Below are 57,671 nucleotides of genomic sequence, written 5' to 3' on the forward strand. Positions count from 1 at the left end.
GTCCGGCGGGCAGGGTGGTCGCGAAGGCCAGGGCGGCCGTGGCGGCGGGCAGGGTGGTCGCGAAGGCCAGGGCGGCCGTGGCGGCGGGCAGGGTGGTCGCGAAGGCCAGGGCGGCCGTGGCGGCGGGCAGGGTGGTCGCGGCGGGCAGCAGCGGCAGGGCGCACCGGCGCCGGCCAACGACGCGATGGCCGAAGCCCTGCGCCGCGCCGGCCTGGCCTAACCCGCTCAGCACCTCAACCCCGCGCCGCCCGGTCGATCATGGAGTTGCGGTGGGCGACAAATCGCCCGCACACGACCCGAGCCGGACACCACAACTCCATGATCGACCGAGCCTGGCCGCGATCTTGCACTTTCTGCGCCGGCATAGGCGGCATTCCAGGCTTTTCGACGACCGAAACTGCAAGATCGACGCAGGCGGGGCGAGGCGGGGCGGGGCTACAGCAGGCGATCAGCGCGCTGCCGTACTACGTCGAGACCAACGTGGTGATGGCCGGGGCACCCTGCGGGCCGCTCGACTGAGCCCCGTGCGTACCGTCGGCGTCGTGAGTGAGCCGGACGGCCGGACGTGGCGGGAGCAGCAGCAGCAGGCGGTGCGGGCGCACGCCGACGCGGACGCGCGGCGGCGGGCCGCCGAGCAGGCCGAGGCGGCGAAGCTGGTGGCCTGGTTCGTGGCCGAGGCGACCCGGCGGGGGCTGCGCACCACCCGGCTGGTCGCTCGGGGTTACGACGGGCGCGGGCGCTACCGGACCAGGCTGAACGGCTGGTACGTCGACCGGGCCGAAACCCGGGCGGTGGACGTGGCCGGTCGGTTCCATCTGCTGACCGTGCCCGGCGGTCTGCGGGCCCGGCTGTTCGGCGCCGACCCGGAACCCAGCCCGGCGCCGTTGGTGGTCGGAGCCGGTGGCCGCGACGGCGAGTCGATCCCGTTGCGGACGCTGCTCACCCGGTTGCTGGACGACGGGACCGGCGAGCCAGGCCCCACCACCAGACCTGCTGCACCACGAGGGTGAGCAGTCCGGCCAGGACGATCGCACTCAGGTTGATCACCAGTTGGAGTGCCGAGCCGCCCGCTTCGTCCCATACGCCGTAGGCGGCGGCCACCGCCACGTTCGCCGCGGCCGGGACCGTCGTCACCGAGATCAGCACCCCGACCAGGCTGCCGGACTTCTTCGACGTCAACGAGAGCATCCCGGCCACGCCGGCGAGGAGACCGACCACCCAGGACAGCGCGTCCGGCCGCCAGATGAAGTCGGTGAGCGGGCGTTCAGCGAGCAGCATCTCCCGACTGACCAGGCCGGCGGCGGTCAGCGCCCAGGTGCTCAGCACGGTCGCCACCATGGCCGCCAGGAAGCCGACCACGAGAGCCTGCACCGAACGGCCGATCACCCCGAGCCGGCGGCGCAGCAACGCGACGCACAGCGCGGCGAGGGGGCCGAACTCCGGACCGACAACCATCGCCCCGACGATGAGAATCGGCTGGTCCAGCAGCACCCCGATGCCGGCGATCATGGTGGCCACCACGATCAGTACGAGGTACGTGCCGGACAGTTCCGTCTGCTCGCCGGTCTTCGCGGCGATCTCGTCCCAGACCACCGCGTCCGCGCCACTGCCCGGCGCCCGGTCCGCCGCCCGGTCGGCCGCCGCGGAGATGGTCAGCTCGATGTCCTCGGCCGCGATGCCGCCGCTGGTGTCCACGCCGAGTCGCCGCAACTCCCGCAGCACGCGGTCCGCGCTCTCCCGCACCACGTCGCAGAGGATGAGATCACCCGGTGGTTGCCGGGCGGCACCCGGCAGCACGGCGAGGTGAGTCACTCCTGCCTCTGCGGAGAGCAGGTCGACGACCTCCGTCGTCCTGCTCTCCGGGGTGATCACCCTCAGGTGCAGCACGCGCCATCCCCTCGCCGGTCCGGCCGGTGCTTCCCTCGCCCGACCGGCCGTCGCGACTCTACAGCTCGCCCCGTCGAGGCCGGGAACTGCACAAGGCCGAGGCCACAACGGGAGCCTCGGCCTGGTCGGAGACCGCGATCGGCTCACCCCGCTCGGGCGGTGGCCGCGCGCCACCAGTCTGGACGAGCTGCCCACTCTGAGACGTGCTGCACCTGGTCAGCGCCGTCGGTGGCTCTCCACCGCCTCGCACAGCGCCTGCTCGACCCGCTCGGCCCCGGCGGTGAGGGAGAAGACCCGGTCGTAGTGCGCCCGGCCGGCCTGACCGAGCAGCTCCAGCTTCTCCCGGCCCAGGCCGCAGAGTTCCCGTAGTGCGTCGGCGATCGAGTCGGGGTCACCGGGTCGGGCGGTGATGCCCGCGCCGCTCTCGTGCGCGACGGCGGCGGCGTCCCCCTCCGCGGCGACCAGCAGGGCCCGCCCGGCAGCGAGGGTGGCCTGCACCTTGCTGGGCATCGTGTACGCCGACATGCCGCCGGGTCGCAGGCTCACGTAGTGCGCGTCACCGGTGGCCATCAACGCGGGCATCCGCTCCCGGGGCAGCCGCCCGAGGAACCGCACGTGTGTCGCGTTCAGCTCCTCGGCCCGACGGCGCAGCCGGTCCTCGGTGGTGCCGGAGCCGGCGATCAGGCAGACCAGGCGCGGATCGTTGATCCGGGCGCAGGCGTCGATGAGCGAGTCGAGCCCCTGCGCCTCACCGAGCGTGCCGGCGTACACCAGCACCACCTGGTCCTCGCGGAGCCCGAACTCGGCGCGCAGGTCCGCGACGCCCGTCTGCGACGTCTCGTCGGCCCACACCGGAATGTGGACGAGCTTTTCCCGGGGTACGCCTCGACTGGCGAGCAGGTCGGCGGCGCTGGGCGAGACGTACGCGACCCGGCCGGCGCTGCGGTACATCCCACCGCACCAGCTGGTCATCCCCCGCCCGATCATCCGGGACACCCGGTCGGTGCCGATGAAGCCGCTGGCCACCGCGCTGTCGGGCCACAGGTCCAGCACGTGCAGCAGCACCGGCACCCGCTGGACGTACCGGGTGAACCACATCGGCAGGGCGACACTGATCGGCGAGTTACCGACCCAGAGGGCGTCGACGCCGCGCAGCGCCGACGTGCCGGACACCAGCGCCGAGGCGGCGAAGGAGCCGTAGTTCGCCAGCCGACGCAGCGCCGAGCGGTCATGGCTGGGATAGAGGGCCACCCGGCGGATCCGGGTCGCCCCGTCGACCTCGTCGAGCCGACGGGTCACCCGGTAGCCGGGCGCCAACTCGCCGGTCGGGTAGTTGGGGAACCCGGTGAGGACCTGGACCTCGTGTCCTCGGCGGACGAGAGCCCGGGCGAGCATCCCGGGGAGCGCGGCCGCGCCCGGCTCCGGGTCGAACCACTGGCTGAGCAGCCCGATCCGCATGGGCTTCACCTCGCTGCCGAGCCGGCGACGGGACGGGCGGGCTGGTCGCCGTCGGCCTGCCACAGTGTTGCCAGCGAATCACCGAGGTCGTGTGCGGGCGTCCACCCGAGCACCCGGTTGGCGCGCTCGATGTCGGCGCACATCCACGGCACGGCGGCTGAGCGATCGGCGTCCGGCGCGAAGCTGCCGTCCCGGATGTCACCGGTGAAGCCGGACGCCTCCGCCAGCAACCGGACGACATCGCGCGTCGCCACCGCCCTGCCGCTGCCCACGTTGAAGACCCGGGCGGGCCCCGGGCGGCAGGTCGCCGCGGCGAGGACCGCCGAGGCGACGTCCCGGACGTCGACGAAGTCCCGGTACGTGTCGTGCAGGCCCACGGCGATGTCCTCCGATCCGGTGGCGACCGCCGACCTCACCATCGCGGTCACCCGAGTGAGCACGTTGCCCGCCGGCATCCCGGGCCCGACCGGGTTGAAGACGCGCAACACCATCGTGTCGAGTCGGCCCGCCCCGCCGGCCAGCTCCGCCAAGCGGGTGGCGGCCAGGTGGCTGAGGCCGTACTCGCTGACGGGTGTGCCCTGGTACTCCTCACTGACGGCGAGGCGGTGCGGCACGGTGCCGTACTCGGCGGCCGAGCCGATCCGGATCAGGCGGGCTCCGGGAGCGGCGGCGGCCACCGCTTCGATCAGCTTCGCGGTCGCCACCACGTGCGCCTGTACGAAGTCGTGGCCGGAGCCGACGATCCGTCCGGCCGCCGTCACCACCGTGTCCGGTCGCTCCCGGGCGACGAGCGCGGTCAGGTCGCGCAGCTCGACCCGGACCAGGTCACACTCGGCCCGGGTGATCGACCGGACGGTGGCGTGGGCGGCCAGCGCCGTCCGGATGTGCCGGCCGAGGAATCCACCGGCCCCCAGGAGCAGGACCCGGTTCATCGCCGGTGGGCGGAATCGTGGTCGACGGTCGCCTGCGCGGGTGGGTTACCGGTGAACTCGTGCCAGGTGGCCGCGCCCGGCGCGGAGATGCCCTGGCGACCGAGCACCACCCAGATCGTGGCCAGGACGATCCGCAGGTCCAGCAGGAAGGAGCGGCGGTCGACGTACTCGACGTCGTAGGTGAACTTCGCGTCCCAGTCCAGCGCGTTGCGGCCCCGCACCTGGGCCAGCCCGGTGATGCCCGGTCGCACGTCGTGCCGTCGGGCCTGTTCCGGGTTGTAGAGGCTGAGGTAGCGCACGAGGTGCGGGCGGGGACCGACCACGCTCATCTCGCCCCGCAGCACGTTCCAGAACTCCGGCAGCTCGTCGAGGCTGCTGGCCCGCAGCCAGCGGCCCACCCGGGTCAGCCGATCCGCGTCGCTCACCAGCCCTCGATCCGGATCGGGGTGGCGCATGGTCCGGAACTTGACCACCTCGAACAGCTCGCCGTGCAGCCCCGGGCGGGTGTGCCGGAACAGGACCGGCCGCCCGTGTGCCACAAGCACCACCAGGGCCACCACGGCCAGTACGGGGGCGCCGAGCGACAGGACGAGGAGAGCGCCGATGACATCGAGAAGCCGCTTCCAGCGATCGTACGGTCGCCGCGTCGTGGTGCCGTCCCGAGGCGTCTCCCGACCGGTCGTCGGGCCGGAGGCGCCGACGCGCGTGTGTGCCGCATGGAGAGCAACTTTTGCCATGGACAACGCATACCACCATTTCGAGCACCGCTTCCGACTTTCACGATAGGGCGCTCCGGCGCGTCGACAATGGAGCCGGACGACCACTTCGGCGCGCCGAGTCGTGCTCGCGTATTTGTCGCCTCGATTGAAGGTGAATGCGCCTCGAATTGCTTTTGGCGGAAGCGGTCACGACACCTTCCGGGCAAGCGTAGGGTCGCGTTCGACGAGAATCCGAATCCCGAGGATGGCCTTCGGGAAACAGGCAGGAGAAGATGTGGTTTCCTCGCTTTCGGACCGGCGATTCCTGATCACCGGTGGCACGGGATCCTTCGGTCAGACGATGGTCTCCCGACTGCTCGACGCCGGGGCCGCCGAGGTGCGCGTACTCAGCCGGGACGAGTCGAAGCAGGACGCGATGCGGCACCGCCTCGGCGACGATCGGGTCCGCTACTACGTCGGTGACGTCCGCGACTACGACAGTGTGCTCAAGGCCGCGCGGGGAATGGAGTTCGTCTTTCACGCCGCGGCCCTGAAGCAGGTCCCCTCGTGCGAGTTCTTCCCACTGGAGGCCGTGCGCACCAATGTGCTCGGCAGCGCGAACGTGGTGGACGCCTGTGAACGCGTCGGCGTCGAGGCGCTGGTGCTGTTGAGCACCGACAAGGCCGTCTATCCGGTAAACGCGATGGGCATGACCAAGGCGCTCATGGAGAAGGTCGCGCAGGCGCACTCCCGCAACAATCCCCAGGCGCGTACCCGGGTCTGCTGCGTGCGCTACGGCAACGTCATGTACTCGCGCGGATCGGTGATCCCGCTGTTCATCGACCAGATCCTGCGCGGCGGCCTGCCGACGGTCACCGAGCCGTCGATGACCCGGTTCCTGATGACCCTGCCGCAGTCGGTCGATCTTGTGGAGCACGCCTTCCGGTACGGCCAGCCAGGCGACGTCTTCATCCGCAAGGCCGACGCCTGCACCATCGGCGATCTGGCCACCGCGCTGTGCAACCTGTTCCGCGTCCCGGCGAAGTTCAACGTGCTCGGCATCCGGCACGGCGAGAAGCTGTACGAGACGCTGGCCAGCCGCGAGGAACTCGCCCACGTCGAGGATCTCGGCGAGTTCCTCCGGGTGCCGGTGGACAGTCGTGACCTCAACTACTCCCTCTACTTCGAGGAGGGCGACGTCGAGAGCGGCAACATGGCCGACTTCCACTCGCACAACGCCCGGCGGCTGTCCGTACCGGAGATCGAGGCGCTGCTGCTGACGCTGCCCGAGGTACGGGCGCAGGTCGAGGCCGCGGCGGCGGTCGTAACGGCATGAACACCGGCACCGGTGGCCGGCGACCGGAGTTCGTCCCCCGCCGCCGCAGCGGCCCGGGCGAGGACGAGCCGCGCCCGACGCGACGGGTCCTCGTCGTCGGCGTGACCGGCATGCTCGGCCACGCTGTCCTGCGGGAGCTGAGCGACGATGCGGACCTCGACGTCCACGGCGTCGCCCGGAGCATCGAGGACCGCGCAGGGTGGTACCCGCCGCGCCTGCTCGACCGGATCACCCCGGCCGTCGACGCGACCCACTTCGACGAGGTCCGGCAGATCGTCGACGACCTGCGGCCGGACGTCGTCGTCAACTGCGTGGGTGTGATCAAGCAACGCCCGGACGTGCAGGACGCGGTGCAGACGGTCACCCTCAACGCGCTCTTTCCCCACCTGCTCGCCGAGGCCTGCGGGCACCTCGGCAGTCGCCTGATCCACGTCAGCACCGACTGTGTCTTCTCGGGCCGGCGGGGCGACTACGTCGAGGACGACCTGCCGGACCCGCCGGACCTGTACGGGCGGTCGAAGCTGCTGGGCGAGGCGCGCGGGGTCTCCGCGCTCACCCTCCGCACCTCGATCATCGGGCACGAGCTGGTCACGAACCGCTCACTCGTGGACTGGTTCCTCTCCCAGCGAGGCCAGGTACGCGGTTTCACGAGGGCCATCTACAGCGGCGTGACGACCGTCGAGTTCGCCCGACTGCTCCGCACGGTGATCCTGCCCCGGACGGAGCTGGCCGGGCTCTACCACGTCGCCGCCGAACCGATCTCCAAGTACGACCTGCTCCGCCTGATCGCCGAGGTGTACGGGTGGCCCGGCGACATCGTCCCGGACGACGAGTTCACCTGCGACCGGTCGATGAACGCGGACGCCCTCGCCAAGGCCACCGGATACCGGCCGCCGCACTGGCCGGACATGATCCGGGCGATGCACGCCGCCAGGGCCCGCTGGGCTGACGAAACGGCCCAACCGGGCCTACAGGACCTGCCTCGCTGAGGGCGGTCCACCCAACGACCGCAGGCAACGCCGGCGGCCGGACTTCAAAGGACATCACGTGGGAAACCGGATGGGTCAACTGGGCCTGCTCGTCGTCGCGACGTGTCTGGTGGTGGTCACCACCATCACCGCCATCACCGCCCCGCTTGTCGCGACCGGGTTGGTCGCGCTGGTGCTGCTGCTCGCCTTCAGCCGGCGGGTCGACGGATGGCGGTGGATGCTGACCCTGACCATGGGGCTGCTGGTGTGCGCCTCGTCCAACGTGCCGGCGCTCGTCGAGGCCAGCTTCTACCCTCGGTACGCGGCGGTCAGCGGCCTGGTCCTCTGGGGCCTCTGCCTCCCGGTCCGGACGCCGGCCCGCAGCGATGCCTGGACCAGCGTGTTCGTCGGAGCGCTCTGGGCGATGGCCGGTCTCGCCACGGTGAGCTTCGCCTGGTCGGTGGTTCCGATGGAGACCCTCCAGCGCGGCGTCGCGCTGCTGCTCCTGGCCGCCCTGGTGCACGTACTCGTCCGGCGTCGATGGCCCGATCGTGCGGTCATGATGGCCGACCTGCGCGTGGTCTACCTGGTCCTCACCGCGTCCATCGTGGTCAGCCTCGGCATCGGGTTCGTCGACGGCACGCTCGTCGCGGCGACCTCCAGCGTCACGCGGTTCCAAGGCCTCTACAACAACCCGAACATGCTCGGCATCGTGTGCGCCCTGACGATTCCGCTGGGCTGGGCCGTCCACCGGCAGTCCCGGCGGCCCGTCACGCTCCTCGGCATGGCGCCGGCCGCCGTCAGCCTCCTGTTGTCCCAGTCGCGTACCGCGCTGATCGCCGTGCTCGTCGGCGCGCTCTGGCTCGTGGTGCGCCACGGGCTCGGCCGGGTGGTCCGGCTGGCCGCCGGGGCGACCGCCCTGCTGCTGGTGGCATACCTGCTCAACCTGCTGCCCACCATCTTCGCCGCACCCTGGATGCGCCAGTTCGTCATGCGCTTCACCGATCCCACCGGCGGCGACCTGTCCAACGGGCGGACCCAGATGTGGCAGACGACCATCGACCTGTGGTGGCAGAACCGGCCCACGCTGGGCTTCGGGTACGCGTCGCGGAATCACCTGTTCGAGCTGGCCAGTGCCGACGAGTTCTTCGGGACCGCCGGCGTCAGCGTGGTGCACAACAGCTACCTCCAGCTGCTGCTGGAATTGGGGCTCGTCGCGGTGCCACCGCTGGTGGTGCTGCTGGTGGCCGCCGGGCGGGTCGCGGTGCGGGCCCCGGTCCGGCGGGCCGACGCCGGGCTGGTCTGGCTCGTCGTCACCGGCCTGCTGATCCAGGTCACCGAGTCGGCCATGTTCGGCACGGGCCAGACCTATCCGTACGTGTTCTGGACCGTGGTCGCCGCCGCGCTGCTGCACCTGCCGAAGGATCGGGCACCCGCCGGCCGGGAGGCCGCTCACGCCAACCTGCCCCACGCGGAGGCGCGCCGGCAGCGGGCCAGCATGTTCGACGACGCCACGCCGCGCCGGCCCACCGTCCTGCTGCGCTGAGTGCCCGCCGGCAGCGCCGATGGACACCCCGGGATGCCCGGGCGCGTGCAAGCGGCCGGCGGGCCTCGCCTCAGTCGCCCCGGCCCGCCGTCACGAAGGCGCTGACCCGGTCCCGCCAGGCACGGTGGTCGAACGACTCCCGGGCCCGCGAACGGGCAGCCGCGCTCATCGCCGTCCACTCCTCGTCGCGCAGCCGCAACGCCCGCTCGATGGCCGCCCGGACGTCGTCCGGGCCGTTGCCGTCGAGCACCAGACCCTCGATGCCGTCGTGGACGTAGGCGGCGAGGTCACTCGTGTGGTTGAGCAGCACCGGGCACCCGGCGGCAAGGCTCTCCGGCACCTTGGACGGAAACCCGTTGGCCGCGTACCCGTCGGTGGGGCGGACCAGCATCGAGAAGTGCGACTCCGACAGCAGGGTCAGCACGGTCTCGCGCGGAACGCGACCGAGGAACCGCACCTCGGCCGAGACGGCGTCCAGCACCGTCATGTCCAGGTCGGAGTGGGCGGCGGCGTCCCGCGCGCTCACCCCGGCGATCGTGAGGCTGACCCGCCGCTGCTGCTGCGGAGTGAGCCGGCTGAGCCCCCGCAGGATCACGTCGAGCATGTCCTTGCGCCCGGGTGTGCCGGCGTAGAGCAGGCGCAGGCCGGCACTGATCGGGGGTGGTTGCGGTGCCCGGAACTCGTCGCAGTCCACCTGCGGCGGCACCACCAGCACGTCCAGGCCGTGGCCCGTCAGGTAGTCGGCCAGCGTGGTGGAGACCGCCGTGGCCCGATCCACGAGCCGGGTCGCCAGGAACGTCGACCAGCGGTGCCGGACGAAGTACGGGGTGAGCCACCCGCGGCGGAACTGCCGTCGGTCGTGGCGCTCGCTGGCGTCCACCACCACCGGGCAGCGCAGCACGAGGCGCAGGGTCGCCCAGTTGCCGAGGGTCAGCAGGGCCATCGGCAACAGCACGACGCTCACGTCACCACGACCCACGCGGGCCCGGCGGACGGCCCGCAGGACCCGCAGCGGCCGGGCCAGCCGGGCCGACGCGCGGGTGAGGTGGTGCCGACCCCGGATCCGCAAGGTGACCAGGTCGATGCCGGCCGCGCCGAGCTGCCCGGCCGGGAAGGCCACCTCACAGGGCCAGTCGTTGACGACGAGCGTGCGCGCACCCTCGGGCGCGGCGCAACGGGCTAGTTGCAGCAGCCGGTTCGAGGTGGCGTCCCCGTACGGGAACGCGTACGCGCCCACCAGCAGTGGACGCGGCCGGGCGGCCGGAGCGGTCGACCCGGCCGCCGGTCGCGGTTGCCGGCCGAGCACCGTTGTCTGATCGTTCATCTCTCTCCCCGTGTCGAGAAGGCGGGCGGCTGGGGCCGCGCCGGGCGGTGCGGGCGGCTCGACACCCACCGGCGGTAGATGGCCAGGTGGGTGGTGACCGCCGTGTCGATGGCGAAGACGCTGCGCGTGAACCGTTCCGCCGCCGTCGAGGCCGAGGTCTGCTCGGTGTACGTCGCCGCCACGCATACCGCGTTCGCCCACTGCCTCGGCGCGGCCTCGGTGTCGACGATCGTCACGCCGGACAGATGCTCGTCGATGAAGCGCACCCCCGGCAGGTCGGCGGCCACCGTGCCGATGCCCAGGGCGACCGGCTCCAGCACGCCCCCGGGCAGCCCTTCCAGGCAGGACGGGTGGACGACCACGTCGGCCTGGCTCACCAGCCCGCCCACGTCGTCGCGCGGGCCCAACAGGTGCACCCGCTCGGCGAGACCGGCGGCGGCCGCCGCCGCCCGGACGCGCTCGTCGTCGACGTCGTCGCCCGGCCCGATGAGGACCGCGTGCGCCCGCACTCCCCGTGCCCGCAACTCGGCGAGGATCGGCGGGAGGAGCCAGCGCCGTTTCTCCGGCGAAGCCCGGCCGACGCTGACGCAGACCAGATCGGCCGGGCGCGCGCCGATCAACTCGCGTAGGTCGTCCGGACTGGGGCGACGCAGCCGGTCGAGGTCAAGTCCGTTGAGCACCACCCGGCAGCGAGGATCGGTGTGCCAGCGCGGGTCGTAGGCGACGGCGAGCGAGCTGGGCGAGACGCCGAGGATGTCGGTGGCGAAGACCCGCAGCAGCCGCCGGAAGGCCCAGCGGTAGACGCGTCGGCGCAGGTCGCGGTGCTGGTTGTCGTCGCCCCGGAAGTGGGCGACGCGGACGGGCACACCGCGCAGGGCGGCGAGCGCGAGCAGCACCCCGGAGAAGTTGGCGCAGTCGACGTGCACCACATCGGGGCGTAGCCGCCGCAGCAGTCCGAGGAAGCGGGCGGCGAAGCGGAGGTCGAGCGGGATCGGGGTGACCGTGCCGCCGTGCCGGCTGACGACCCCGGCCAGCGGGCCGGGCCCGATGTGGTCGCTGAGCGTCGCGAGGTGCACCTGGACGCCGGCGGCCCAGAGCCGGGGCAGCAGTTCGGCGGTACGCATCTCGGTGCCGCCGAAGTTCAGCTCGCCGACGACCCGCAGCACCCGGCACTCCCCGGTCACGTCGCCGCTCCCCTGGTGACCGCCCGCCGGTACCCCACGAACACGGCCGGCCACATGGTGAGCACGTACGCGACACAGGCCGCCACCGGCAGGCCGGCGAGCCCGAACCGCCGCAGCGCCCAGACCTTGAGCGCCGTCGCCAACAGCAGGAACGCGGCCCAGCCGACGAACTGCGGCCGGAGCAACCCGATGCTGTTCTGCACCAGAATCAGCGGTGAGGTGACCGCGATCAGGAGCGACCAGCTCGCCAGCCCGACCAGGACCGCGACGGGGATCTCGGTGCGGTCGATGCCGCCCACCCACAGGTCGATCAGCCGGTGGCCGTAGCCGACCAGCACGACCCCGACCGCCCCCACGATCCCCCCGTAGAGCAGCACCATGCGGCGCGTGTTGCGACGCACCCAGGCAACCTCGCCCCGCGCCAGAGCCGCACCGTTGACCGGCCAGACCGTCATACCGACCAGCCCGACGAAGATCGAAAGAACGCCGAACAGCTTCCCCACCACCGCGTAGTGCGCCGCCGTGGTGGCCCCGAGGACGTTCGCGACGAGCGGGCTGTCCACGTTCAGCGCGATCGCCGACATCGTGGTGAGCGCGAAGAACCGCAGACCCAGCCGGAGCAGGCCGACCGCGGTGGCCCGGTGCACCAGCTTCGGGGCCGGCCGTCGTCCGCGATCCTGCAACCAGAAGTACGTCACGCAGTTGAGCAGGTTGGTCACCGGCACGGCCAGCACCGCGCAGGCGATGACCGCCATTGGTCGCCACCCGGCGGCGATGGCGCCGAGCACGGCCGCCATGCCCGACAGCGCGCCGGCCGACTGCCAGATGTTGCTCTGCACCACCTGGCCACGGGCGTACTGGACCCGCTGGACCAACGAGAGCGGAATGTTGACCGCGAAGGCGCCGAAGCAGAGCAGGACCAGGGCGGGCGCCTCCGCGGCGACACCTGGGTCGGTGACGTTGAACAGCGCGGCCCAGGACACCACGGGTACGACAAGCACGAGACCCGCGAGCAGCGCCAGCGCGACCACACCGAGGGTCGCGAACGCGCTGGAGACCTCCCGGGCCTGTTGCTTCGGGTCGTCGGCCAGGTGACTGAGTCGGGTGAGCAGCCCGTTGCCCAGTCCCAGATCGGCGAACCAGGCCATCCCGGTGAGGGCGGTGACCGCCATCCAGAGGCCGTACCGTTGGTCGCCGAGGAACCGGAAGCAGGCCGGGGTGATGACCAGCGGAGCGGCCAGGCCGATGCCCTTCGCCACCATCGCGGCGGCGATGCCCACCGTGACGGAGCGATCCCGATCCTTCGACGCCGCCGAGGGAGGCTCGCCGGGCGCGAGCGTGACTCCGGTCGGTGGCGCGGCCGCCGGCACACGGGCCAGCGGCTCCGGTACGGCCCGACTCGCTGCCCGGGTCACCGTGGCGCGGCGGTTACGGCACGCTCGGCGTCCAACCGACCGGCCATCCACTCGACCGTCGCCCGCAGGCCCTCCGTACGGGCGACAGGTGCGACGTTCGGAAAGAGCTGACGCAGCGCGGCGTTGTCGGCGAGGGAGTGCGCGACATCGCCGGTGCGTGGCGGCGCGTACTCGCGGACGATCGGTCGGCCGCACAACCACTCGAGCTCGTCGAGGACCCGCAGCAGGCTCGCGCGCGCGCCAAAGGCGAGGTTCACCGGGTGCGGGTGGTGTACGCGGCGGCGGACCGCGTCCAGGATGACGTCGCAGACCGTACCGACGTAGGTGAAGTCGCGCGACTGCGTCCCGTCGCCGTGCACCACCGCGGGTTCGTCGCGTAGAGCGGCGTGCACGAAGCGGGGGATGACAGCCGCGTACGCGTGGTCGTGTCGCTGCCCCGGGCCGAACACGTTGAAGAAGCGGAAAGCCACTGTCGGCAGCCCGAACGACGCCTGGTGGGCCAGGGCGTACGCCTCGGTGGCGAGCTTGCTGGCCGCGTACGGGCTCATCGGGCGGGTCCAGGTCAGCTCGGTCTTGGGCAGGGCCGGGTTCATGCCGTACACCGACGAGGACGACGCGACGAGGACGTGCCCGACCCGGTGTCGTCGGGCCGCCTCCAACACCATGAGGGTGCCGGTGGCGTTCGCGTGGTGGGAGGCCAACGGGTCGCTCAGCGAGCGGGGGACGCTGGGCAACGCGGCCAGGTGGACCACCGCGTCGCGACCCGTCATCGCGGCGTCCAGGGCGGCCGGGTCCAGGATCGAGCCCTCGATCAGCTCGACGTCCAGACCGTCGAGGTTGGTCCGCAGCCCGACCGAGAGGTCGTCGAGGACGGTCACCCCGCCGATGGTGGGCTCGACCATCGCGGCGCGGGCCAGATTGGACCCGATGAAACCGGCTCCGCCGGTGATCAGAATGCGCATGAAAACCCCCGTTTACGCAGATCACCTGTTCATCGAGTGAACACGGGACACGTGACGGCGACAGCGGGAATTTCACCCTGTCCGGGTGCTGACCGAAAACGGCCAGCCTCGCCGCGGCGGCGCACAGTGAAGTTCATCGTCATGCGTTCGTGGCGGAGGTGCCGACCATGTCCGAGTTGATCGTCTACCGGTCCAACGCCCTGATGTCCGTCAGGTCCCGCTTCGACAGCACGCGGGACCTGGTGATGCCGGCCAACCTGGCGTACGCCGAGGCGATGGTCGGCATGTGGCACTCGGGTCTACCCCAGGTCACCCTCGTGCCCTCGACCGCGACCGACGCCCAGGTGTGGCCGGTGATGTCCGCCGTCGGGACGAAGATCCACGACACCTCCGACGACAACTGCCCGATCAACACCGGCTGGTCGTACGTCGGCGGCAACCACGGCTACAACGTCGGCAACCAGATCGTCGTCACCAACCACGGCAAGACGACGGTTGACGTGGGCTCGCAGTGGACCGACGGGACGCGAACCTTCACCCTGCTGGCCATCACCAACGCGGACAGCCTGCTGTTCGGCAACCCGTACACGATCGTCGACGGCATCGCGCAGGGCGCCCGGGTCAAACCGGCCGCGCCGCTCGTGCACCTCTCGGGGGCGACCCACACGGCGACCGTGCCGATCACGGGTCTGACGCCCGACGTGCAGATCCGACCGGCCACCCACTCCCACGCGGTGACCGTCGAACTCGACGGACGACCGGTGCCGGACGGCCGGTTCACGGGGCAGGAGCTGACCATCCGGGAGTCCTACGTGATCCCGTCCTACCAGGGGATGATCGACACCGCGCGGGCGAACGTCGGCACGCCCATCGCCACGATCATGTCGCGGATCCCGTCCCTGTGCCGCATCTCGAACGTCTACCGCTGGTCGCAGGGGGGTCTGCTGGTCGGGCAGACGGTGGCCGCGTTGGATCGCTTCGCCCTGAACGCCGGGGTGACCCAGTGCGGTCCGTTGACCCCGGTGGCCGGCGGCTCCCGCCGGCAGTTCATGCCGAACGTGGGCACGGCCGGCGGTCTGAACTGGTCGGTGTGGGCCAACATCGACACGCTCGCGGCCCTCACCGACTTCACTCCGGCGACCCTCACGAACCGGCTGATGCCGGCGAGCAGCATGACCCAGTGGGTGGTCAACAGCGGCCAGGTCCAGCAGTGGGGCATCGCCGTCGGTCTGCTGCCGGTCGCCGACGGCGTGCCGGAGATCCGGTCCCGGCACACCACGGCCAAGAGTTGGTTCATCAGCTCCAGCCTGAAGAAGAACTATCCGCAGTTGGTGTGGGGTCGCACCCTGGAGGCGGGCGAGTCCGTGACCGGTACCGCCTATCGGCGCTACCTGGCGCCGCCCTCGGCGGCCACCGAGATCGTCGTGTCGGACTCCGCCAACGACTTCGTGATGATCGAACGGGTCGAGGCGGTCGCCCAGACCCAGATGGCGGCGCCGCAACTGTTCCACCGGTTGCTGGTCCCGGCGGGGCCGACGAATCTCACCGTGCCGGACCGGGTCGCGGTGGCCGGCATCTCGTACGGCATGGCCGTGCCCACCGGCTACGGCATGTGGCGCGCGGAGGCCGGCCCGGCGCAGGTGGGGCCACTGCCCGGGACGACCTGCCCGCGCGGCAGTTACTTCCTGGCCCTCGCCGGCCCGACCCAGGACGTCACCTACGCCGGCACCTATCAGTCGCTCCTGCTGCATCCGGTGTACCTGGCCGAGCCCACCCCGGTCGACCGGGTGTGCGTCGAGGTGACCGTCGCGGGCTCGGGGGTGCTGCGGCACGGCGTGTACGCCCACGATCCGGCCACCGGTCGTCCCGCCGCCCTCGGCCCGGTCGCCGACTTCGGCAGCGTCGCCGTCACGTCCGTCGGAATCAGGGAGTCGGTGCTGAGCGTCCCCGTGCTGCTGCCCGCCGGCTGGCACTGGTACGGGCACGTGTGGCAGACCAGCGGCGTCACGCCGCCCACGTTGCGTGCCAGCAGCACGGGTGTGGCCACCGGCCTCAATCTCGGCACCAGTTCGGCGGCGATGACCGGCGACCGGTTCGGGTACGAGGTGACCGGGACGACCGGCGCCCTGGGGGCCATCACCATCGCCGGAGTGCACCAACTACCGCCACCGCGGGTCGCGTACCGGCGCGCCTGAGCGGGTCGGCGGGACTCAGACCGTGGTCACCCCGTAGATCTTCTTCATCGCCTCGTGCTTCTCCGGGACGGGGAGGTGCCCGATGCCCAGCGACTTGGCCTGCAACCGTTCGAGGTACTCGTCGGTGCTCCGCAGCGGGCGCGCCGGGACACCGGCCGCCACCGTGTTGTCGGGGATGTCGCGCGTGACGATCGAACCTGCCCCGATGACGCACCGGTTTCCGATGGTGACACCGGCCAGGATCATCGACCGCATCCCGATGTACACGTCGTCGCCGATCGTGATCGGGGCGGTCCAGTCCAGGTCGGGGTGGTCCTTGCGCAGGATCAGCGTGCCGCCGTCGTGGGTGACGAACTGCACCTCGGAGGTGATGTAGACGTTGTCCCCGATGGTGATCAGCCACGGCTCCGAGCCGAACATCGCCCGGCTGATCCCGTAGAACCTGACCCGTCCGTTCAGCTTCACCCCCAGGGACCGCGCGAAGGCCTCGGGATTCCGGGTGGCGGCCAGGTGGTCCGAGACTCGTCGGACCATCGTACGAACGCGACTGGGCACCTGCTGTCCTCGCTCATCGGAACCGGGTGGGGTGGCGGACGACGGACCCGCCCACGCGGACCCCTCACTGCAACGAACCAGCTCCAGCCCGGGTGACGCGGTCACGGCCGGGCGGATCAGCCGCAGAACTGTCGGGCGTGGTCCAGCACGTTGGGTTCCCGGAGCTGCTGTCGCCAAAGTCGGTACCGCCGACCCGCGGTCTCCTTCGCCTCGGCGCGCTCCCCGGCGGACCGGTCGGCGAGCCGGTCGAGGGTCTCGCTCAGGCCCGCCGCCGAGGCCGGCCGGACCACCGCTCCCCCGCCGGCCGCGATCAGGTCGCTGAACGGCGTCGCGTCGGAGCAGACCACCGGGCAGCCGGATGCGAGGCTCTCCAGGATGACGTGCCCGTAGTTCTCGCCACGTGTCGGGAAGAGGAACGCGTCGTACCGGCTGAAGGTCGCCATCACCTCGTCCGCCGCCAGTTCCCCGAGGTAGCGGACCCGCACATGGTCGGGCATCGCGTCGATGAGTCGTCGGCAGCACGCCCAGTACTGCTCGTCCTCCCGCGGACCGTAGATGTCGAACTCCAGCGGGCGCGTGGCGCCAGCGACCGCCTCCAACGCCCTGGTCAGGTTCTTCATCGGGGAGATCCGGCCGACGAAGACCAGCCGCAGCGGCCCGTCGTGCGCGACGGCCCGGGGTGCCGGCTGTTCCGGGATGGGGCACTCGTTGCCGTTCACCATGATCTGCGCCCATGGCATGTTCGCGCGGATCTGGTCCTCCTCCAGCCGGCTGCAGGCCTGCCACCGTACGCCGAGCCGGCGCAGCAGCGGGGCCCAGACCGCGAGGAAGAGCCGCTTCTTGCGGGCCTTGATGGCGAGCGCGCCGGGCGAGAGCTCGCCGCGCGGGGCCAGCATGATCGAGCGGGCCCGCACCAGTCGCAGCGCCACCGCCAGGATCGGCAGCACCGAGAAGAGCGACCAGAGGCTGTTGACGTAGACCAGGTCGAGTGGGCGGGACCTGACGTGCCGCGCCAGTCGCACCCAGTGCCGCAGCGCGAACGTGCCGAGATAGAAAATGGCGCAGCGGTCGTCGCGGCGTACCAACCGCCCGGACAGGCCCGGGTACGGTGTGGACGAGCAGAGGTCCCGGTCCCCGGTGACCAGGGTGACGTCGAGGTCGTCCGGCAGGGTGTCGAGGATGAACCGCAGCGAGCGGATCGGCCCGCCGCCACGAAAGCCCGGCTCGAACACGCGGGCGGTGGCGAGCACCCGGTACCCCGTCGTGGTCGTGGATCGCGCCGTGCCGCTCGGTGTTGCGGTGCTGTCGGGCGCACGCGTCATTGCCAGCTCGTTCACCTTGGGCTCACCTTCCGAAATCCTGTTCCGGCGTCGGTGCGGGCACGTCTGCGCACCTGGAACGCGCGAGGATCGGCCAGGGCGTCGCCGCTCACCCCGTCACCATCGGCACCGGTAACCGGTTCAGATGACGGAGAGCGGCCAACGTTCTCCGTAGCCGAGGGAGAGCCGCGGTTGACGACCGACGTAGTGATCGTAGGCACCGGCGGGATGGGCCGAGAGGCATATGGGGTAATTCGCCTTTTGAATACCGTTTCGGGCGGTACGACATCCTGGCGGGTGCTGGGCTTCGTCGACGACTACCCCACCGAGCGAAACGTCGAGTCGGTACACCGCCTCGGCGTCGCCTTCCTCGGTCCGACCCGTTGGCTGGCCGCCCAACCGGCCAGTACCCACGTGGTGCTCGGCGTCGGGCACCCCCGGCTGCGCCGCGAGACCGACCAGACCATCTCCCGGTACGGCCTGCCGGCGGCCACGGTGGTGCATCCGGCCGCGGAGATCGGCCCCGACTGCGTCCACCAGCCGGGGCTGTTCGCCGCCGGTGGCGCCCGGGTCACCACGAACGTGCTGCTGGGGCGGCACGTGCACCTCAACCAGAACTGCACGGTCGGGCACGACACGGTGCTCGGTGACTACGTCTCGGTCAATCCGCTCGCCGCGGTTTCCGGGTACTGCCGGCTGGAGGACGGCGTGCTGGTGGGCACCACTGCCGCGATCCTGCCGAACTTGACCGTCGGCCGGGACGCCACCGTGGGCGCCGGCGCCTGCGTGACCCGCGACGTACCGCCGGGCGTCGTCGTGACGGGCGTGCCGGCCCGCCCGGTGGAGCGGTCAGCGGCGGATGCCCGCCCAGTCGTGATGGCGGCGCACGGTCGACAGGATGAAGTCGACGACCCGGCGTGACGTATCGGGGACCTGGTAGTCGAGCGGGCAGGCGACCGAGCCCTCGGCCACCTGCGCCACCACGACACGGATGGCCTCCACGACCCCGTCCGGATCGAGGCCGGTCATCACGATCGCCCCGCTGTCCAGCGCCTCCGGCCGTTCGATGGACTCGCGCAGGGTCACCGCCGGGAATCCGAGGATCGCGGCCTCCTCGCTGACGGTGCCACTGTCCGAGAGGGCGCATCGGGCGTTGCGTTGCAGGGTCACGTAGTCGAAGAAGCCGAACGGCTCGTGGAACGCCACACCGTCGAGGTGCAGGCCATCGCCGGCGATCGCCTCCAGCCGTTTACGGGTACGCGGATGGGTGGAGACCAACAGCGGCAACCGCCACTCGTCGCGGACCGCCCGCAGGCACTCCAGCAGTCGGCGGAGCCGGTCCGGGTGGTCGACGTTCTCCTGCCGGTGCGCGCTGACGACGAAGTAGCCGCCCGGTTCGAGTTCGAGTTGGGCCAGCACGGTGGACGCCTCGATCTGCCGCCGGTAGTGGTCGAGCACCTCACGCATGGGCGAGCCGGTGTGCAGGATGCGACGCGGGTGCAGCCCTTCGGCGAGCAGGTTGCGCCGGGCGTGCTCCGAGTAGACCAGGTTGAAGTCGGCGATGTGGTCGACCATGCAGCGGTTGGTCTCCTCCGGCACGTTCAGGTCGAAGCAGCGGTTGCCCGCCTCCATGTGGTACACCGGCACGTTCATCCGCCGGGCCATCAACGCCGAGATCGCGCTGTTGGTGTCGCCGAGCACCAGCAGGGCGTCCGGGCGCAGCTCGGTGATCGCCTTCTCCGTACCGACCAGGACGGCACCCAGGAGGCTGCCGAGAGACTGGGTGTCGGCCCGCAGGAAGACGTCCGGCGCGCGGACCCCCAACTCGCTGAAGAAGACGTCGGAGAGCGAGGGGTCCCAGTTCTGCCCGGTGTGCACCAGGGTGTGGTCCACGGTCCGGTCGAGCGCGTCGATCACCCGGGCCAGCCGGATGATCTCCGGCCTGGTACCGACGACGGTCATCACGCGGGTCACTTGACGCCTCCTGGTGGCAGTTGGACGGGTTCGGCCCGCTGGGCGGGCAGTGGACAGGGCTCCCGCTGCGCCGGGTCGTGGATCACCCGCCGGGCCTGGTCGAGAACACTTATCGGCGCTCTGGTCGCCCGCCACCGGCGATAGGCGGCGCCCGCCTCGATCCGGGCCGCGTGCCGCTGCTCCGGGGTGGCGGTCGCCACCTGCGTGACGAGGGCCCCCAGCGCGACAGGGGTCAGCTCGGTCAGGACCAGTCCGCCGCCGTCGCGCAGCACGTCGGTCCACGGTGTCCGGTCGGAGCAGACCACCGGGCAGCATGCGGAGAGGCTCTCGGCGATGGCGTTGCCGTAGTTCTCCCCGCGGGTCGGCATGACGAAGGCGTCGTAGCGGGAGAAGGTCGGGCGGACCTGCTCGGGCGGCAACTCGCCCCGGTAGCTGACGGCGACCGAGTCGGGCAGCTCGGCCAGGCGCTCCCTGCACCGTCGCCAGTAGGCCGGGTCCTCCACTGGGCCGTAGATGTCCAGCCGCACCGGCACCGGCACGAAGGCGAGCGCGTCGAGCACCAGGTCGAGGTTCTTCATGGGCGAGATCCGTCCGATGAAGACCAGCCGCGCGTGGTGGGTCGAGAGCATCTCGACCGGCTCCGCCCGCGGCTCGGGGCCGCGACTGACCGCGACGACACCGATCCGCGCCCGGGGCAGCACCCGCTGGATGTCGTTGGCCTCGACCGGCGTGGTGGCGTGCCACAGCACCCGACGGTTGAGCAGCATCCACCGCCAGCCGGCCAGGAAGACCCGCTTACGGAGTCGGTGCACCCGAAGCGCGGCCGCGCCGAACTCACCTCGGGGGGCGACCAGGATACGGCCCACCCGCAGCAGCCCGAGCCGGGCCGCGGCGATGGGCAGGATGGAGAAGGTCGACCAGACGCTGTTGACGTACAGCAGGTCGAAGCGGTCGGCGCGCAGCGAACGCCAGAGCGACCTCCAGTGCTCCGGCCGACGCACACCGAGATAGAAGACGTTCGTCCGGCCGACCCGGGCCCAACGCCCGGAAAGCCCCGGATAGGGATCGCGGCATCCGAGGTCGCGGTCGCGGGTCAACATCGACGTCTCGATGTCGTCGCTGGCCAGAGCGAGCACTTCGCCAATGGACCGGACCGGCCCTCCGGCCCGCCAACCGGGAGCGAAATAGCCGGCGGTGACAAGGACGTGGAATTTGTTTGCGTTGGCCGAAGCCAAGCGCTCCCGAGCGTCTGCCGCCGGGGTGGGGTCGCCGGCCATCCGCACTCCTCGCTCGTGCCACAGGATCGATTCACCCAACGATCGAACGCTCGATACGTGACTGATCCTTCTCTCAACCGAGCTGGGAGGTTGGGCGAGAAGAATAAATTCCGCCAGTTACATGAAACCCGAGTGGCGCCGCCGTCGAGAGCGATATAAGGAATCGCGGGGGAAATTGGCCCAGCAGGAGAGGGAGTTCATGTCACGAACGGCGCTCATATCCGGCATCACTGGGCAGGACGGCAGTTACCTGTCGGAGTTCCTGCTCGACAAGGGATACACGGTGCACGGCATCAAACGGCGATCGTCCTCCTTCAACACCGAACGGATCGACCAGGTCGACGTTCATCCGCGCAGCGGCGACGCCCGCCTCTTCCTCCACTACAGCGACCTCTCCGACCCGGCCTCGCTGACGGCGCTGATCCGGGACATCCGCCCCCACGAGATCTACAACCTGGGCGCTCAGAGCCACGTCCGGGTGTCCTTCGACATCCCCACGTACACGGCGGACGTCACCGGCCTCGGGGCGCTGCGCATGATGGAGGCGGCCCGCTCCGCCGACGTCGGCTGCCGGTTCTACCAGGCGTCCTCGTCGGAGATGTTCGGCTCGACCCCACCCCCGCAACGCGAGGAGACCCCGTTCCACCCGCGCAGCCCGTACGCCTGCGCCAAGGTGTACGCCTACTGGTCGGCGGTGAACTACCGCGAATCCTGGAACATGTTCTGCGCCAACGGCATCCTGTTCAACCACGAGAGCCCACGCCGGGGTGAGAACTTCGTGACCCGCAAGATCACCCGTGCGGTGGCCAGGATCGAGGCCGGCATCCAGGACAAGCTCTACCTTGGCAACCTGGACGCCGTTCGGGACTGGGGCTACGCACCGGAGTACGTCGAGGCGATGTGGCTCGCCCTCCAGCGGGACACCCCGGACGACTACGTGGTCGCCACCGGTGAGGGCCACACGGTGCGCGAATTCGTGGAGGCCGCGTTCGACCGGATCGGGTTGGACTGGCAGCGGTACGTGGAGTTGGACCCCGCCTACTTCCGCCCGGCGGAGGTCGATGCCCTCGTCGGCGACTACGCGAAGGCCCGACGCGTCCTGGGGTGGGCCCCGAAGACGCTCTTCAGCGACCTGGTCCGGATCATGGTCGACGCCGACCGGCAACTGCTCGAGGACGAGCGGATGGGGCGACTGATCCGGGTGGACCGGTGAGGGTCGCGGTCGACGCCGCACCCATCCGTCCCGGTCACGCCGCAGGGCTGGAAGCCTTCACCTACGGCCTGTTGAACGGCATGGCCGCCGACGACTCCTGCGAGCTGCGGGTGAACATCCTGCGGGGCACGCTGGACCCGTGGCGGGAACAGGTGCCCTTCGCACGCATCGGCTGGACCGAGGTGACCCAGCCGCTGCGCTCCGACAACCCCACCGGCCAACTGCTGCGCAAGTGGACGCCGACGGCGGTGCGCAACTCCCGCACGGTCCGCACGGCGGTCAACGCGGTCCGGCAACGGTCCGTCGTACGGCACGCCGACACCGACGTCACCCTGTACCCGTTCCACTCCGCCCCGATCGGGTCGGGCCCCTCGGTCGTCGTCCTGCACGACACCCGCCACCTGCGGACCGAGTTCCACGCCCCCGGCTTCGCGGCGGTCGTCCGGGAGAACGTGGCCCGCGCGGCGGCGATCGTGGTCACCTGGCCCCATCCGTACCGGGAAACCCTGCGTCTCTTCCCGGAGGCCGCGGAGCGGACCGTGCTCATCCCGACCCCGGCGTTCCAACCGGCGCCGGAACGCGCACGCGCGCGACCCGAACCGGGGCTGCTGGTCTACCCGTCGTCCACCGCGGAGCACAAGAACCACGCCACGCTGCTGGAGGCGATGGCCCTGCTGCCCGACTGCCGCCTGAGCTGCCCGGGGCCGCTGGTCGAGCCCGAGGCGAGCCGACTGCTCGCCCGCGCCGCCCAGGCCGACCTGCGCGGCCGGGTGTCCTTTCCCGGCTTCGTCAGCCTCGACGAGCTGAACGCCATCTACGCCAGGGCGGACGCGGTGGTCGTACCCTCGCTCTGGGAGGCGGCCAGCGGCGCGATGCTGGAGGCGTTCACCTGGGGGCTCCCGGTAGCCTGCGCCGACGTCGAGCCGCTGCGCGACCAGTTGGAGTTCAACCGCGCCGAGGCGGCGGTCTTCCGGGCGCGGGACCCGCGGTCCCTGGCCGACGCGGTCCGGCACCTCCTCGACGACCGGGAACGCTATGCCGCGGCCTCCCGACGGGCGAACGACCGACTGGCCGCCCGCACGTGGGCGGCCACCGGCCGCGACTACCTGGACGTCCTCGCCTGGGCGGCGCGGGGCGGATCGGGCCCGGTGCCCCGCTCCCCCTTCGTCACGGCGGCGAACGACACCGCGCCCAGCGGGGGTGACGGGCCATGAGCATCGCGGACGACACCTATCCGGTGGCCCGACCGAGCCTCTCCACGCTGGAGGAGCGGTACGTCCTGGACGCGCTGCGGAGCGGGTGGATCTCGTCGCAGGGTCCGTACCTGCGGGACTTCGAGGAACGGTTCGCCAGTCGCTGCGCCGCCGGCACCGCGCTGACGACGAGCAACGGCACGGTCGCGCTGCACCTGGTCCTGGCGGCGGCGGGCATCGGGCCCGGGGACGAGGTGGTCGTCCCCGCGCTGACGTACGTGGCGACGGCCAACGCCGTGGCGTACTGCGGTGCGCGTGCCGTCTGTGTGGACGTCCTGCCGGAGAGCTGGTGCGTCGACCCGGCGGCGGTACGCGCCGCGATCGGCCCGCGTACCCGGGCGGTCATCGCCGTCGACCTGTATGGACACCCGGCCGACTACACCACCCTGCGGCAACTCTGCGACCAGCACGGTCTGCTCCTGGTCGCCGACGCGGCGGAGTCGTTCGGCGCCACCCTCGACGGGCGGCCCACCGGCTCGCTCGCCGACGTCACGACCTTCTCCTTCTTCGGCAACAAGGTGCTCACGTCCGGCGAGGGCGGCTGCGTGACCACCTCCGACGCGGCCCTCGCCGAGCGGATGCGTCTCCTCCGGAACCAGGGCATGGATCCGCACCGTCGGTACTACTTCCCGGTGCTCGGCTACAACTACCGGATGACGAACCTGTGCGCCGCGCTGCTCTGCGCCCAACTGGAGCGCGCGGACGAGATCATCGCCCTTCGGGACCGGGTCATCGCCGGTTACGAGGAGCAGTTGGCCGACGAGCCGACGCTGTCGGCGCAGCCGGTGGCCGCCGGAGTCCGCCGCGCGCCCTGGATGGCGGCGTTCCTCGTCGGGGCCGAGGGGGACGCCACGTCCCGGGATGCGCTGGCCCGTGCGCTCACCCGGCTCGGCGTGGAGACCCGCCCGTTCTTCGTGCCGATCCCGGACCTGCCGGCGCATCACGATCCGGGCGCGGACTGTCCGGTGACCGGGGACCTCAGTCGGCGCGGCATCAATCTGCCCACGTACGCCGAGCTGAGCGAGCCGGCGGTCAAGGCCGTGGTGGAGCGCGTCCGCGCCGCCCTGGCGACCATCGCCTGACCTGCCGCCGGACCGGTGCCGACCCGGTCGGCGTCGGTCCGGCGGTCAGGCCGGTTGGACCGCCGGTGGACGGTCGGCCGTGCGGTCGGCCAGCAGCAGGAGGTAACTGCCGCCCCAGGCGACCGCGCTGGCCAGGGCCATCAGGACCAGCGCGCCCGCCGCGCCGGGGGCACCGAACAGGACCGCCCCGGCGACGACCGCCGGCACGCGCAGCGCGCCGAGCAGGAAGCCCAGGACGATCGCCCGCCGGCTCGCCCGCTCGATCCGCAGCCCGGCGAAGCCGATGGTGGCCGGCACGGCGAGCAGACTCTCCAGCGCGAGCAACACCAGCAGGCTCCGGGCGACGCTCCAGTTGGAGCCGAGCAGCTCCTTGCCGACCGCGTCCGGCAGCAGGGCGACCGCGATTGTCAACGGCGCGATGGCAGCGGCCACCAGCAGGGCCAGCCGGACAGCCGCCCGGGTCCGTACCGTACGGGACTCGGCCCGGGTGCGGGCCAACTGCGGCAGGACCAGCGTGGCCGCCGTCGACAGCACCAGGTTGACCGGCCCCAGCAGCGTGCGCCCGGCGCTCAACGCACCGACCACCGCCGTGCCGGCGACCAGCGCCACCGCGGTCAGCGCCAGCTGCGCGGAACCGTTGGTCAGCAGGAACTGCGTACCGAATCCCACCGCGACGCGGGTCTCCGCCCGGCCGACGCGCCAGCCGGGCACCAGCGCGTACCGACGCCGGGCCGCGACGAACAGGCCGACCAGCGCGCCGCCGACGCCCCACAGGGCGAAGACGGATGGCGGATCGATCACCCGGAACAGGCCGGCCAGCACGGCACACCCGGTGAGCGCGGCCCACGTGATCTCCTGGGCCATCGCCGCCGAGGGAGCGCCGATGCCGACGGCGACCGCCTTGGTGTAGTCGTAGAGAACCAGACCGGGCAGGGCGACGCCCGCGAACAGCAGGTAGGACGAGCCGTACGCCACGGCGGCCGCGCAGACGAGGGTGCCAGCGACGAGGCCGAGCAGGATCGCCCGCCGGGAGGCCGACGCGACCCCGACGCCGGTGGCCAGCACGGTGTCGGTCACGGTGCTCCGGACCAGCCCGGACCCGACGATGTAGAACGAGAACGCCAGGGCGAACTGACCCAGCCCACCGACCGACTCCAGTCGGGTCACGGTGATCGCCAGCAGCAGGTTGCCGCCGCTGGAGAGCCCGCCGACGACGAGCGCGAGCAGCGCCCGACGTCCGGTCCGTGGACCCTGTCGGGCATCGGCGCGGCCGACCGCGTGCCGGCCCACCCGTACGGTCACCGGCGCGCGGCCGGGATCGTGGGTGTTCGGCCGGGCTCCGGGCGCTTGCGGGCTCCGTGCAGGGAGCGGCGGCTGAGCGCCAGGAGCACGAAGACCGGGATCGCCGCCACCACGTGTTGCAGGAAGCTGATCGTGGAGTCCGGGTAGGTGTTGGACCAGAGCAGCGGATCGAAGAGCACCAGGCAGAAGAGGCTCAGCCGGATCGGGCCGGGTGCGCCCCGCCAGCGCAGCAGCACCGCCGCCACCGCAGCCCAGAAGGCGTGCACGGCGACCACGCCGGCCGGACCATCGAAGAACCAGATGTTGCCCAGCAGCAGGAACGTGTAGGCCGACGTCGGGCCGCCGCCGATGTACTGGTTGATCCGCTGTCCGGTGGAGATCGCCGGACGGTCCGGATCGAGCACCCGGGGCACCAGCCCGTACCGCAGGTAGTCGGTGGCCCCGGGTTGGCCCAGGTCGACCGGGACGTCGAAGCCCGCCACCGTACTGAGCTGGTTGTCCAGCCGCAGCCGGTCCGTTGCGGTGATCTTGGTATCCACCGCGACGCCGCGATCCGCCCGGATGCTGTTGCGCTGCTCGTACACCGCCGGCCACGCGAGGAAGAGCACTACCGCGCAGAGCACCAGGTGACGAAGCCGGAAGATGCCGCAGAGCGCGCCGGTGGCCGCCATGAAGAACACCAGCGCGACAAGCGGGGCGGTGACGGCCGTCAGTACCGCGACGTAGACTTCCGCGCCGACGAGGACGGCCAGCCAGCCGTACAGCTTCGTGCGCGACAGCCGACCGCTCAGATGGCTGGCCACCAGCAACGCGAAGCCCAGAGCCGTCCAGCCGGAGAAGAGCGTGCTCACCATCGCGAGCGGTCCGTCGGACAGATCGCCGGAGATCTGGTTGACGATGCTGCCCCGACCGAGGTAGGCCGAGAGCATGTTCGCGCCGACGCTGGTGAGCGTGACCACGATGGCGATCGGGTACAGCCACGGATAGCGGGCATGGGCGCGCCGGAAGCCGTCGCGCCAGCGCGGGTCGGGACGGCCGAACAGGCGGGCCATCGTCTCCACGGCGACACTGCCCAGCAACGCGAGCCCGACCAGATAGACGATGAAACCGGTCTCCGGATTCCGGTAGTAGACCGCCATCGGCAGGATCAGCAGCGCGTACGGGGCGAGCACGACGACGGTCACCGGATAGCAGCGGAGCAACCGACCAACGAGGTCCCGGTGGGCGGCAGACGCCCTGGCCCCGGCTGGATGGTCCGTCCGCGCGTCGGTCGCACCGGTCGCCTCGCCGGGGAAGAGGGCAGCCCCGGGCCAGGTCATTGCGCGCGGGCCCCCTTCGGGATACGGATGGTCGCTCCTGACCCAACGAGCCAACCGACCGGGCGAAACGCCCTTGCGGACGCGGGCCTTGCGCGCAGGCCCGAGGAGCGCCCTCGCCGGCAACGCCAGCCCGTCGGACTTCCCGACGATAAATCAGACAACCGGACATAGAAATGTGAAAACCGGATTCGGCGCCGCATATTCCGCTAAGCAGGTAGCGGATGTCCGTGGCCCCCTGACCTGCCCTGGGTCATCCTCTGCCACGGACAGGACAGGGAGTCGTAGATGCCGCCGGAGATACAACGGGTTGAGCCAACGGCGTCAACAGCCACCGGCCGGGCCAGGGTGAGCCGCCGTCGGACCGCCATCTTCCTCGCCGCCGACGCCCTCGGCTGGGTCGGCGGGTTCACGGTCGCGGGCTGGGCGAGGTACGAGATGGCCCTCACCGTCGACCAAGCGGTCAATGCGGTACTGCTCGGTGGCGGTGCCGCCGTGCTGCATGTCGGGGTCAGCGCACTGCGTCGTATTCGTTCCGGTCGTCAGCCTCTCGGCACCGTCGAGGAAGTCCGTGGACTCGCCGGCACCACCGCCACCACGGCCGCGATCGTCCTCGTCGCCCTCCTCGCGATGGGCGAACGCCCAGTGCCGGCCAGCACCCCCGTGATCGGTGCCGCACTGGCGCTGCTGCTGATGCTCAGCTGCCGTCTCCTGCACCGCCACCGGCGCGACCGCGCGATGCGACCCGACGCCCGCTCGGCCACCCCGGTGCTCCTCTTCGGTTTCGGCGAGGCCGGGCAGGGGCTGGTACGCGCGATGCTCAGCGACCCGAAGGGCCGCTACCTTCCCGTCGGCGCGCTCGACGACGATCCGGGCAAACACGACCTGCGCATCGCAGGTGTCCCGGTGCTCGGCGGCCGGCAGCACCTCGTCGACGTGATCAGCCGCACCGGCGCCACCACTGTCATCTTCGCCGTGGCCAACGCCGACGCCATGTTGATCCGGGAGGTGCGGGAGGCGACCCTGCGCACGGGAGCGGCGTTCAAGGTGCTGCCGCCGGTCCGGGAGTTGGTGGATCACCGGATCACGGTCAGCGACGTACGGGACGTCCAGATCAGTGACCTGCTCGGCCGCCGCCAGGTGGTCGGCGACCTGGCCCTGGACGACAACGGGCTCACCGGTCGACGTGTCCTGGTCACCGGCGCCGGGGGTTCGATCGGATCGGAGCTGTGCCGGCAGATCATGCGCGCCAACCCGGGTGAGCTGATGATGCTGGACCGGGACGAGTCGGCCCTGCACAGCCTCCAGATGTCGCTCACCGGGCGCGCGCTGTTGGACGGCCCCGAACTCATTCTCGCCGACCTACGGGACGACGAAGGTGTCCGCCGCATCATGCGGGAGCGCCGCCCCGAGATCGTCTTCCACGCGGCCGCGCTGAAGCATCTGACCCTGCTGGAACGCCACCCGGGTGAGGCGGTCAAGTCCAACGTCTGGGGGACGCTCACCGTCCTGGACGCCTGCCGGGACGTCACCCGCTTCGTCAACATCTCCACCGACAAGGCCGCCGACCCGATAAGCGTGCTCGGCTACTCGAAGCGCATCACCGAGATGCTGACCGCGCACGCCGCAGCCACCTACCCGGGCACCTTCCTGAGCGTCCGGTTCGGCAACGTCCTGAGCAGCCGGGGATCCGTGGTGACCGCCTTCCAGCGGCAGATCGAGGCGAGACAGCCCCTGACCGTCACCGACCCGCACGTGACCCGGTACCTGATGACGGTGCAGGAGGCGGTACACCTGGTCCTTCAGGCGGCGGCCATCGGGCGCGACGGGGAGGCCCTGGTCCTCGACATGGGCGAACCGGTACGGATCGACGATCTCGCCCGGCGCATGGTGGAGCAGGCGGCCAGCCCGGTCCCGATCGTCTACACCGGGCTACGACCCGGGGAGAAGCTGCACGAGGACCTGTTCGGCCAGGGGGAGGCGGACCGCCGGCCGCTGCACCCGCTGATCTCGCACGTGACGGTACCGGTCCTGGACCCCTTCGAGGTGAGGGGACTGGACCCGTTCGACGAACCCGACAAGGTCACCGACCAGCTCGCCCGGCTCTGCGGCATCCTGCCCGGTCCGCTCTCCGGCCGGCGTACCGGGATTCCGATGGCACGCTGACGCCGTCGCAACCGGGGCCGGCGCACTCCCCGCGTCGGCCCCGGCGCGCGCTGACGGAGCCTCCCCACCCGACCCGCCACCTGTCACAGCTGGCTCCAGCATCGACACGGACAGCAACGACCCGCCCATCGACCGATTGACATCGATCACGCCACACCGAAGGCTCGCGCCTACAGGTCCTTCACCCAAGGAGGCGCGATGAGACCGAGACGACTGGCGATCGCCAGCGTGGTCATCCTGCTCGGCGCACTGGCACTAACCCCGCCGGCCAGCGCGAAGCCACCATCCGAACCGGGCGCCCGCGACGGCCTGGAGGTCTACGTCGGCACGGTCGACGCGAAGCAGCGGGACCAGCTACGCGCGGCGGGGGTCGACCTCGGCCACGACGCGAAGACCGACTCGACCGGCAAGACGACCGTCGAGACGGTGCTCAGTCGCCGGCAGGCGAAGCGGCTGACCGACCAGGGCGTCCCGTTGTCGGTGAAGAAGGTGCGCGGCAAGGACGCGTCACAGGCGCTGCGGGAGCAGGCGGCGGCGGGCTGGACGGCGTTCCGGCCCTATGGGGAGCCCGGCGGTCTGCGCGACGAGTTGAACGCCACAGCGGCCCGTTATCCCAAGCTGACCAAGGTGGAGACGATCGGCCGCACCCAGAAGGGCCAGCCGATCGTCGCCGTGAAGGTCACCAAGAACGCGCGGACCGTCGCGGACGGGAAACGGCCCGCCGTGCTCTACGCCGGCGCGCAGCACGCCCGTGAGTGGATCACGCCGGAGATGACCCGCCGGTTGATGCACCACGTTCTCGACGGCTACGGCACCGACCGGGAGATCACGAAACTCCTGGACACGACCGAGCTGTGGTTCCTGCCGGTGGCCAACCCGGACGGTTACGACTTCACCTTCACCTCCGGCAACCGGCTGTGGCGCAAGAACCTGCGGGACAACAACGGCGACGGACAGATCACCTCCGGCGACGGCGTGGACCTCAACCGCAACTTCGCCTACAAGTGGGGGTACGACAACGAGGGTTCGTCACCGGAGCCGAACAGCGAGACCTACCGCGGCCCGGGCCCCAACTCGGAGCCGGAGACCAAGGCCCTGGACCAGCTCTTCAAGCGGGTCGGGTTCGAGTTCTTCGTCAACTACCACTCGGCGGCCGAGCTGCTGCTCTACGGCATCGGCTGGCAGGTGAGCACCCCCAGCCCGGACGACGAGATCTACAAGGCGATGGTCGGGGACGACGCGCACCCGGCGGTGCCCGGTTACGACCCGGACATCTCCGCCGAGCTGTACACGACCAACGGTGACACCGACAGCCACGCCACCGTCCGGTACGGCACGCTGGGCTTCACCCCCGAGATGTCCACGTGTGAGGCCGCCTCGGCCGTCGACCCCGACGACGAGTGGCGCCCGGAGGACTGCGTCAGCGGCTTCATCTTCCCCGACGACGAGACGTTGATCGCCGGTGAGGTGAGCAAGAACCTGCCGTTCGCGCTGGCGGTGGCCAAGTCGGCGGCGGACCCGGACGAGCCGGTGTCGGTGGTCGGCCGAAGCACCCCGGACTTCGTGGTGGACGCCTTCGACACCTCGTACGGGCGCACCCAGCAGGTCGCCGCCATCACCCGGCGGGCGCTGAAGAACGTGAAGATGCACTACACGGTCAACGGCGGGCGACCGAAGACCGTCGCGGTCCGCGAGTGGCGCGGCGGCGAGCGGTACGGCGACACGCACGACGACTACTACGCGGAGCTTCGCGGCACGGTCGGCGGTACGAAGCCGGGTGACCGGGTGGAGGTCTGGTTCACCGGCAACAAACCCCGGGCCGGGGTGGTCGCAAGCGTTCACTTCACCTACCGGGTGCACACCGACATCGGCGGTGACGTGCTGATCCTCGCCGCTGAGGACGTCACCGGCCTCAGCCCGGCGCAGACCGGCACCACCGCCAAGTACGCCGACGAGGTCGCGGCGTCGTTGAGCGCCGCCGGCCGCAGCAGCGACGTGTACGACTTCGACGCGATGGGACGCAAGGCGCCACACCCGCTGGGCGTGCTGTCGCACTACAAGGCGGTGGTGTGGGAGACCGGCGACGACGTGATCATGCGCTCCCCCGGCCAGGTTGCCGGCACCGCGGCCAAGGCGGCGCTGGACACCGAACTGGCCGTGCGGGACTACCTCAACGAGGGGGGCAAGCTCCTGGTCAGCGGCCAGTACGCGCTGTTCGCCCAGGGTGCCAACGGCTCGTACGTCTACCACCCGGACGCGCCGCCGGAGTGCACCAACGCCGACGACCCCGCCTGCCTGCCGCTGCTGAACGACTTCCAGCAGTACTGGTTGGGGGCGCACACCTACGTCAGCGACGGCGGCACCTCGCCGGAGGGAGAGCCGTTCCCGGTCGCCGGCCGCGACGACGCGTTCACCGGCTTCAACGGGCAGCTCAACGCGGCCGGTTCGGCGGAGAACCAGGGGCACACCGCGTCGTTCCTGACCACGTCGAGTTTCCTGCCGCCGGACGAGTTCCCGCAGTTCGCCAGCTCCTCGCCGGTGGGCTGGACCCGACCGGGGGGCGCGCCGTTCGACCCGCGTACGGGTGAGTGGTACCTGCACAGCGGGCAGGCCGACGAGTCGTACAAGCGGCTCACCCGCACGGTGGACCTCACCGGGGCGAGCAGCGGCGAGCTGCGCTTCTTCACCTCGTACGAGATCGAGCAGAACTGGGACTTCCTCTTCGTCGAGGCCCACGAGGTGGGCAGCGACAACTGGACGACCCTGCCGGACCTCAACGGCAAGACCGGCACGGTCACCGGGGAGAGCTGCGCCTCGGGGTGGGACGAGTTGCACCCGTTCCTCGCCCACTACCAGGGCGCGGACTGCTCCCCCACCGGCAGCACCGGAAGCTGGAACGCGGCGACCGGGACGTCGAACGGCTGGAAGGAGTTCGCCGTCGACCTGACCGCGTACGCCGGCAAGCAGGTCGAGGTGTCGATCACGTACGCCTCGGACTGGGGCACCCAGGGTCTCGGCGTGTTCCTGGACGACGCCCGGGTGATCGTCGGTGGGTCGACCGTGTCGGAGACCTCGTTCGAGACCGCCGACCTGGGCGGCTGGACGGTGGCCGGGCCCCCGGCCGGCTCCGGCGGCAACGCCACCGACTGGTCGCGCAGCCAGCAGGCGTTCGAGGAGGGCTCGGTGGTGGTCACCGGGGACACGGTGTACCTGGGCTTCGGGTTGGAGGGCCTCTCCCCAGCGGCCCGCGATGACCTGGTCGCCCGCTCGTTGACCCACCTCACCGGTCGACCCCGCCCCTGACGGCGGCGAGGTGCGCCGGCGGTCCACGGACCGTCGGCGCACCTTCGGCGTACGTCGGGTGCGCGCCGCACCGATGTGATGAGCTGGACGGGTGTCGGGGCTGGGACTTGTGCTGCACCCCACCCGGGATGTCACCGAGGTGGTCGAAATCATCGAACGGTGGGCGACGCGTCACCGCAAGACGTTGTACGTGCGCGAGGAGGACCGGCACCGCGTCCCGTCCTCTGTCGAACCGGTGCCGGAGGACAAGGTCGCCGTCCGCGCCGACGCGTTGATCAGCATCGGCGGTGACGGCACGATGCTGGGTGCGCTGCGCTCCGCCGTCCGCGACCCGAAGCCGGTGCTCGGCGTACACCTGGGTCGTCTGGGGTTTCTGGTCGAGATCGAACCGCCGGGGCTGCCCGACGCGCTGAGCCGGCTGCTGTCGAAGGACTTCACCGTCGAGTCGCACGCGTGTCTCGCCTGCGACGTGTGCGGTGACGACGTCGTGGCGTTCAACGACATCGCGTTGGTCCGCCAGCCGGGCGCCGGTTTCGTCAGCGTCACGCTCGCCATCGACGGCCAGCAGTACGGCTACTACCGCAGCGACGCCGTCGTGGTCAGCACCCCGATCGGCTCGACGGCGTACAGCTACGCGGCCGGCGGCCCACTGATCTCCCCGGCGGCGGACTCGGTGGTGATCACCCCGTCGGCGCCGATGGCCGGCATCTCCCGGGCGGTGGTGCTGTCGCCGGACGAGAAGATCCGGTTGGAGCTACAGCCCAACTCGTCGCCGGTCGTCGTGGAGATGGACGGTCTGGTGTTCCGCGACGCGGCGACGGAGGGGGCGGTGGACATCTCCTACCGCCGCGACGCCGGCCTGGTGGTCCGCTTCGACCCGCTGCGCTACCAGGAGCGCAACCAGTTGAAGATGACCCTGCTCGACCTGCCGTTCCTCCCCGAGCAGCTCCGCGAACTACTCCCCGAAGAACTCCGCCGCCGCAGCCAGGAACTCCCCCCACCCGCCGACCCCCCACCCTGCTGAAGACCCACCCACCCCACCCACCCCACCCGCCCGGCCGCCCCGGCCGAGTTGATCAAGAGGTTTGCGTCACGACACGCCGGGCGGCATGACGCAAACTTCTTGATCAACGCGGCCGGAGGGGCGCGGCCCGGGGGGGGGGAGGAGGAGGGGTCAGGTCTGGGTTAGGCCTGGGTTAGGGCCTGGTCTACGAGGGTTTTGGCTTCTTCCTGGATCTTCTTCAGGTGGTCGGGGCCCTGGAAGGACTCGGCGTAGATCTTGTAGACGTCTTCCGTTCCCGAGGGCCTGGCGGCGAACCAGCCGGACTTCGTGCTGACCTTGAGGCCACCGATCGGGGCGTGGTTGCCGGGGGCGGTGGTCAGGGTCGCGGTGATCGGCTCACCGGCCAGCTCCGTGGCGGTGACCTGGTCCGGGTTGAGCTTGGCGAGCACCGCCTTCTGCTCGCGGGTCGCCGGGGCGTCGATCCGGGCGTACGCGGGAGCGCCGAAACGCTCGGCCAACTCCGCCCAGTGCTCGCTCGGGCTGCGCCCGGTGGTGGCCAGGATCTCGGAGGCCAGCAGGCAGAGCAGGATGCCGTCCTTGTCGGTGGTCCAGGTGGAGCCGTCGCGCCGCAGGAACGACGCCCCGGCGCTCTCCTCGCCGCCGAAACCGACCGCCCCGTCGAGCAGGCCGGGCACGAACCACTTGAACCCGACCGGCACCTCCAACAGCGGCCGACCCAGGTCGGCGGCCACCCGGTCGATCATCGAGGACGAGACCAGGGTCTTGCCGACGGCGGCGGCCGGCCCCCAGTCGGCGCGGGTCCGGAACAGGTGCCCGATCGCGACCGCGAGGAAGTGGTTGGGGTTCATGAGGCCGCCGTCGGGGGTGACGATGCCGTGCCGGTCGGCGTCCGCGTCGTTGCCCGTGGAGATCTGGTAGTCGGCCCGCGCGGCGATCAGCGACGCCATGGCATTCGGCGAGGAGCAGTCCATCCGGATCTTGCCATCGCCGTCCAGGGTCATGAACCGCCAGGTCGGGTCGACCGTCGGGTTGACCACCGTCAGGTCCAGCCGGTGCCGCTCGGCGATCTCGCCCCAGTAGGCCACGCTCGCCCCACCGAGGGGGTCCGCGCCGATGCGGATGCCGGCGTCGCGGATCGCGTCGATGTCGATCGCGGCCGGCAGGTCGTCGACGTAGTGGGCGAGGAAGTCGTACTCCCCGGTGGTGTCGGCGGCCCGGGCCCGCGCGTAGGTGATCCGGCGGACCTCCTTGAGCCCGGCGGCCAGGATCGCGTTGGCGCGGTCCTGGATCCACCGGGTCACGTCGGTGTCGGCCGGCCCGCCGTTGGTGGGGTTGTACTTGAAGCCGCCGTCGTCCGGCGGGTTGTGCGACGGGGTGATAACGATGCCGTCGGCGAGCCCGCTGGTGCGCCCCCGGTTGTGGGTGAGGATCGCGTGCGACAGCGCCGGCGTGGGGGTGTAGCCGTCGCGGCTGTCCACCAGCACGGTGACGCCGTTGGCGGCGAGGACTTCGAGCGCGTCCACGGCGGCCGGCGCGGAGAGCGCGTGGGTGTCCCGGGCGAGGAACAGCGGGCCGTCGAGGCCCTGCTCCCGCCGGTAGTCGCAGAGCGCCTGGGTGACCGCGAGGATGTGGTCGGAGTTGAACGCGTTGCGCAGGCTGGAGCCCCGGTGACCGGAGGTGCCGAAGGAGACCTGCTGCGCCGGGTCCGCGGGGTCCGGATGCTCGGCGTAGTAGGCGGTCACCAGGCGCGGCACGTCGACCAGGTCGGCGGGCTCGGCGGGCTGGCCGGCACGGGGGTGGGTCACTGCGGGATCCTCCTCGGTGTGTGCGGGTCGGTCACGGCTCGACCTTCTGGCCCTTGCCGATGACCACGATGCCGTTGTCGGAGACGGTGTAGCGCTGGCGGTCCTTCTCCAGGTCGACGCCGATCTCGACGCCCTCGGGGACGAACACGTTCTTGTCCAGGATCGCCCGTCGGACCACCGCGTGTCGGCCGATCTCGACGCCCTCCATCAGCACCGAGCCCTCCACGTGCGCCCAGGAGTGCACCCGGACCTTCGGCGACACGATCGAGTTCTCCACCAGCGAGCCGGAGATCACCACGCCGGGCGAGACCATCGAGCCGACCGCCCGGCCGACCCGCTCACCCCACTGGTGGACGAACTTCGCCGGCGGCCACGGCGGCTGCTCGGTGTAGATCGGCCAGTCGAAGTTGTAGAGGTTGAAGACGGGGTGCACGTTGATCAGATCCATGTGCGCGTCGTAGAACGAGTCGAGGGTCCCCACGTCCCGCCAGTAGCCCCGGTCCCGGTCGGTGCTGCCCGGCACCTCGTTGTCACGGAAGTCGTAGACGTTCGCCTCGCCCCGCTCGACGAGCATCGGGATGATGCTGCCGCCCATGTCGTGCTTGCTGCTCTTGTCGGCGGCGTCGCGCTCGACCGCCTCGCACAGGGCCCGGGTCGTGAAGACGTAGTTGCCCATCGAGGCGTAGATCTCGTCCGGCGCGTCGGGCAGGCCGACTGCGTCGGTGGGCTTCTCGCGGAACGCGCGGATCTTCCGGCCGTCCTCGCCGACCTCGATGACACCGAACTGGTCGGCCATCGACAGCGGCTGGCGGATGCCGGCGACGGTCACGGCGGCGCCGGAGGCGATGTGGTCCTCCACCATCTGCCGGGGATCCATCCGGTAGATGTGGTCGGCGCCGAAGACGATCACGTAGTCGGGCTGCTCGTCGTTGATGAGGTTGAAGCTCTGGTAGATGGCGTCGGCCGAGCCGGCGAACCACCACGGGCCACGACGCTGCTGCGCCGGCACCGGGGTGACGTAGTTGCCGAGCAGCGTGGACATCCGCCAGGTCTTGGTGATGTGTCGGTCGAGGGAGTGGGACTTGTACTGGGTCAACACGACGATCTTGAGATAGCCGGCGTTGGCCAGGTTGGAGAGGACGAAGTCGACCATGCGGTACATCCCGCCGAACGGGACGGCCGGCTTGGCCCGGTCCGTGGTGAGTGGCATCAGGCGCTTGCCCTCCCCACCCGCCAGGACGATCGCGAGCACCTTGGCAGCCATGCCCCGACGCTATCCACCCGCGTGCCACTTCACCACTCGGACGGGGAGTCTTCTGCACTAGGGTGCGGGGTCATGACGGAACCCACCCCGCTGCGCGTCGACCTGCTCACCCGCGAGTACCCGCCGGAGGTCTACGGCGGCGCGGGCGTGCACGTCGAGTACCTGGCTCGGGAACTGCGTCGCCTCGCCGACGTCCGCGTGCACTGCTTCGGCCTCCCCCGCGCCGAGCCGGGCGTCACGGCGTACGCCGACCCGCCCGGTCTGACCGGCGCGAACGCCGCGTTGCGGACGATGGGCGTGGACCTGGAGATGGCCGCCGGGGCCGCCGGCACCGACGTGGTGCACAGCCACACGTGGTACGCGAACCTGGCCGGGCACACCGCGAAGCTGCTGCACGGGGTGCCGCACGTGGTGACCGCGCACAGCCTGGAGCCGCTGCGGCCGTGGAAGGCCGAGCAGCTCGGCGGCGGCTACGCGCTCTCGTCGTGGATCGAGCGCACGGCGTACGAGTCGGCCGACGCGATCATCGCGGTCAGCGGTGGGATGCGCGGCGACGTGCTGACCGCGTACCCGCAGATCGACCCGTCCAAGGTCCAGGTGGTCTACAACGGCATCGACACCGCGCAGTACGCCCCGGACTCCGGCACCGACGTGCTCGACCGGCTCGGCATCGACCCGGCGCTGCCCAGCGTGGTGTACGTGGGCCGGATCACCCGGCAGAAGGGCCTGCCCTACCTGCTGCGGGCCGCCCGGGAGCTGCCGGCGGACACCCAGCTCGTGCTGCTGGCCGGCGCGCCGGACACGGCGGAGATCGCCGCCGAGGTCGAGGAGCTGGTCACCGAGCTGCGGGCCAACCGCTCCGGCGTCGTCTGGGTGGCCGAGATGCTGCCCAAGCCCGAGGTGATCCAGGTGCTCACCCACGCGACGGTCTTCGTCTGCCCGTCGGTGTACGAGCCGATGGGCATCGTGAACCTGGAGGCGATGGCCTGCGAGACGGCCGTGGTGGCGACCGCCACCGGCGGCATCCCCGAGGTGGTGGCCGACGGCGAGACCGGCCTGCTGGTGCCGATCGAGCAGGCCACCGACGGGTCGGGGACGCCGCTGAAGCCGGAGGCGTTCGTGGCCGACCTGGCGGCGGCGATCAACACGCTGCTCGCCGACCCGGCGCGTACCGAGCGCTTCGGTCTGGCCGGCCGGCGACGCGCGGTCGAACACTTCTCCTGGGATTCCGTCGCGCGGCAGACCCTGGACGTGTACCGCTCCGTCGGCGGGCGCTGATCATGCGGTACGACGAACTCGAAGCCGCGATCCTCCGGCTGGTCGTCGCGGCGGGCGAGGACGACCTGCGGGCGTTCGGCCTCGACACGGTCACCCGGCTGACCCGCGACGACCTTCTCGACACCGCCGTCGACGACGAGATGACCGAGGACGCATGGGCGGCGCTCACCAGCGCCCGCGAGAACGTGCGGACGGCCGACGCGACGGAGCTGCGCGCGCTGCTGGTACGGATCGACGAGGGCATCCTCGCCGACGGTGACCTCGACCAGGGTCTCCTGACGGCCTTCACCGCGCTGGAGCACTGGACCACCTACCTGGAGGAGAACGCGCGCGGGGAGATCTACGAGCTGGCCATCCGCGCTGTCGAGGAGGTCGACTTCCAGGTCTCGGCCGACCTCGACGACGTCCTCGCCACCCCGGAGATGGCCGCCGAGTACGCCCGGATCGAGCGCCTGCTCACCGGCGGCCATCGCGGGTAACGGGCGACGTTCCTCAGGCAACGTGGAGGGTGGCGGCGAGCTGGGAGAGTTCGGTCGGCGCGTCGGCGTTTCGCGACACGACGGCGACCAGCTTCCGTACCGCCGGACGATGGTGCACCTCGCTGTGGGCTACGCGCTCCGCGTCGAGCAGCGTCCGGCCAGCTCGGAGCATGTCACCTGCGCGAGCGTGAACGCGGGCCACGTCGAGGAGGTACGCGGCGCGGTGCTCGGGCGGCAGTGACCGCCACCGGTCGTCGGCCATCAGTCGCTGGTGCCGGGCTGTGGCCGTGGTGACGTCGCCCAGCGCCGCCTCGGCAACCACCCGAGCCGCGTCGACCGCCGCCCCCTTGTCTGCTCCGACCTCCCCCGCCTGGTCGAGCGACTGATGGGCGACTCGTTCGTCTGCCCGGTCGGCAGCGGCGAGGGCAGCTTGGATGAGCAGCGCTCCTCGTAGCGACGAGGCGGCCGTGGACCATTCGCAGCGGTCAACGGCGAGGAGCGCGGCATCCAGAGCGGAGAGCCGCCGACCACGGGAGCGTAGGGCCTGACTCAATGCCACGGTGGCGACGGCGGCCAGCCGGGGGTCGTCGGCAGCGGCGGTCATCGCACGGTCGGCGGCCAACCAGGCCAGGTCCCCCTGGTCGACCTTGACCAGCGCCAGGGCGATGAGCGCGTACACCGACACCAGCAGCGTGTCCGTCGCGCCGGGGCGAGCCGCGTGCGCTTCCCGGGCCGCGTCGAGCAGGCCGGGCAGCAGTGCCAGCAACGCGGGGTACCGAGCGTGGCGATAGCTCTGCTCGGCATGCTCCAGCCGGGCCCGCAACTCCTCCGCCAGTGGCGGTCGGTCCGCGCCCGGTAGGTGGTACCGGGCCAGCGCCAGCCGTACCCCGTCCACCCCGGCCACGACCGGAGTGGGCCGCACTGGCCGTGCCGCCAAGAGGACCTCCACGTCGATGCGCAACGTCTCGGCGATCTCCCGGAGGTTCGACACCCGTTCCAACTGGCGTACCCCACGCTCGACCTTGTCCACCCAACTCTTCGACTTGCCGAGCCGGTCCGCGAACTGCTGCTGCGTCATGTTGCGCCGCACCCGCCACTGGGCAACCCGGCGACCCACCGGCAGCTCGTTCACCGCCGGCCCGTCGCGCTCACCGCACGACCCCAAGAACAAACAACAGGAGTACGACCACAGCGATCACGAGTCCGTAGAGGTACTGCCGACGGGTGAGTGACGCCCGCGCCGGGAGCGGCGGAGAGGGCACCTGATCCCCGTCCGGCAGCCGAGGGCGCGCACCGGCAACGGGTTTGGCGGGTGGCAACGGCCCATCGGGTGGACGCTCACGCATCGGTAACTCCTCAAAGGCGATAAACGCAGGCCGGTGAAGACGCAGGTCAGGGCGGAGCGACACGGGGAACCGCCCCGCCCTGCCAGAGGGACCTCCGCTGCTGACGAGAGAACCCCTGTGGCCCAATTTAGGACCCTAAGTAGCCAGAGTCAACACAGGGTCCACACCATGTCGCTGATGGTGAGAAGCTGGACAGGCTGACGAGAGGTGGACCCACATGCCCCGCAAGCCTGTTTACGAGCAGGTAGTCGATGACGTCACCGCGTCAATTCGCAGCGGCACCCTGAAGCCTGGCGACAAGTTGCCGACCATCGCCGAACTCGCCCGCCAGTACAGCTCATCCGACAACCCGATCAAGCGGGCTCTCTGGATCTTGGATGAACGGGGCTGGATCGAGGTACATCAGGGCAAGGGGTCGTTCGTAGCGCCGAACCCGCCCGCCTGACCCCGAGCGCAACTTCGCTTCCTTGATCGGTGGCTGCTGAGCGGCACGACACGCCGAGCGCGGTGCTGCTGAGGCGCCAACGATCATCGCCGCGCGAATGCCACCACGGGCCGCGCTCCAGAACCCGCCCACCTGGCCCGTTCGTGGGGTGCCCGCGGCCTTGATCCACTCGCCTTCCAGGAAATCGCGGCATCGAACGCGCACTGATACCGCAGTTTCCTGTAACGCGAGTGGATCAGGGCGAGAGCGGCCGGCCCGCGTGGAGATCCGCGCAACTTCGGGGAAACTGCTGTGTCAACGCGCTCTGATGCAGCAGTTTCCCCGAAAGTGAGCGGATCTTGGGTTGGGTGCCCACCGGGCGGGTGCTTGGCCGCGCGCGAGCCGATCTCGCACAGTAGGTTGGCGGGGTGACAGGACGGTTCCCGATCGAAGACGTCTCCCCCGTCGTCTCGTGCGGGCGGTACCCGGCCAAGGCGGTCGTCGACGAGCCGGTTCCGGTGTCGGCGCGCGCCTACCGGGAGGGGCACGACGCGCTGGGCTGCAACGTGGTGTGGGCCGGTCCGGACGGCGAGGAGCGCCCGTTCACCCGGATGCGCCCCGGCGAGCCCGGCCAGGACCGTTGGCACGCCACGATCCGCCCGGACGCCGTCGGCGCGTGGACCTTCACCGTCGAGGCGTTCCAGGATCCCTACCTGACGTGGCAGAACGCGGTGACCAAGAAGATCGCCGCCGGGCAGGGGCCGGAAGATCTCGCCAACGACCTGGCCGAGGGCGCCCGGGTGCTGGCCGCCGCCACGGACCTGGTGCCGGCCGCCGACCGCCCGAGCGTCGCCGACGCGCTCACCGCCCTCGCCGCCACCGACCTGCCGTTGCCGCAGCGCGTCGGGCCGGCGCTCGCGCTGGCCGACCTGCTCTGGGAGCACCCGGTGCGGGAGTTGGTAACGGTCTCTGACGCGTACTCCCTCTGGGTTGACCGCAAGCGGGCCCTCTTCTCGGCCTGGTACGAGTTCTTCCCGCGCTCCGAAGGAGCGGCGGGTGGGCGCTCCGGCACCTTCGCCACCGCGACCGGGCGGCTGCCCGGTGTCGCCGCGATGGGCTTCGACGTGCTCTACCTGCCGCCGATCCACCCGATCGGCCGCATCAACCGCAAGGGCCGCAACAACGCGCTCACCGCCGGGCCGACCGACGTGGGCTCGCCGTGGGCCATCGGCGCCGCCGAGGGCGGCCACGACACGATCCACCCCGACCTGGGTACGCCAGCGGACTTCCGGGCCTTCATCGAGGCGGCGGCGGCGCAGGACCTGGAGGTGGCGATGGACCTGGCGTTGCAGTGCGCGCCGGACCACCCATGGGTGACCGAGCACCCGGAGTGGTTCACCACCCGGGCCGACGGCAGCATCGCGTACGCGGAGAACCCGCCGAAAAAGTACCAGGACATCTACCCGGTCAACTTCGACAACGACCCGGAGGGCATCCGGGCCGAGGTGCTGCGGGTGGTGCTGCACTGGGTCGGCGAGGGCATCCGGATCTTCCGGGTGGACAACCCGCACACCAAGCCGTTCGACTTCTGGCACTGGCTGATCGCCGAGGTCAAGAAGGTCGATCCGGACGTGCTGTTCCTGGCCGAGGCGTTCACCCGGCCGGCCATCATGCACGGGCTCGGCAAGATCGGCTTCACGCAGTCGTACACCTACTTCACCTGGCGCACGACGGCCGCCCAGATGCGGGAGTACTGCGAGGAGCTGGTCGCGTCGGCCGACCACATGCGGCCGAACTTCTGGCCGAACACGCCGGACATCCTGCACGAGTCGTTGCAACACGGCGGCCCGCCGATGTTCAAGATCCGGGCGGTGCTGGCCGCGCTGCTCTCCCCCTCCTGGGGCCTGTACGCGGGCTACGAGCTGTTCGAGCACGTGGCCCGCCCCGGCGCGGAGGAGTACCTGGACAACGAGAAGTACGAGCTGCGTCCGCGCGACTGGGCCGCCGCCGAGGCGCAGGGCCGCTCGCTCGCGCCGTTCCTGACCACCCTCAATCGGGTACGCCGCGACAACCCGGCGCTGCACCAGCTCCGCAACCTGCAATTCCACGAGATCGACAACCCGGCGCTGCTGTGCTGGTCGAAGCACGACCCGGAGACCGGCAACACGGTCATCGTGGTCTGCTCGTTCGACTCACGCGAAGTGCAGTGGGGCAACACCACGCTCGACATGCCGGCGCTGGGGTTCGACTGGCACGAGCGCTTCACCGTGTACGACGAGCTGACCGGCACCAGCTACGACTGGGGGCAGCGCAATGCGGTGCGGCTCGACCCGTACCTGCAACCGGCACACGTGCTGACCGTCCGCCGCCCGACGCCGCCCGCCGTTCCCGAGCTGGCCGGCGTCGAACCGGCGGATCTCACCGTCGCCGACGTGCCGGAGGAGCTGTCCGGGGGCACCGCGCCGACGACCCCGGCCACCGAGCCATCGCCTCCGGCCAGCGTCGCGGAGCCCTCGGCTACCCCGCCGTCGCCCACCGCGCCCCCGGCCACCGCGCCGCCGCCCACCGCGCCGCCGGCCACCGCGCCGCCGGCCACCGCGCCCCCGGCCACCGCGCCGCCGTCGCCAGCCACCACGACGCCGGCCCCGGCTACCGCGCCATCTGCCCCAGTCGTCGAGCCATCTCCCCCGGCTGCCGAGCCATCTGCCCCGGCCGTCGAGCCATCTGCCCCGGCCGTCGAGCCATCTCCCCCGGCAGCCGCGCCATCTGCCTCAGCCGCCGAGCCATCTCCCCCGGCAGCCGCGCCATCTGTCCCGGCTGCGGTGCCGGCGACCCCGGCCCGCGGTGCGGCGACCCCGGCCCGAGGTGCGGCGACCCCGGCCCGAGGTGCGGCGACGCCGGCCACCGTGGCGCTCCGCGCGGCGGCCCGTGCGGCTGCCGCCCAGTCCTCGGACGGCCGCCCGTCCGCGCCTCACCCGGCTGCCACCCGCCCGTCCCGCTCCGCGCCGACCGCTCCCGCCTCGAAGGACGACCGATGGACCAGCTGATCACCGGTGTGACGCACGACCCGCACGCGCTGCTCGGCGCGCACCCCGCCGAGGGGTCGACCACGATCCGCACGATGCGCCGGGGCGCGGGTGACGTGGTGCTGCTCGTCGGCGACGAGCGGCACCCGATGAAGCGGGTGCACGACCTGGGCATCTTCGAGGCGCAGGTCGAGGGCAGCGTGCTCGACTACCGGGTGGAGGTCGACGGCACGACGCACGACGACCCGTACCGCTACCCGCCCACGCTCGGCGAGCTGGACCTGCACCTCATCGGCGAGGGCCGGCACGAGCGGCTGTGGGAAGCGCTCGGCGCGCGGGTGTTCGACGAGGGCGTGGCGTTCAGCGTCTGGGCGCCCAACGCCCAGGGCGTCCGCGTGATCGGTGACTTCACCGGCTGGGGCGCGGACGACGGCTGGCCGATGCGCTCACTCGGCTCCAGCGGGGTGTGGGAGCTGTTCGTCCCCAACGCGCGGGTCGGTGCCCGCTACAAGTACCGGGTGCTCGGCGCCGACGGGAAGTGGCGGGACAAGGCCGACCCCCTGGCGGCGTACGCGGAGGTGCCGCCGGCCACCGCGTCGGTGGTGCACCACTCGACGTACCGGTGGAACGACGCCGACTGGCTCGCCCGCCGGGCCGAGCGGCGGCCACACCAGGAGCCGATGAGCGTGTACGAGGTGCACCTCGGCTCGTGGCGGCCCGGCCTGGGCTACCGCGAGCTGGCCGAGCAGCTCACCGCGTACGTCACCGAGCTGGGCTTCACGCACGTGGAGTTCCTGCCCGTGATGGAGCACCCGTTCGGCGGCTCGTGGGGCTACCAGGTGACCGGCTACTACGCGCCGACGTCCCGCTTCGGCGACCCGGACGAGTTCCGCCACCTCGTCGACGCTCTGCACGCCGCCGGCATCGGCGTGATCCTCGACTGGGTGCCCGCGCACTTCCCGAAGGACGAGTGGGCGCTCGCCCGCTTCGACGGCACCCCGCTGTACGAGCACCCCGACCCCCGACGCGGCGAGCACCCCGACTGGGGCACGTACGTCTTCGACTTCGGCCGCCGTGAGGTGCGCAACTTCCTGGTCGCCAACGCGCTCTACTGGTGCGAGGAGTTCCACGTCGACGGGCTGCGCGTCGACGCGGTCGCCTCGATGCTCTACCTGGACTACTCCCGCGAGGCGGGCCAGTGGGCCCCCAACCGGTACGGCGGTCGGGAGAACCTGGAGGCCATCGCGCTCATGCAGGAGGTGAACGCGACGGTCTACAAGCACCACGCCGGCGTCGTGATGATCGCCGAGGAGTCCACCGCGTGGCCGGGCGTCACCCAGTCCACCGCCGGTGGCGGGCTGGGCTTCGGCTTCAAGTGGAACATGGGCTGGATGCACGACACCCTGCTCTACACGTCGAAGGACCCGATCTACCGCCAGCACCACCACCACCAGCTCACGTTCTCCCTGGCGTACGCCTGGAGCGAGAACTACGTGCTGCCGATCAGCCACGACGAGGTCGTGCACGGCAAGGGATCGCTGGCGGGCAAGATGCCCGGCGACACCTGGCAGCGCCTCGCCAACGTCCGGGCGCTGCTGGCGTACATGTGGGCGCACCCCGGCAAGCAACTGCTCTTCATGGGCTCCGAGCTGGCCGACGACCGGGAGTGGAGCGAGGAGCGCGGCCTCGACTGGTACCTGCTGCACGACCCGGCCCGCGCCGGCGTGCAACGGCTCGTCGGTGACCTCAACCGCGTCTACCGGGACACCCCGGCACTGTGGGCGCAGGACACCGAACCGGCCGGGTTCCGCTGGATCGCCGGAGACGACGTCGCCAACAACACCGTCTCCTTCGTCCGGATCGCCCCCGACGGCTCGACGCTGGTGTGCGTGGCGAACTTCTCGGCACTACCGCTGCACGACTACCGGATCGGCCTACCGGCCGGCGGCACGTGGACCGAGGTGCTCAACACCGACGCCCACCACTACGGCGGGTCCGGGGTGGGCAACCTGGGCGAGGTGCACGCCCAGGACGTGCCCTGGCACGGCCTGGTCGCCTCGGCGGCCCTCCAGGTCCCCCCGCTGGGCGTCATCTGGCTCCGCCAGGGCTGACCGCCGCTGACCGCCCCGCAGTCCCATGATCACTTGATGCTGACCAGTTGTCAGAAGCCTCCTGGAACTGGTGAGCATCAAGTGATCGTCACGCGACATATTTGAAGGCGCACATCGACTCCTCGGAGATCTGACCCTGGGTCAGCATCTTCTCCGAATTCGCGCCCTCGTCGTACACGTACTTCACGGTCTCCGGGTCTGTGCCGGCCGGATATTCCGGCACACCCGTCAACTTGAACACATCGCCGACGGCATGCGCCTGGTCTCCCCTTTGGACCGTAAGCTCGACCCCCGTGATCGCCGGCAGTGAACCCCGACCCGGCACCGGTACGAGGACCTGACCGAAGGGAGCGTCGTCACCGATGACGAACTCACCCTTGGCCGCCGCCTCGCTCTGCGGCTCCGCCACCTGCCAGTAGGCCGGAATGGTCGGTCTTCCGCCCCCTGTCTCCGGAGTCGCGGCGGCAGCCTGGTTGTCGTACGCCTTCACGCTCACGATCCGTTTATCCGCGCAGAGTGGGGCAAAGACGTGGAAGCTGTCCCCAATTTTCGCCACTCCCAGCGCATAGCTTGCATCACCCGGCCACAGGCATCCCGAGGTCGACGCCACCAGACCGACGGCGATGAGCGCCCGAAGCATGAGTCGCACCGACGGCCCAACCTTCAGCATGCGTACCCTCCCGGCATTGAAGCGCGCTGACCGCGACCAACAATCCCACCTTGCCGATCAGTTGTGCAGCCCCCCTCGAACAGGGGTTGCCCGGCCGAGCCATTCTTCGTCACGCCGTCAACAGCCAGGCCGTCGGCTGACTGTTAGCCTGACGCTCTCATGGCACAGTTCGGCACTCGGGAGACCTTCGCCGTCGAGGTCGGTGAGGCAATGTCTCCCGGCCTCCGCATCATCGACCTCTGGGCGGCGGGCAAGCTGCTGACAGCCCGTGACAACGTGGCCTACGTACCGTCCTTCCGCCACTACCTGCGCTCCGCCTCAGCACGAGTACGCCAGCGCGAGGTCCTGCGCCGCCCGTTTCCGGAACGGTCACCCGAGGAGACATTCCGGCGTCTCGAGGCCGACCAGTCCGAGTTCCGCGAGCAGTACTGGTTCCTCAACTGGGGCGAGATCGTCGACGACGTCGACAGCTACGCCTACCTTGACAGTGACCTGGTGCTCGTCTTCGCTCTCCGGGGAACCAGCCTCACCGTCGACGACGTGGGCAAAGTCTTCGTTGCCAGAGTCCCACCAGACACCTTCGCTGCGACCCTGGAGCAAGCTGCCGACCTGCTCGACGGGCCGGTCGCCACGTAAGGCCGGGGCGTTATGGGTGGATCGCACGCAGAAGCACCAGCGAGGGGTCCGATTCCACTAGGTAGAAGTCGACCTGCATCTCCTTCCGGGTAGCAGTTGCCGGAACAATTGTCGTGTAACCAGAAATCTCACCTGAGGGAACGCCCTCGCGCTCCGAGTTGGCCCAGTAGGGCAACTGCGAATAGGGGAGCAAATCGTCCCGCACCAAGCCGACCACCGGCAGGATCTGCGCGAGACACGGAGGGTCGACTCTCGCTCGGTAGACGAGGCTCCTATTGAGATCGTCCGGGCCATCCCAGAAGCTGACTGCCTGCTGGGCGCATTCGGGGAGCGGGATTTCGTATGCCGCGAGGACTTCCGCGACCGTCTCGTTGGTCCTCCCGTTGGGGCCATATGACCCATTTCCCGTACATCCCGACAGCATGAGCACAGCCATCACTACCGCCAGTGTCGACGCGCGGCTCACTGCGTTGTCCCTGTCAGACGTCGTCAAGGTCACTGCACCGCGATGCGGACGATCCGCGTCCCGCCCCGGACCGACTGGCCGGTCAACACGCCGCCATCGACCCGCGACAGCCCACCGAACCGTCCCTCGACACGTAGGTGCACCGCGCCGCCGCCGAGCGAGTACAGCCAGAGCCCGTCCCGCCCGCCGACCCGGCCGCTCACCGCCAACCGCTGGCCGTCGACCATCGCCACGCCCCGGATCACCTCGAATGGCAGATCCTGCTCGACCAACCCATCGCGGCCGTTCGTCAGCCACAGCGTTCGTCCCTGGACGACGTAGACGCCCTCGGTCCCGACAGCGCCGAGGAACAGCGGCTGGGAATCGTCGAAGCGGCACGCTCCCCGAGGTCCGGTCGCCACCTCTGTGCCGGGCTCGCTCGCGGCCTCTCGCCAGGTGCCGGTCGAGCCTCGGAGCAGCGTGAGGCACGCCGCCGGTGAGGGTTTGGCCACGAGAATCCCGGTGCCATCGGCGGCCGACGCAACGCTGGCCACCGCAGCAAAGCCACCCCAGCGCGCCATGCTCGTGTGCGCCGGATTCAGGAGGTCGACCACCGTGCTCTCGCCGTGGCAGTAGGCGGCGGCAAGGATGTCGTCACCTCCGCGAACGGCGATGCGCTCCAGGGTGTACCAGCCGGGACACTCCATCTCCCAGTCCCAGTAGCTCAACGGGTCGAGTTCGCCGCCGTCGCCATGCACGCTGAACAGCGCCTGCGGCGAATCCCATCCACCACGCTCGACCATGAGGAAGACGACCTCGCCGTTCGCCAGGCCGACCGGCGCGCCCAGCAGTTCGCCACGTGACGTCGGGATGAGAGGTCCGGTGGGCGTGCCGGCCAGCCGCACGTCGGCGGGGCGGATCGCGAGGTACAGGGCGGCTGCCACTGTCCACCCCCACTCCCGTCCACCGCTCGGTCGGGTCGGGAGGGACGATAACGCAGCGCGGCAACCGACCGCTGCCCGCCACGGCGGCGCGCGCATTCGGTGGGTATCGGCTGCGTCCTCCTCCACACTCCCGCCTCAGAAGCCGGTTGGCTGCCGCGGAGTGTAGGGAACGGTGAGCGTGATGTGCTCCTGCCCGCTGAGGGTGAGCGTCAGAGCGGCGGTGGCGTCGTCGAGGTGGTGTGGTGCGCTGGCACCCACGATGGGCGCGGCAACGACCGGGTTGCTCAGGACCCACGCGAGCGCCACCTGCGCCATGGTGACGTCACGGGCGTTCGCGATGGTCTGCACGGCGTCGACCCCGCAGTCCCATGATCACTTGATGCTGACCAGTTGTCAGAAGCCCCTCGGAACTGGTCAGCATCACGTGATCAAGGCTCGAGTCACGCACGACGGCCCGCTGTACGGGCTTGCGTGGTCCCCCTCGTGCTAACCACGCAACAGATTCTGCCCGCCGGCGACCAGCATGACTCGTCGCGATACCCCGCTAGTCCAGCGCGAGGGCGAGCCCTGTCGTGACCAGGAGCAGGCCGAGCGCGACGCTGATCAGTGCTCGCCACACGGCGACTCCTCCGCCGTCAGACCAGGCCGGCGTCGCGGAGCAGCTGCCACAGGCCGGCGCCGTCCGGCGCGGACAGCCACTTCTGCCCCACCGGCCCCGAGGACGGCCGTCCGGCCGGGGCGGGCAGGCTACCGGCCAACACCGACTGCGTCGGGGACAGCCGCCGGATGGCCACCCCGGCGACGTTCTCCGGGTGGGCGGCCGCGAACTCGCGGTAGATCTCCTGGTCGTGCTGACCGTCGTCGCCGACCAGCAGCCAGCGCACGTCGGGGAACTCCTTGGCCAGCCGGGCGAGGGTGGAACGCTTGTGCTCCATGCCGCTGCGGAACCAGCGGTCGGCGGTCGGACCCCAGTCGGTGAGCAGCAGCGGCCCGGCCGGGTAGAGGTGCCGGGACAGGAACCGCGTCAACGTCGGCGCGACGTTCCACGCGCCGGTGGAGAGGTAGAAGACCGGGGCGCCGGGGTGCGCGGTGACCAGTCGTTCGTAGAGCACCGCCATGCCGGGTACGGCGGCGCGGGCGTGCTCGTCGAGAACGAAGGTGTTCCACGCGGCGAGCAGGGGTCGGGGCAGCGCCGTCACCATCACCGTGTCGTCGATGTCGGAGAGGATGCCGAACTTGACGTCCGGGTCGAGGATGCGCACGGGCGCGTTGACGGGCTCGGCGTCGGGGACGCTGAGGCGTACGGTGCCCCAGCCGGGTGGCAGGTCGGCCTCGACGAGCATGTCGACGAAGCCGCTGCGGTCGGCCTGGGCCTCGTGTCGTACCCCGCCCGCCTCGATCTGCACCGTGACGTGCTTGGCGGGCAGGGTGGTGAAGCTGCGCCAGCCACGCACCTTGTCCAGCCGACCCCGCTGGCGGTTGTCCGGACGACCGAGCAGCACCCGGCACATCACACGTACCCAGCCGGGGCGGCCGTAGCCGGTGTAGGCGACGATGTTCATCCGCCAGCCGGTGCGGCGCAGCCGACGCTCCACGAGCTGGTGCACGGCGTCTTCGATCCGCGCGGCCCGGTGCAGATTCGGCACGGCCAGTTCGCCGGCGGGTGTGGGTGGCACCCGCCAACCCTGCCACACGTCATCGGCGACGGCCACGCGAGCGGGTCCGAACCGCAGCCCGCCAGCCAGGCCGGACTGGGCCGAAGCGGCCCGACCGGCCGTCGGTCCGTGAAACACTCCGGTCGGGACGACGACGGGGGCGTGGTCGTGTCGCATCCAGAGCAGCACCGCGGGCGGTGGCGTCCGCGACTTGACCGGCCGGCGCTCGTCGCGCTGCTGTTCGGGCTGGTCGGCGTCGGGTACCGGCTGGTCCTAACGCTGTACACCGTCCCGGTGTCGAACAGCGACGAGGCGACCTTCGGGCTGGCCGCCCTGCACATCGGGCGGGGCCGGGAACACCCCGTCTTCCTCTACGGCCAGCACTACATGGGGATGCTGGAGTCGTACCTGGCGGCGCCTCTGCTTGCCGTTTTCGGGCCGAGCTGGCCGGTGCTGCGGTTGCCGATGCTGGCCCTGTACGCGGTCTTCCTCTGGCTCGCGTACCGGCTCACCCGGCGGATCTACGCGCCGTGGTTCGCCGTCCTCGTGGTGGGTCTGCTGGCGCTGGGTCCGGAGCGGGTGGTGCGTGACCAGCTCACCGTGGTCGGCGGCCGGCCGGAGGTCAAACCGGCGGTGCTGCTGATGCTGCTGATCGTCGTGGGGCTGGCCGCCGGGTCGGTGCGTCACCGTCGGCTGGCCGTCGCGCTGTTCGGGCTGCTGGCCGGACTGGCGGCCTGGTCGGACTGGCTGATCCTGCCGTATCTGGGGGTCGCCGTGCTGGCCCTGGTCTGGGCGGTGCGCCGGGAGTTGCTCGGCTGGTCCGGGCCGCTGCTGGTGGCGGGTTTCGTGGTCGGGGTCGCGCCGATGATCGTCGACAACCTGCGCGCCGGGCCGGGTGAGGACTCGCTGACGGTGTTCCGGGAGGTCAGCACCAAGGCCGGCCCGCTGCCGCCGTGGTCGGACCGGATCCGGGGCGGCCTGTTGGAGGGGGTGCCGCTGGCGCACGGGCTCTGCCCGGTCGACGGCTGCGGCCGCTGGCAGCAGTGGTTCGGGTTGCTCTATCCGGCGCTGCTGGTGGCCGCCGCGGCGCTCGCGCTCGTCGCGTACCGCCGGGCCGTGGGCACGACACCCGGCGAGCCCGCCGCCGGCACCCCGCGCGGCGACCGGGCCGAGGGCACGCCGCGGGCCGGGCGGGTCGGGCCGGTGGTGCAGCTCGCGCTGGTCGTCGGGGCGGGGTTGACCCTGCTGTCGTACGTGCGCAGCCCGCTCGCCGCGACCAGTCCGCTGGACAACGCCCGCTACCTGTCGGTGCTGCAACTGTCGCTGCCGGCGGTGCTCTGGCCGCTCTGGGCGGCAGCCGTGGCCGGCTGGCGGGGCACGGTGGGCGTGCTCGGCCGGCTGACCGGCGCGCTGGCCGCCGCCGCGCTGGCGGCGCTGACCGCGACGACGCTGGTGGTCACGGTGCTCTTCGCGGTCAGCGGCGCCGCCGCGTCGCGGACCGAGGAGCGCCAAGCCCGGGAGTTGGCCGCCGCGCTGCGCGCCGACGGACCCCACGAGGTGTACGGGGACTACTGGACCTGCAACCGGTTGATTTTCAACACCGACGAGTCGGTGGTCTGCGGGGTGCTCGACGGCGACCTGTCCCCGGGGCAGAACCGCTACCGGCCGTACTGGCGGCAGGTCGGGCGGGCCGCACGGCCGGGCTACGTGGTGGAGGTCGACTCGCCGATGGACCGGCGGCTGCGCCGGCTGCTCGCCGACCGTCCCGACGCCGCACCGGTCCGCGAGGTGGGTGGCTATCGCGTGTACCACCCCGACACCCCGGTGCGGCCCTGGCGCTGAGCACGGGTCGTACGCTGGCTCAGCCGCCGCCGTACGCCGTCCGAGGAGACCCGATGCTCATCCTGCTGCCGCCCTCGGAGGGCAAGGCCGACGCCGGCACCGGACGGCGGTGGACGCCGGACAAGCTCTCGCTGCCGGAGCTGAACCCGGCCCGCGAGCGGGTGCTCGACGCGCTCGTGGCGCTCAGCGCGGGGCCGGACGAGGAGGCGGCGTTGGCCGCGCTCGGGCTCAGCGAGGGTCAGCGCGGTGAGCTGCGCCGCAACGCCCGGCTGCGGGAGGCGGCGACCGCCCCGGCCGAGCGGCTCTACACCGGGGTGCTCTACGAGGCGCTGGAGCTGGCCACGCTGCCACCGGCGGCGCTGCGGGCGGCCCGCCGGTCGATCCTCATCAGCTCCGGCCTGTGGGGCGCGGTACGCCTCACCGACCGGATCCCGCCGTACCGCTGCCCGATCGGCGTCCGCCTGCCGGATGTCGGGGCGCTGTCGGCGTACTGGCGCCGGGAGTTGACGCCGGTCCTGGCCGGCGCGGCCGGTCGGGGCCCGGTGCTCGACCTGCGCTCCGGCGCGTACGCGGCCACCTGGACGCCACGCGGTGAGCTGGCCGAACGGACGGTCACCGTGCGGGTGCTGCACGAGCGGGAGGTCGACGGTGTGCCCGTCCGCTCGGTCGTGAGCCACTTCAACAAGGCGACCAAGGGACGGCTGGTCCGGGATCTGCTCATCGCCGGCGCGAAGCCGCGCACCGCCCGGGAGCTGGTCGGCGCCCTGCGCGAGCTGAAGCACGCCGTGGTGGAGGAGCCGGCCGCCGCCGGGCGGGTCCGGCAGGTGGATCTGGTGGTCACCGAGCTGTAGCGGCGCGGGAGCCGCAAGATTTGCTCAAGGCTGGGCGGGACACGTTCCGTAACGGCCGCGCAGGGGCCACGGTAGGGAGACCCAGACTCCGACAAAGGAGCCTTAAGTTGCCCCGCGATCCCGCCCTGCTCGACCGGCCCCGCCCACCGGCGACGCCGCCCCCGCTGGACTGGCTGACCCTGGGCGACGCGTTCGAGGCGTCCTGCCTGCTGCGCTGCACCGCGCCTCCGACGGGCGCCCGGTCGAGCGCCACGCCACCGGCGCAGGCGCCGGGGGTCGAGTTCAACCGGGAGGACGCCGCGCAGCGGATGCGCCAGCTGCTCGCCCGCCTCGACATCCCGGTCACCCAGGAGGTGACGGTCGGTGGACTCCGCCGCCGCTACGAGGTGCACCGGCTGTGGGTGCCGCCGGAGCACCGGGGCACGTACGGCCGGTTGATGGATGCCGGCTGGTGGCAGGGACGTCGGGAGCTGTTGGGCGGTCCGGTGCCGGGCGCCTCGCCGGCCCGCCGTCGGTGGGTGTCCCGCCTCGCGGCGGCGGCGTGGCGGTCGGCGCTGCTGGCCGGCGGGCGGCACGTGCGCCGGCACATCCTCGGTGTGCGGCTCACCGACCGGGAGTTGGCCGCCGTGCTGATCCGCGGCGCGGCCGTGCTCGACGTGCCGGCCGCACTCCGCCCGGGCACCGGCTGTTTCCTGGTGAGCGTGGCCGACGGGCCGGACCGGGAGCGCATCCTGCACAGCGCGTCGTTGGAGCCGGCGCGCGCCGCGGTGCCGACGCCGGGCCGCCGCCCGGCCTGCTGAACGACGGCCCGTACTTACGGCACTGACGGGTGCGGGCTTGCGCGGGCCCGTCGGAGCGCGCACAGTGCACCGCGTGAGTCGTACCTCGTCTCCTCGGGCCGGTCGACGCCGCGCGGGGGCGGCGGCGCTGGCGCTGGTCGTGGCCCTGACCGTCGGCGGCTGCCGGGACGACCCGGCCGAGTCGATGGAGATCCGGATCGCCACCGGCAGCCCCACCGCCGTCTACTACGCGTTCGGGCAGTCCCTCGCGACCATCCTCAACCGCGAACTACCCGGGGTACGGGCCAGCGTGGTGATCACCGCGGCCTCGGCGGAGAACGTCCGCCTGGTCGGCTCGGGGGCCGCCGAGCTGGGTTTCACCCAGGCCGACGTGCTGCCCACGAGCCCGACGCAGAGCCCGTCGGTGGACGCGGTGGCCCGGGTGTACGACGACCAACTGCACCTGGTCACGACCGACGGCGGGCCGGTCCGCACGGTCGGCGACCTGCGGGGTCGGCGGGTCTCCGTGGGCGCGGCCGGCTCCGGCACCGAGATCACCGCCACCCGGCTGCTGGAGGTGGCCCGGCTCGGCGGCGACGCGGTACGCCGGGAACGGCTCGGCCTGGACGACTCGGTGACCGCCCTGCGCTCGGGACGCATCGACGCGTTCTTCTTCTCCGGTGGTCTGCCGGTGCGGGGCATCGAGGAGCTGGCCGGGCGCAGCGCCACCCGGATCGTCGACCTGGGCGAGTGGACGGAGCCGTTGCGCGCCCGCTACGGGCAGGTCTACGTCTCCCGGGACATCCCCCGCTCGGTGTACGGGATGAACCCGGTGACCACGGTCGCCGACCCGAACTATCTGATCGTGCGGGCCGACCTGCCGGAGCCGCTGGTCCGGGATGTGACCCGACTGCTGATGGAGCGTCGGGCCGAGCTGGGCGCGGCGCATCCGGCGGCGGGACGGATGAGTCCCCGCTCGGCGATCGCCACCGCGCCGCTGCCGCTGCACCCGGGCGCCGCCGCCTGGTACCGGGCCGCCAAGCCCTGAGCTGCCGGGCGGCCGCGTCGTGGGCCGCCCGGGTCGCCGCGCTGGCCGAGCCGTGCACCGCCGCTAGCGCGTTGGGGTGGGCCACCGGTCGGCGGCCGGGTCCCCGTCCCCGTCCAGCGGCTCTCCCGCCGGCTCGGTGGCCGGGAACCACAGGCCGGCGACCAGCCCGCGCGGAGTGCCCGCTCGCATGGTGAGCCGGCCGTCGGAGGCGTCAACCAGTACGGCGGCGATGGTCAGGCCGAGCCCGGCGCCGTCGACGTTCTGCGCGTCCGGGGCCCGCCAGAACCGCTCGGTGGCCTGGCGGAGCTGACTCTCGGTCATACCCGGGCCGGTGTCGCGCACCTCCAACAGGACGCCCTCGTCGCGGCGGGCCACCGTCACCGTCACCGCCCCGCCGGCCCCGCTGAACTTCACCGCGTTGTCGATCAGGGCGTCCAGCGCCTGGTCGACGGCGGTCGGCACGGTCCGCGCGTACGCGGGAGCGTCGCTCGTGGCCAGGCGCAGCGCGACCGACCGGTGCCGGGCCAACGGCGCCCACGCGGACACCCGGGAGGCCGCGACGGCGGCGGCGTCCACGCTGACCCGCTCGTTCTCCTCGCGTTCGGCCCGGGCCAGGGTGAGCAGCGCGTCGAGCACCAGCGCCAGCCGGTCGGTCTCCTCCAACGCCAGCCGGTGCTCGGAGCGCCCGTCCGCGTCGGTGAGACTGGGACCCAGCTCCTCCACCCGCAGCCGCAGCGCCGTGAGCGGATTACGCAGCTGGTGGCTGGCGTGCGCGACGAAGGCACGCTGCCGGTCCATCACGTCGGAGACCACGTCGGCCATGTGGTTGAAGCTGGTCGCGAGCCGGCGCAGCTCCGGCGGGCCGAGTCGGTGCTGCACGCGCGCGCCCCGGTCGCCCTCGGCGATCTCGTGGGTGACCGCGTCCAGCTCGGTGACCGGCCGCAGCACCCATCCAGCCAGGCCGAACGCGGTGAGCACGCAGGCCAGCACGACGAGCAGGCCGGCCACGGTGAGCAGCAGCCACCAGATGGTCACGGCCTGGCGGATCTCGCCGGCGGGTGTCACGATCACCACCGCGCCGAGGACCTCACCGCCGTCGTTGATGGGCACCGCCACCACCACCGGGCCGGCGGACCAGGGCCAGATCGACTCCGGCGCGCTGGCCTGCTGCCCGGACAGCGCCACGTCCAGGACCGTGGCGGTTCCGGTGGACCGCCAGCTCGCCGAGTCGACGACGATGCCCCGGTCCCGGTCGACGACCGCCGCGCCGATCCCGTACAGGTCGTCGTAGCTGCGCAGCTCCGCGCCGATCGGGCCGGGCTCCCCGCCGCGCAGCGCCGGACCGGCCAGCGAGGCGAACCGGGTGGCGTCGGCGAGCCGGTCGGCGCGTACCCGCTCGGTCTCCCGGCTGGCCAGGGTCACGGCGAGCGGGCTCTCCAGCGCGACGAGGACGAGCACCATCAGCAGCAGGTAACTGATCACCAGTCGACGGCGCACGGCGTCCCCTCACGCATCGCGCAACCGGTAGCCGACCCCACGGACGGTCTCCACCAGCCGCGCGTCGCCCAGCTTGCCGCGCAACGACCCGACGTGCACCTCGACGGTGTGCGGATCGCCCCAGGTGGTGCCCCAGGCGTCGAGCAGGATGCGGTCGCGGGGCACCGCCACCCCCGGCTGGCGGGCGAGCGACAACAGCACGTCGAACTCCTTGCGGGTCAGCGTCACCGCGCGCCCCGCCACCGTCACCGTGCGGGCGGCCACGTCGATGCGCACCGCCCCCGCCTCGATCAGGTGCCGCTCGGGGGCGGCATTCGCGGCCCGACGCAGCACCGCCTCGATCCGCGCCTGCAACTCCACCATCGAGAACGGTTTGACCACGTAGTCGTCCGCGCCCAGGCGCAGCCCGAGGACCCGGTCGCGCTCCTCACCCCGCGCGGTCACCGCGATGATGCCGAGCTGGCTGCTGCGCCGGCGCAGCTCCCGACACACCTCGGTGCCGTCGCCGTCGGGGAGGGTCAGATCCAGCAGCACCAGGTCGCACGGCGCGGCGGAGAGCGCCGCGGCGACCGTGGCGGCGTGCTCGACCTGGTAGCCACGACGGGTCAGGGCGGAGGAGAGCGCGGCGGCCACCCGGCGGTCGTCCTCCACCAGCAGGATCCGCACCGTGCCCCCATCCGTCGCAGCCGTCCTGCGAATGGTGGCAGAAGGCCGCCGGGAGCGGGAGGGCCGCCTCCCGGTCGGGCCCTACAGACCGAACGTGTCGTCGGCGACCGCGTCCCGCACGCCGTCGGTGAAGCCCCGGAAACCAGGGTCGTCGTGCCGGGCGGGCACGCTGGTCACGTTGACGCCGCTGGCCTGGGTGACGGCGTCGACCAGGGGCGGAAAGTCGATCTCGGCGTCGTCGAACGCGTCGTCGTCCGCCTCGGCCAGGTTGATCACGTGCTGCACGTCGTCCGACGGGGTGTCCGGATCCTCGGCCCACTCGCCGCCGGCCCGGTAGCACTCGTCGTACAGCCCGCGCTGGGTGTCGGTCCAGTCGTCGTCGTAGCTCGCCATCGTCCATCCCCTTCCGGCGGGTCCACCTGAGCATGACGGGCGGTGGCCGACGTCGGCGGCGGTACGGCCGAAACGTGGGAGACGTAGTCTGCGGAGGTGATCTACAAGCTGTTGCCGACCGTCGAGTGGGACGACGCCCGGGCCGCCGGTGCCGTCGCCGGCTCGGCCCTGGACCGCCAGGACGGTTTCATCCACCTCTCCGCCGCCGACCAGGTGGTGGAGACGGCCCGCCGGCACTTCTCCGGCGTCACCGGCCTCACCCTGCTCGGCGTGGACGAGGGCCGGCTGGCCGACGCCCTGCGCTGGGAGCCGTCGCGCGGCGGGCAGCTCTTCCCCCACCTGTACGGGCCGCTGCCGGTGAGCGCGGTGGTGACGGCACGGGCGTTGCCGGCGGACACTCCGGTCGCCGACGCGGTCGCCGCCCTGCTCGACTGAGTCACACCCCTTCACGGCCGACACGACCGCGCCCGGTCCGACGAGTGTCGGGCCGGGCGCGGAACGTGGTGCGCGGTCAGCGGCAGAGCCGGGTGATCTCCTCGGCGAACCGGTCCATCGGGTTGGCCTCCGCCGGCCCCAACAGGTAGGTCTTCAGGTCGCGGCGGGCCTCCGTCATCGGGTCGTCGCCGGCCCGGGTCACCGCCACGATCTTCTCCAGCTCACCGCAGTCGGCGGAGAGCAGGTACGCGGCCCGCGCGGTCGGGTACTCCCGGCGGAACTCGTCCTCCGGCAGGCCGGCCGGGTTGGCCACCACGTACGGCCGCTGACTCTGCACGAAGTCCGAGACCACACTGGACACGTCGCTGATCAGCAGGTCGGTCTGGTT

General features: G+C 71.4%; 48 protein-coding genes and 1 pseudogene (1 of these 49 running past the window's edge). 23 read left to right on the plus strand and 26 right to left on the minus strand.

All coding sequences use genetic code 11. From position 1 onward, the window contains the following. On the minus strand, positions 1-232 hold a 232-nt coding region (locus tag ABZ272_RS13775; RefSeq protein WP_355050281.1), incomplete at its 3' end, for a hypothetical protein. 310 nt (positions 233-542) lie between these two features. Between ABZ272_RS13775 and ABZ272_RS13780 the strand changes: the two genes are divergently transcribed. Further along, positions 543-1,010 carry a hypothetical protein gene (locus ABZ272_RS13780; RefSeq protein WP_355050282.1) on the plus strand — a complete coding sequence of 156 codons (468 nt, stop codon included), beginning with the start codon at positions 543-545 and terminating at the stop codon, positions 1,008-1,010. On the opposite strand, the gene ABZ272_RS13785 is transcribed toward ABZ272_RS13780, so the two are convergent. The 4 genes from ABZ272_RS13785 to ABZ272_RS13800 form a co-directional block, all read right to left on the minus strand. Further along, positions 940-1,887, minus strand: a complete 948-nt coding sequence (locus tag ABZ272_RS13785; RefSeq protein WP_355050283.1) for a DUF389 domain-containing protein — start codon at positions 1,885-1,887, stop codon at positions 940-942. The two genes, ABZ272_RS13780 and ABZ272_RS13785, sit on opposite strands and share 71 nt — an antisense overlap. Positions 1,888-2,103: 216 nt before the next feature. Continuing rightward, complete coding sequence (locus ABZ272_RS13790) at positions 2,104-3,345, minus strand: glycosyltransferase family 4 protein (protein WP_355050284.1); 1,242 nt, start codon at positions 3,343-3,345, stop codon at positions 2,104-2,106. 5 nt (positions 3,346-3,350) lie between these two features. After that, positions 3,351-4,277 (minus strand): NAD(P)-dependent oxidoreductase, encoded by a 927-nt coding sequence (locus ABZ272_RS13795; protein WP_355050285.1) that lies wholly within the window; start codon positions 4,275-4,277, stop codon positions 3,351-3,353. Continuing rightward, the gene (locus ABZ272_RS13800; RefSeq protein WP_355050286.1) at positions 4,274-5,014 is read right to left on the minus strand and encodes a sugar transferase; all 741 of its coding nucleotides are present in this window, start codon (positions 5,012-5,014) and stop codon (positions 4,274-4,276) included. Before ABZ272_RS13800 ends, ABZ272_RS13795 begins: the two co-directional genes overlap by 4 nt. Before the next feature lie 256 nt (positions 5,015-5,270). On the opposite strand from ABZ272_RS13800, the gene ABZ272_RS13805 reads away from it, so the two are divergent. From ABZ272_RS13805 to ABZ272_RS13815, 3 genes are read left to right on the plus strand one after another with little or no spacing between them, the layout of a single operon-like run. Further along, positions 5,271-6,311 (plus strand): polysaccharide biosynthesis protein, encoded by a 1,041-nt coding sequence (locus ABZ272_RS13805; RefSeq protein ID WP_355050287.1) that lies wholly within the window; start codon positions 5,271-5,273, stop codon positions 6,309-6,311. Further along, positions 6,308-7,300 carry an SDR family oxidoreductase gene (locus ABZ272_RS13810; RefSeq protein WP_355050288.1) on the plus strand — a complete coding sequence of 331 codons (993 nt, stop codon included), beginning with the start codon at positions 6,308-6,310 and terminating at the stop codon, positions 7,298-7,300. The genes ABZ272_RS13805 and ABZ272_RS13810 overlap by 4 nt, the downstream gene beginning before the upstream one ends. A 58-nt stretch (positions 7,301-7,358) precedes the next feature. Continuing rightward, the gene (locus ABZ272_RS13815) at positions 7,359-8,825 is read left to right on the plus strand and encodes an O-antigen ligase family protein (RefSeq protein WP_355050289.1); all 1,467 of its coding nucleotides are present in this window, start codon (positions 7,359-7,361) and stop codon (positions 8,823-8,825) included. 70 nt (positions 8,826-8,895) lie between these two features. On the opposite strand, the gene ABZ272_RS13820 is transcribed toward ABZ272_RS13815, so the two are convergent. From ABZ272_RS13820 to ABZ272_RS13835, 4 genes are read right to left on the minus strand one after another with little or no spacing between them, the layout of a single operon-like run. Beyond that, positions 8,896-10,149, minus strand: a complete 1,254-nt coding sequence (locus tag ABZ272_RS13820) for a glycosyltransferase (RefSeq protein ID WP_355050290.1) — start codon at positions 10,147-10,149, stop codon at positions 8,896-8,898. After that, positions 10,146-11,333, minus strand: a complete 1,188-nt coding sequence (locus tag ABZ272_RS13825) for a glycosyltransferase (RefSeq protein ID WP_355050291.1) — start codon at positions 11,331-11,333, stop codon at positions 10,146-10,148. The genes ABZ272_RS13820 and ABZ272_RS13825 overlap by 4 nt, the downstream gene beginning before the upstream one ends. After that, positions 11,330-12,748: an oligosaccharide flippase family protein gene (locus tag ABZ272_RS13830; RefSeq protein ID WP_355050292.1), complete on the minus strand. Its 1,419-nt coding sequence runs from the start codon at positions 12,746-12,748 to the stop codon at positions 11,330-11,332. Before ABZ272_RS13830 ends, ABZ272_RS13825 begins: the two co-directional genes overlap by 4 nt. Then, a complete protein-coding gene (locus ABZ272_RS13835; protein WP_355050293.1) occupies positions 12,745-13,710 on the minus strand; it encodes an NAD-dependent epimerase/dehydratase family protein in 966 nt (321 codons plus the stop codon). Before ABZ272_RS13835 ends, ABZ272_RS13830 begins: the two co-directional genes overlap by 4 nt. A 167-nt stretch (positions 13,711-13,877) precedes the next feature. On the opposite strand from ABZ272_RS13835, the gene ABZ272_RS13840 reads away from it, so the two are divergent. After that, positions 13,878-15,905 (plus strand): hypothetical protein, encoded by a 2,028-nt coding sequence (locus ABZ272_RS13840; RefSeq protein ID WP_355050294.1) that lies wholly within the window; start codon positions 13,878-13,880, stop codon positions 15,903-15,905. 15 nt (positions 15,906-15,920) lie between these two features. Here the strand turns inward: ABZ272_RS13840 and ABZ272_RS13845 are convergent, their stop codons facing one another. Next, positions 15,921-16,439, minus strand: coding sequence for an acyltransferase (locus ABZ272_RS13845; RefSeq protein WP_355050295.1), 519 nt, complete (start codon positions 16,437-16,439; stop codon positions 15,921-15,923). 137 nt (positions 16,440-16,576) lie between these two features. Continuing rightward, entirely contained in the window at positions 16,577-17,797 is a 1,221-nt protein-coding gene (locus ABZ272_RS13850) for a glycosyltransferase (RefSeq protein ID WP_355050296.1), read from the minus strand. A gap of 189 nt (positions 17,798-17,986) precedes the next feature. On the opposite strand from ABZ272_RS13850, the gene ABZ272_RS13855 reads away from it, so the two are divergent. After that, on the plus strand, positions 17,987-18,700 hold the full coding sequence (locus ABZ272_RS13855; protein ID WP_355050497.1) for an acetyltransferase: 714 nt from the start codon (positions 17,987-17,989) through the stop codon (positions 18,698-18,700). Here the strand turns inward: ABZ272_RS13855 and wecB are convergent. Both wecB and ABZ272_RS13865 read right to left on the minus strand, forming a co-directional pair. Then, positions 18,629-19,753: a UDP-N-acetylglucosamine 2-epimerase (non-hydrolyzing) gene (gene wecB, locus ABZ272_RS13860; RefSeq protein ID WP_355050297.1), complete on the minus strand. Its 1,125-nt coding sequence runs from the start codon at positions 19,751-19,753 to the stop codon at positions 18,629-18,631. The genes ABZ272_RS13855 and wecB overlap by 72 nt on opposite strands. Next, the gene (locus ABZ272_RS13865; protein WP_355050298.1) at positions 19,750-20,889 is read right to left on the minus strand and encodes a glycosyltransferase family 4 protein; all 1,140 of its coding nucleotides are present in this window, start codon (positions 20,887-20,889) and stop codon (positions 19,750-19,752) included. Before ABZ272_RS13865 ends, wecB begins: the two co-directional genes overlap by 4 nt. Before the next feature lie 340 nt (positions 20,890-21,229). Here ABZ272_RS13865 and gmd point away from each other — a divergent pair, with 340 nt between their 5' ends. Genes gmd through ABZ272_RS13880 form a run of 3 tightly spaced genes read left to right on the plus strand, consistent with a single transcriptional unit; the run spans position 21,230 to position 24,578 of the window. After that, the gene (gmd, locus tag ABZ272_RS13870; protein ID WP_355050299.1) at positions 21,230-22,243 is read left to right on the plus strand and encodes a GDP-mannose 4,6-dehydratase; all 1,014 of its coding nucleotides are present in this window, start codon (positions 21,230-21,232) and stop codon (positions 22,241-22,243) included. After that, entirely contained in the window at positions 22,240-23,457 is a 1,218-nt protein-coding gene (locus ABZ272_RS13875; RefSeq protein ID WP_355050300.1) for a glycosyltransferase, read from the plus strand. The genes gmd and ABZ272_RS13875 overlap by 4 nt, the downstream gene beginning before the upstream one ends. Beyond that, positions 23,454-24,578 (plus strand): DegT/DnrJ/EryC1/StrS family aminotransferase, encoded by a 1,125-nt coding sequence (locus tag ABZ272_RS13880; RefSeq protein WP_355050301.1) that lies wholly within the window; start codon positions 23,454-23,456, stop codon positions 24,576-24,578. The genes ABZ272_RS13875 and ABZ272_RS13880 overlap by 4 nt, the downstream gene beginning before the upstream one ends. Before the next feature lie 45 nt (positions 24,579-24,623). Here ABZ272_RS13880 and ABZ272_RS13885 read toward each other — a convergent pair whose 3' ends face one another. Together ABZ272_RS13885 and ABZ272_RS13890 are read right to left on the minus strand one after the other, a co-directional pair. Continuing rightward, entirely contained in the window at positions 24,624-25,880 is a 1,257-nt protein-coding gene (locus ABZ272_RS13885) for a hypothetical protein (RefSeq protein WP_355050302.1), read from the minus strand. Further along, positions 25,877-27,064, minus strand: a complete 1,188-nt coding sequence (locus ABZ272_RS13890; RefSeq protein ID WP_355050303.1) for a hypothetical protein — start codon at positions 27,062-27,064, stop codon at positions 25,877-25,879. The genes ABZ272_RS13885 and ABZ272_RS13890 overlap by 4 nt, the downstream gene beginning before the upstream one ends. A gap of 420 nt (positions 27,065-27,484) precedes the next feature. Here ABZ272_RS13890 and ABZ272_RS13895 point away from each other — a divergent pair, with 420 nt between their 5' ends. The 3 genes from ABZ272_RS13895 to ABZ272_RS13905 all read left to right on the plus strand — a co-directional run bounded on the left by ABZ272_RS13895 (position 27,485) and on the right by ABZ272_RS13905 (position 33,689). Continuing rightward, positions 27,485-29,362 carry a nucleoside-diphosphate sugar epimerase/dehydratase gene (locus ABZ272_RS13895; RefSeq protein ID WP_355050304.1) on the plus strand — a complete coding sequence of 626 codons (1,878 nt, stop codon included), beginning with the start codon at positions 27,485-27,487 and terminating at the stop codon, positions 29,360-29,362. A gap of 198 nt (positions 29,363-29,560) precedes the next feature. Then, entirely contained in the window at positions 29,561-32,665 is a 3,105-nt protein-coding gene (locus ABZ272_RS13900) for a M14 family zinc carboxypeptidase (protein ID WP_355050305.1), read from the plus strand. 91 nt (positions 32,666-32,756) lie between these two features. Beyond that, positions 32,757-33,689: an NAD(+)/NADH kinase gene (locus ABZ272_RS13905; protein ID WP_355050306.1), complete on the plus strand. Its 933-nt coding sequence runs from the start codon at positions 32,757-32,759 to the stop codon at positions 33,687-33,689. Positions 33,690-33,850: 161 nt separating this feature from the next. Here ABZ272_RS13905 and pgm read toward each other — a convergent pair whose 3' ends face one another. Continuing rightward, positions 33,851-35,494: a phosphoglucomutase (alpha-D-glucose-1,6-bisphosphate-dependent) gene (gene pgm, locus ABZ272_RS13910; protein WP_355050307.1), complete on the minus strand. Its 1,644-nt coding sequence runs from the start codon at positions 35,492-35,494 to the stop codon at positions 33,851-33,853. Positions 35,495-35,525: 31 nt separating this feature from the next. Then, positions 35,526-36,758, minus strand: a complete 1,233-nt coding sequence (glgC, locus tag ABZ272_RS13915; RefSeq protein ID WP_278138510.1) for a glucose-1-phosphate adenylyltransferase — start codon at positions 36,756-36,758, stop codon at positions 35,526-35,528. A 72-nt stretch (positions 36,759-36,830) separates the two neighbouring features. On the opposite strand from glgC, the gene glgA reads away from it, so the two are divergent. Continuing rightward, entirely contained in the window at positions 36,831-38,036 is a 1,206-nt protein-coding gene (glgA, locus tag ABZ272_RS13920) for a glycogen synthase (RefSeq protein ID WP_355050308.1), read from the plus strand. A 2-nt stretch (positions 38,037-38,038) separates the two neighbouring features. Further along, positions 38,039-38,515, plus strand: coding sequence for a hypothetical protein (locus tag ABZ272_RS13925; RefSeq protein WP_355050309.1), 477 nt, complete (start codon positions 38,039-38,041; stop codon positions 38,513-38,515). 13 nt (positions 38,516-38,528) lie between these two features. Here the strand turns inward: ABZ272_RS13925 and ABZ272_RS13930 are convergent, their stop codons facing one another. Further along, positions 38,529-39,647, minus strand: a complete 1,119-nt coding sequence (locus ABZ272_RS13930) for a helix-turn-helix domain-containing protein (RefSeq protein WP_355050310.1) — start codon at positions 39,645-39,647, stop codon at positions 38,529-38,531. Between the two features lie 431 nt (positions 39,648-40,078). On the opposite strand from ABZ272_RS13930, the gene ABZ272_RS13935 reads away from it, so the two are divergent. From ABZ272_RS13935 to glgB, 3 genes and pseudogenes are all read left to right on the plus strand, one after another. Beyond that, positions 40,079-40,306 carry a winged helix-turn-helix domain-containing protein gene (locus ABZ272_RS13935; protein ID WP_355050311.1) on the plus strand — a complete coding sequence of 76 codons (228 nt, stop codon included), beginning with the start codon at positions 40,079-40,081 and terminating at the stop codon, positions 40,304-40,306. A gap of 407 nt (positions 40,307-40,713) precedes the next feature. Continuing rightward, positions 40,714-42,768 (plus strand): annotated as a pseudogene (locus ABZ272_RS13940) (maltotransferase domain-containing protein); the annotation flags it as partial. A 551-nt stretch (positions 42,769-43,319) separates the two neighbouring features. Further along, the gene (gene glgB, locus ABZ272_RS13945; RefSeq protein WP_355050312.1) at positions 43,320-45,422 is read left to right on the plus strand and encodes a 1,4-alpha-glucan branching protein GlgB; all 2,103 of its coding nucleotides are present in this window, start codon (positions 43,320-43,322) and stop codon (positions 45,420-45,422) included. Between the two features lie 88 nt (positions 45,423-45,510). On the opposite strand, the gene ABZ272_RS13950 is transcribed toward glgB, so the two are convergent. Then, positions 45,511-46,092, minus strand: a complete 582-nt coding sequence (locus ABZ272_RS13950; RefSeq protein ID WP_355050313.1) for a hypothetical protein — start codon at positions 46,090-46,092, stop codon at positions 45,511-45,513. Between the two features lie 159 nt (positions 46,093-46,251). On the opposite strand from ABZ272_RS13950, the gene ABZ272_RS13955 reads away from it, so the two are divergent. Then, positions 46,252-46,728 (plus strand): hypothetical protein, encoded by a 477-nt coding sequence (locus tag ABZ272_RS13955; protein WP_355050314.1) that lies wholly within the window; start codon positions 46,252-46,254, stop codon positions 46,726-46,728. A 495-nt stretch (positions 46,729-47,223) separates the two neighbouring features. On the opposite strand, the gene ABZ272_RS13960 is transcribed toward ABZ272_RS13955, so the two are convergent. The 3 genes from ABZ272_RS13960 to ABZ272_RS13970 form a co-directional block, all read right to left on the minus strand. Beyond that, positions 47,224-48,117, minus strand: coding sequence for a hypothetical protein (locus ABZ272_RS13960; RefSeq protein WP_355050315.1), 894 nt, complete (start codon positions 48,115-48,117; stop codon positions 47,224-47,226). A 135-nt stretch (positions 48,118-48,252) separates the two neighbouring features. Next, positions 48,253-48,465 carry an aldo/keto reductase gene (locus tag ABZ272_RS13965; protein ID WP_355050316.1) on the minus strand — a complete coding sequence of 71 codons (213 nt, stop codon included), beginning with the start codon at positions 48,463-48,465 and terminating at the stop codon, positions 48,253-48,255. Positions 48,466-48,752: 287 nt separating this feature from the next. Continuing rightward, positions 48,753-49,793 (minus strand): phosphatase domain-containing protein, encoded by a 1,041-nt coding sequence (locus tag ABZ272_RS13970; protein ID WP_355050317.1) that lies wholly within the window; start codon positions 49,791-49,793, stop codon positions 48,753-48,755. 147 nt (positions 49,794-49,940) lie between these two features. Between ABZ272_RS13970 and ABZ272_RS13975 the strand changes: the two genes are divergently transcribed. The 4 genes from ABZ272_RS13975 to ABZ272_RS13990 all read left to right on the plus strand — a co-directional run bounded on the left by ABZ272_RS13975 (position 49,941) and on the right by ABZ272_RS13990 (position 54,292). Then, positions 49,941-51,614: a hypothetical protein gene (locus ABZ272_RS13975; RefSeq protein ID WP_355050318.1), complete on the plus strand. Its 1,674-nt coding sequence runs from the start codon at positions 49,941-49,943 to the stop codon at positions 51,612-51,614. 53 nt (positions 51,615-51,667) lie between these two features. Beyond that, on the plus strand, positions 51,668-52,465 hold the full coding sequence (gene yaaA / locus ABZ272_RS13980) for a peroxide stress protein YaaA (protein ID WP_355050319.1): 798 nt from the start codon (positions 51,668-51,670) through the stop codon (positions 52,463-52,465). A gap of 107 nt (positions 52,466-52,572) precedes the next feature. After that, positions 52,573-53,265: a hypothetical protein gene (locus ABZ272_RS13985; protein WP_355050320.1), complete on the plus strand. Its 693-nt coding sequence runs from the start codon at positions 52,573-52,575 to the stop codon at positions 53,263-53,265. Between the two features lie 73 nt (positions 53,266-53,338). Beyond that, positions 53,339-54,292 carry a TAXI family TRAP transporter solute-binding subunit gene (locus ABZ272_RS13990; protein ID WP_355050321.1) on the plus strand — a complete coding sequence of 318 codons (954 nt, stop codon included), beginning with the start codon at positions 53,339-53,341 and terminating at the stop codon, positions 54,290-54,292. Positions 54,293-54,355: 63 nt separating this feature from the next. On the opposite strand, the gene ABZ272_RS13995 is transcribed toward ABZ272_RS13990, so the two are convergent. The 3 genes from ABZ272_RS13995 to ABZ272_RS14005 form a co-directional block, all read right to left on the minus strand. Beyond that, positions 54,356-55,789 (minus strand): HAMP domain-containing sensor histidine kinase, encoded by a 1,434-nt coding sequence (locus tag ABZ272_RS13995; RefSeq protein WP_355050322.1) that lies wholly within the window; start codon positions 55,787-55,789, stop codon positions 54,356-54,358. 9 nt (positions 55,790-55,798) lie between these two features. After that, positions 55,799-56,455: a response regulator transcription factor gene (locus tag ABZ272_RS14000; protein ID WP_355050323.1), complete on the minus strand. Its 657-nt coding sequence runs from the start codon at positions 56,453-56,455 to the stop codon at positions 55,799-55,801. A gap of 81 nt (positions 56,456-56,536) precedes the next feature. Further along, positions 56,537-56,848, minus strand: coding sequence for a hypothetical protein (locus ABZ272_RS14005; protein WP_355050324.1), 312 nt, complete (start codon positions 56,846-56,848; stop codon positions 56,537-56,539). 96 nt (positions 56,849-56,944) lie between these two features. On the opposite strand from ABZ272_RS14005, the gene ABZ272_RS14010 reads away from it, so the two are divergent. After that, the gene (locus ABZ272_RS14010) at positions 56,945-57,283 is read left to right on the plus strand and encodes a DUF952 domain-containing protein (protein WP_355050325.1); all 339 of its coding nucleotides are present in this window, start codon (positions 56,945-56,947) and stop codon (positions 57,281-57,283) included. Between the two features lie 76 nt (positions 57,284-57,359). On the opposite strand, the gene ABZ272_RS14015 is transcribed toward ABZ272_RS14010, so the two are convergent. Next, positions 57,360-57,671 carry the end of a CDP-glycerol glycerophosphotransferase family protein gene (locus tag ABZ272_RS14015; RefSeq protein WP_355050326.1) on the minus strand. 1,446 nt of this gene lie beyond the right edge of the window, so only the last 312 of its 1,758 coding nucleotides appear in the window; its start codon lies beyond the right edge, outside the window — the gene reads right to left on this strand; it ends in the stop codon at positions 57,360-57,362.

The organism is Micromonospora sp. NPDC005979 (assembly GCF_040614415.1).
Lineage (GTDB): Bacteria > Actinomycetota > Actinomycetes > Mycobacteriales > Micromonosporaceae > Micromonospora.

Coding starts and splice junctions, on each gene's coding strand:
- ABZ272_RS14005 (WP_355050324.1), bottom strand. CDS start 56,848: ATGGCGAGCTACGACGACGACTGGACCGACACCCAGCGCGGGCTGTAC.
- ABZ272_RS13820 (WP_355050290.1), bottom strand. CDS start 10,149: ATGAACGATCAGACAACGGTGCTCGGCCGGCAACCGCGACCGGCGGCC.
- ABZ272_RS13810 (WP_355050288.1), top strand. CDS start 6,308: ATGAACACCGGCACCGGTGGCCGGCGACCGGAGTTCGTCCCCCGCCGC.
- ABZ272_RS13950 (WP_355050313.1), bottom strand. CDS start 46,092: ATGCTGAAGGTTGGGCCGTCGGTGCGACTCATGCTTCGGGCGCTCATC.
- gmd (WP_355050299.1), top strand. CDS start 21,230: ATGTCACGAACGGCGCTCATATCCGGCATCACTGGGCAGGACGGCAGT.
- ABZ272_RS13925 (WP_355050309.1), top strand. CDS start 38,039: ATGCGGTACGACGAACTCGAAGCCGCGATCCTCCGGCTGGTCGTCGCG.
- glgA (WP_355050308.1), top strand. CDS start 36,831: ATGACGGAACCCACCCCGCTGCGCGTCGACCTGCTCACCCGCGAGTAC.
- ABZ272_RS13795 (WP_355050285.1), bottom strand. CDS start 4,277: ATGAACCGGGTCCTGCTCCTGGGGGCCGGTGGATTCCTCGGCCGGCAC.
- ABZ272_RS13900 (WP_355050305.1), top strand. CDS start 29,561: ATGAGACCGAGACGACTGGCGATCGCCAGCGTGGTCATCCTGCTCGGC.
- ABZ272_RS13845 (WP_355050295.1), bottom strand. CDS start 16,439: ATGGTCCGACGAGTCTCGGACCACCTGGCCGCCACCCGGAATCCCGAG.
- ABZ272_RS13840 (WP_355050294.1), top strand. CDS start 13,878: ATGTCCGAGTTGATCGTCTACCGGTCCAACGCCCTGATGTCCGTCAGG.
- ABZ272_RS13790 (WP_355050284.1), bottom strand. CDS start 3,345: ATGCGGATCGGGCTGCTCAGCCAGTGGTTCGACCCGGAGCCGGGCGCG.
- glgB (WP_355050312.1), top strand. CDS start 43,320: ATGGACCAGCTGATCACCGGTGTGACGCACGACCCGCACGCGCTGCTC.
- ABZ272_RS13955 (WP_355050314.1), top strand. CDS start 46,252: ATGGCACAGTTCGGCACTCGGGAGACCTTCGCCGTCGAGGTCGGTGAG.
- yaaA (WP_355050319.1), top strand. CDS start 51,668: ATGCTCATCCTGCTGCCGCCCTCGGAGGGCAAGGCCGACGCCGGCACC.
- ABZ272_RS13935 (WP_355050311.1), top strand. CDS start 40,079: ATGCCCCGCAAGCCTGTTTACGAGCAGGTAGTCGATGACGTCACCGCG.
- ABZ272_RS13895 (WP_355050304.1), top strand. CDS start 27,485: ATGCCGCCGGAGATACAACGGGTTGAGCCAACGGCGTCAACAGCCACC.
- ABZ272_RS13880 (WP_355050301.1), top strand. CDS start 23,454: ATGAGCATCGCGGACGACACCTATCCGGTGGCCCGACCGAGCCTCTCC.
- ABZ272_RS13835 (WP_355050293.1), bottom strand. CDS start 13,710: ATGCGCATTCTGATCACCGGCGGAGCCGGTTTCATCGGGTCCAATCTG.
- ABZ272_RS13800 (WP_355050286.1), bottom strand. CDS start 5,014: ATGGCAAAAGTTGCTCTCCATGCGGCACACACGCGCGTCGGCGCCTCC.
- glgC (WP_278138510.1), bottom strand. CDS start 36,758: ATGGCTGCCAAGGTGCTCGCGATCGTCCTGGCGGGTGGGGAGGGCAAG.